The sequence below is a fragment of the Variovorax sp. LjRoot290 genome, from assembly GCF_964253985.1.
Lineage (GTDB): Bacteria > Pseudomonadota > Gammaproteobacteria > Burkholderiales > Burkholderiaceae_C > Variovorax.
The window spans coordinates 385,287-439,922 of the sequence record NZ_CAXURW020000003.1 but is presented as its reverse complement, the minus strand read 5'-3'; the positions used below and the strand labels follow the sequence as shown (position 1 = coordinate 439,922).

57 protein-coding genes and 3 pseudogenes (2 of these 60 running past the window's edge) are annotated in these 54,636 nt (G+C 66.0%); 32 read left to right on the top strand and 28 right to left on the bottom strand.

Annotation, left to right across the window (positions count from 1 at the left end):
* From ACSQ9A_RS39695 to ACSQ9A_RS39655, 9 genes are all read left to right on the top strand, one after another.
* Positions 1-828: the 3' end of a hypothetical protein gene (locus ACSQ9A_RS39695; RefSeq protein ID WP_436308163.1), read on the top strand. Its footprint begins 2,682 nt before the window's first position; 828 of the gene's 3,510 nt are visible here — the last part of the coding sequence; the start codon falls outside the window, past its left edge; the stop codon is at positions 826-828.
* Complete coding sequence (locus ACSQ9A_RS39690; RefSeq protein WP_436308162.1) at positions 821-1,312, top strand: hypothetical protein; 492 nt, start codon at positions 821-823, stop codon at positions 1,310-1,312. The genes ACSQ9A_RS39695 and ACSQ9A_RS39690 overlap by 8 nt, the downstream gene beginning before the upstream one ends.
* Positions 1,313-1,314: 2 nt before the next feature.
* Positions 1,315-1,797, top strand: coding sequence for a hypothetical protein (locus ACSQ9A_RS39685; protein WP_436308161.1), 483 nt, complete (start codon positions 1,315-1,317; stop codon positions 1,795-1,797).
* 325 nt (positions 1,798-2,122) lie between these two features.
* Positions 2,123-2,485, top strand: coding sequence for a helix-turn-helix domain-containing protein (locus tag ACSQ9A_RS39680; RefSeq protein WP_436308160.1), 363 nt, complete (start codon positions 2,123-2,125; stop codon positions 2,483-2,485).
* A gap of 340 nt (positions 2,486-2,825) precedes the next feature.
* Positions 2,826-3,848, top strand: coding sequence for a hypothetical protein (locus tag ACSQ9A_RS39675; protein WP_436308159.1), 1,023 nt, complete (start codon positions 2,826-2,828; stop codon positions 3,846-3,848).
* Positions 3,845-4,888, top strand: a complete 1,044-nt coding sequence (locus ACSQ9A_RS39670; protein WP_436308158.1) for a hypothetical protein — start codon at positions 3,845-3,847, stop codon at positions 4,886-4,888. Before ACSQ9A_RS39675 ends, ACSQ9A_RS39670 begins: the two co-directional genes overlap by 4 nt.
* A complete protein-coding gene (locus ACSQ9A_RS39665; RefSeq protein WP_436308157.1) occupies positions 4,885-5,304 on the top strand; it encodes a hypothetical protein in 420 nt (139 codons plus the stop codon). Before ACSQ9A_RS39670 ends, ACSQ9A_RS39665 begins: the two co-directional genes overlap by 4 nt.
* Before the next feature lie 16 nt (positions 5,305-5,320).
* On the top strand, positions 5,321-5,572 hold the full coding sequence (locus ACSQ9A_RS39660; protein ID WP_436308156.1) for a hypothetical protein: 252 nt from the start codon (positions 5,321-5,323) through the stop codon (positions 5,570-5,572).
* Between the two features lie 106 nt (positions 5,573-5,678).
* The gene (locus ACSQ9A_RS39655) at positions 5,679-6,047 is read left to right on the top strand and encodes a hypothetical protein (RefSeq protein WP_436308155.1); all 369 of its coding nucleotides are present in this window, start codon (positions 5,679-5,681) and stop codon (positions 6,045-6,047) included.
* Positions 6,048-6,092: 45 nt separating this feature from the next.
* Here the strand turns inward: ACSQ9A_RS39655 and ACSQ9A_RS39650 are convergent, their stop codons facing one another.
* Positions 6,093-6,830 carry a murein hydrolase activator EnvC family protein gene (locus tag ACSQ9A_RS39650; RefSeq protein ID WP_436308154.1) on the bottom strand — a complete coding sequence of 246 codons (738 nt, stop codon included), beginning with the start codon at positions 6,828-6,830 and terminating at the stop codon, positions 6,093-6,095.
* 136 nt (positions 6,831-6,966) lie between these two features.
* Here ACSQ9A_RS39650 and ACSQ9A_RS39645 point away from each other — a divergent pair, with 136 nt between their 5' ends.
* From ACSQ9A_RS39645 to ACSQ9A_RS39615, 7 genes are all read left to right on the top strand, one after another.
* Positions 6,967-7,227, top strand: a complete 261-nt coding sequence (locus ACSQ9A_RS39645) for a hypothetical protein (protein ID WP_436308153.1) — start codon at positions 6,967-6,969, stop codon at positions 7,225-7,227.
* A 64-nt stretch (positions 7,228-7,291) separates the two neighbouring features.
* The gene (gene rdgC / locus ACSQ9A_RS39640; RefSeq protein WP_436308152.1) at positions 7,292-8,428 is read left to right on the top strand and encodes a recombination-associated protein RdgC; all 1,137 of its coding nucleotides are present in this window, start codon (positions 7,292-7,294) and stop codon (positions 8,426-8,428) included.
* A 3-nt stretch (positions 8,429-8,431) separates the two neighbouring features.
* Positions 8,432-9,322 (top strand): DUF6884 domain-containing protein, encoded by an 891-nt coding sequence (locus tag ACSQ9A_RS39635; protein ID WP_436308151.1) that lies wholly within the window; start codon positions 8,432-8,434, stop codon positions 9,320-9,322.
* A 273-nt stretch (positions 9,323-9,595) separates the two neighbouring features.
* A complete protein-coding gene (locus tag ACSQ9A_RS39630; protein WP_436308150.1) occupies positions 9,596-10,231 on the top strand; it encodes a hypothetical protein in 636 nt (211 codons plus the stop codon).
* A 110-nt stretch (positions 10,232-10,341) separates the two neighbouring features.
* A complete protein-coding gene (locus ACSQ9A_RS39625; RefSeq protein WP_436308149.1) occupies positions 10,342-12,945 on the top strand; it encodes a DEAD/DEAH box helicase in 2,604 nt (867 codons plus the stop codon).
* A gap of 45 nt (positions 12,946-12,990) precedes the next feature.
* On the top strand, positions 12,991-13,587 hold the full coding sequence (locus ACSQ9A_RS39620) for a hypothetical protein (RefSeq protein WP_436308148.1): 597 nt from the start codon (positions 12,991-12,993) through the stop codon (positions 13,585-13,587).
* A gap of 122 nt (positions 13,588-13,709) precedes the next feature.
* Positions 13,710-15,605, top strand: a complete 1,896-nt coding sequence (locus ACSQ9A_RS39615; RefSeq protein ID WP_436308147.1) for a hypothetical protein — start codon at positions 13,710-13,712, stop codon at positions 15,603-15,605.
* Between the two features lie 39 nt (positions 15,606-15,644).
* On the opposite strand, the gene ACSQ9A_RS39610 is transcribed toward ACSQ9A_RS39615, so the two are convergent.
* Complete coding sequence (locus ACSQ9A_RS39610; protein ID WP_436308146.1) at positions 15,645-16,631, bottom strand: hypothetical protein; 987 nt, start codon at positions 16,629-16,631, stop codon at positions 15,645-15,647.
* A 171-nt stretch (positions 16,632-16,802) separates the two neighbouring features.
* Here ACSQ9A_RS39610 and ACSQ9A_RS39605 point away from each other — a divergent pair, with 171 nt between their 5' ends.
* From ACSQ9A_RS39605 to ACSQ9A_RS39590, 4 genes are all read left to right on the top strand, one after another.
* Complete coding sequence (locus ACSQ9A_RS39605; RefSeq protein WP_436308145.1) at positions 16,803-17,042, top strand: hypothetical protein; 240 nt, start codon at positions 16,803-16,805, stop codon at positions 17,040-17,042.
* Between the two features lie 8 nt (positions 17,043-17,050).
* Positions 17,051-17,887, top strand: coding sequence for an N-6 DNA methylase (locus tag ACSQ9A_RS39600; protein ID WP_436308144.1), 837 nt, complete (start codon positions 17,051-17,053; stop codon positions 17,885-17,887).
* Positions 17,888-17,907: 20 nt separating this feature from the next.
* Positions 17,908-18,162: a hypothetical protein gene (locus ACSQ9A_RS39595; RefSeq protein ID WP_436308143.1), complete on the top strand. Its 255-nt coding sequence runs from the start codon at positions 17,908-17,910 to the stop codon at positions 18,160-18,162.
* Between the two features lie 62 nt (positions 18,163-18,224).
* The gene (locus ACSQ9A_RS39590; protein WP_436308142.1) at positions 18,225-18,599 is read left to right on the top strand and encodes a hypothetical protein; all 375 of its coding nucleotides are present in this window, start codon (positions 18,225-18,227) and stop codon (positions 18,597-18,599) included.
* A gap of 27 nt (positions 18,600-18,626) precedes the next feature.
* Here ACSQ9A_RS39590 and ACSQ9A_RS39585 read toward each other — a convergent pair whose 3' ends face one another.
* Positions 18,627-18,923, bottom strand: coding sequence for a hypothetical protein (locus tag ACSQ9A_RS39585; protein ID WP_436308141.1), 297 nt, complete (start codon positions 18,921-18,923; stop codon positions 18,627-18,629).
* 283 nt (positions 18,924-19,206) lie between these two features.
* Between ACSQ9A_RS39585 and ACSQ9A_RS39580 the strand changes: the two genes are divergently transcribed.
* Positions 19,207-20,091, top strand: a complete 885-nt coding sequence (locus ACSQ9A_RS39580; RefSeq protein ID WP_436308140.1) for a DNA/RNA non-specific endonuclease — start codon at positions 19,207-19,209, stop codon at positions 20,089-20,091.
* Between the two features lie 71 nt (positions 20,092-20,162).
* Positions 20,163-20,630 (top strand): endonuclease VII domain-containing protein, encoded by a 468-nt coding sequence (locus ACSQ9A_RS39575; protein WP_436308139.1) that lies wholly within the window; start codon positions 20,163-20,165, stop codon positions 20,628-20,630.
* A 206-nt stretch (positions 20,631-20,836) separates the two neighbouring features.
* Here ACSQ9A_RS39575 and ACSQ9A_RS39570 read toward each other — a convergent pair whose 3' ends face one another.
* Positions 20,837-21,430 carry a hypothetical protein gene (locus ACSQ9A_RS39570; protein WP_436308138.1) on the bottom strand — a complete coding sequence of 198 codons (594 nt, stop codon included), beginning with the start codon at positions 21,428-21,430 and terminating at the stop codon, positions 20,837-20,839.
* Positions 21,431-21,770: 340 nt separating this feature from the next.
* On the opposite strand from ACSQ9A_RS39570, the gene ACSQ9A_RS39565 reads away from it, so the two are divergent.
* From ACSQ9A_RS39565 to ACSQ9A_RS39555, 3 genes and pseudogenes are all read left to right on the top strand, one after another.
* Complete coding sequence (locus ACSQ9A_RS39565) at positions 21,771-22,283, top strand: hypothetical protein (RefSeq protein ID WP_436308137.1); 513 nt, start codon at positions 21,771-21,773, stop codon at positions 22,281-22,283.
* A complete protein-coding gene (locus ACSQ9A_RS39560; protein ID WP_436308136.1) occupies positions 22,280-22,918 on the top strand; it encodes an isochorismatase family cysteine hydrolase in 639 nt (212 codons plus the stop codon). The genes ACSQ9A_RS39565 and ACSQ9A_RS39560 overlap by 4 nt, the downstream gene beginning before the upstream one ends.
* Positions 22,919-22,921: 3 nt before the next feature.
* Positions 22,922-23,500 (top strand): annotated as a pseudogene (locus ACSQ9A_RS39555) (alpha/beta fold hydrolase); the annotation flags it as partial.
* Positions 23,501-23,574: 74 nt separating this feature from the next.
* Here the strand turns inward: ACSQ9A_RS39555 and ACSQ9A_RS39550 are convergent.
* Both ACSQ9A_RS39550 and ACSQ9A_RS39545 read right to left on the bottom strand, forming a co-directional pair.
* Positions 23,575-23,938: pseudogene (locus ACSQ9A_RS39550) on the bottom strand (DUF4158 domain-containing protein); the annotation flags it as partial.
* Positions 23,939-24,789: 851 nt separating this feature from the next.
* Entirely contained in the window at positions 24,790-25,707 is a 918-nt protein-coding gene (locus tag ACSQ9A_RS39545; RefSeq protein ID WP_436308135.1) for an alpha/beta fold hydrolase, read from the bottom strand.
* A 254-nt stretch (positions 25,708-25,961) separates the two neighbouring features.
* On the opposite strand from ACSQ9A_RS39545, the gene ACSQ9A_RS39540 reads away from it, so the two are divergent.
* The gene (locus ACSQ9A_RS39540; protein ID WP_436308134.1) at positions 25,962-26,240 is read left to right on the top strand and encodes a hypothetical protein; all 279 of its coding nucleotides are present in this window, start codon (positions 25,962-25,964) and stop codon (positions 26,238-26,240) included.
* 103 nt (positions 26,241-26,343) lie between these two features.
* Here the strand turns inward: ACSQ9A_RS39540 and ACSQ9A_RS39535 are convergent, their stop codons facing one another.
* From ACSQ9A_RS39535 to ACSQ9A_RS39525, 3 genes are read right to left on the bottom strand one after another with little or no spacing between them, the layout of a single operon-like run.
* Positions 26,344-27,738 (bottom strand): FAD-containing oxidoreductase, encoded by a 1,395-nt coding sequence (locus ACSQ9A_RS39535; RefSeq protein WP_436308133.1) that lies wholly within the window; start codon positions 27,736-27,738, stop codon positions 26,344-26,346.
* A 35-nt stretch (positions 27,739-27,773) separates the two neighbouring features.
* The gene (locus tag ACSQ9A_RS39530) at positions 27,774-28,259 is read right to left on the bottom strand and encodes a DUF302 domain-containing protein (RefSeq protein WP_436308132.1); all 486 of its coding nucleotides are present in this window, start codon (positions 28,257-28,259) and stop codon (positions 27,774-27,776) included.
* 14 nt (positions 28,260-28,273) lie between these two features.
* On the bottom strand, positions 28,274-28,783 hold the full coding sequence (locus ACSQ9A_RS39525) for a cupin domain-containing protein (RefSeq protein ID WP_436308131.1): 510 nt from the start codon (positions 28,781-28,783) through the stop codon (positions 28,274-28,276).
* A 184-nt stretch (positions 28,784-28,967) separates the two neighbouring features.
* Between ACSQ9A_RS39525 and ACSQ9A_RS39520 the strand changes: the two genes are divergently transcribed.
* The gene (locus ACSQ9A_RS39520) at positions 28,968-34,058 is read left to right on the top strand and encodes an AAA family ATPase (RefSeq protein ID WP_436308130.1); all 5,091 of its coding nucleotides are present in this window, start codon (positions 28,968-28,970) and stop codon (positions 34,056-34,058) included.
* Here the strand turns inward: ACSQ9A_RS39520 and ACSQ9A_RS39515 are convergent.
* The 12 genes from ACSQ9A_RS39515 to ACSQ9A_RS39460 all read right to left on the bottom strand — a co-directional run bounded on the left by ACSQ9A_RS39515 (position 34,001) and on the right by ACSQ9A_RS39460 (position 44,272).
* Entirely contained in the window at positions 34,001-35,107 is a 1,107-nt protein-coding gene (locus ACSQ9A_RS39515) for a PAS domain-containing protein (RefSeq protein WP_436308129.1), read from the bottom strand. The genes ACSQ9A_RS39520 and ACSQ9A_RS39515 overlap by 58 nt on opposite strands.
* On the bottom strand, positions 35,104-36,093 hold the full coding sequence (locus tag ACSQ9A_RS39510; RefSeq protein WP_436308128.1) for a sensor histidine kinase: 990 nt from the start codon (positions 36,091-36,093) through the stop codon (positions 35,104-35,106). The genes ACSQ9A_RS39515 and ACSQ9A_RS39510 overlap by 4 nt, the downstream gene beginning before the upstream one ends.
* Positions 36,094-36,108: 15 nt before the next feature.
* Positions 36,109-36,822, bottom strand: coding sequence for a response regulator transcription factor (locus tag ACSQ9A_RS39505; protein ID WP_436308127.1), 714 nt, complete (start codon positions 36,820-36,822; stop codon positions 36,109-36,111).
* Positions 36,819-37,595 (bottom strand): HvfC/BufC N-terminal domain-containing protein, encoded by a 777-nt coding sequence (locus ACSQ9A_RS39500; protein WP_436308126.1) that lies wholly within the window; start codon positions 37,593-37,595, stop codon positions 36,819-36,821. Before ACSQ9A_RS39500 ends, ACSQ9A_RS39505 begins: the two co-directional genes overlap by 4 nt.
* Entirely contained in the window at positions 37,579-38,436 is an 858-nt protein-coding gene (gene bufB, locus ACSQ9A_RS39495; protein ID WP_436308125.1) for an MNIO family bufferin maturase, read from the bottom strand. The genes ACSQ9A_RS39500 and bufB overlap by 17 nt, the downstream gene beginning before the upstream one ends.
* 88 nt (positions 38,437-38,524) lie before the next feature.
* Positions 38,525-39,487: a YeeE/YedE thiosulfate transporter family protein gene (locus ACSQ9A_RS39490; protein ID WP_436308124.1), complete on the bottom strand. Its 963-nt coding sequence runs from the start codon at positions 39,485-39,487 to the stop codon at positions 38,525-38,527.
* Positions 39,487-40,134, bottom strand: coding sequence for a carbonic anhydrase (locus ACSQ9A_RS39485; protein ID WP_436308123.1), 648 nt, complete (start codon positions 40,132-40,134; stop codon positions 39,487-39,489). The genes ACSQ9A_RS39490 and ACSQ9A_RS39485 overlap by 1 nt, the downstream gene beginning before the upstream one ends.
* 23 nt (positions 40,135-40,157) lie before the next feature.
* Positions 40,158-41,294, bottom strand: coding sequence for a patatin-like phospholipase family protein (locus tag ACSQ9A_RS39480; RefSeq protein ID WP_436308122.1), 1,137 nt, complete (start codon positions 41,292-41,294; stop codon positions 40,158-40,160).
* A 16-nt stretch (positions 41,295-41,310) separates the two neighbouring features.
* Entirely contained in the window at positions 41,311-42,093 is a 783-nt protein-coding gene (locus ACSQ9A_RS39475) for a 3-hydroxybutyrate dehydrogenase (RefSeq protein WP_436308121.1), read from the bottom strand.
* Between the two features lie 9 nt (positions 42,094-42,102).
* Positions 42,103-43,446, bottom strand: coding sequence for an NAD(P)/FAD-dependent oxidoreductase (locus ACSQ9A_RS39470; protein WP_436308120.1), 1,344 nt, complete (start codon positions 43,444-43,446; stop codon positions 42,103-42,105).
* Between the two features lie 15 nt (positions 43,447-43,461).
* Positions 43,462-43,938: a DoxX family protein gene (locus ACSQ9A_RS39465; protein ID WP_436308119.1), complete on the bottom strand. Its 477-nt coding sequence runs from the start codon at positions 43,936-43,938 to the stop codon at positions 43,462-43,464.
* Between the two features lie 28 nt (positions 43,939-43,966).
* The gene (locus tag ACSQ9A_RS39460) at positions 43,967-44,272 is read right to left on the bottom strand and encodes a BufA1 family periplasmic bufferin-type metallophore (RefSeq protein ID WP_436308118.1); all 306 of its coding nucleotides are present in this window, start codon (positions 44,270-44,272) and stop codon (positions 43,967-43,969) included.
* Positions 44,273-44,581: 309 nt separating this feature from the next.
* Here ACSQ9A_RS39460 and ACSQ9A_RS39455 point away from each other — a divergent pair, with 309 nt between their 5' ends.
* Positions 44,582-44,974, top strand: a complete 393-nt coding sequence (locus ACSQ9A_RS39455) for a hypothetical protein (protein WP_436308117.1) — start codon at positions 44,582-44,584, stop codon at positions 44,972-44,974.
* 154 nt (positions 44,975-45,128) lie between these two features.
* Here ACSQ9A_RS39455 and ACSQ9A_RS39450 read toward each other — a convergent pair whose 3' ends face one another.
* From ACSQ9A_RS39450 to ACSQ9A_RS39425, 6 genes and pseudogenes are all read right to left on the bottom strand, one after another.
* A complete protein-coding gene (locus tag ACSQ9A_RS39450; RefSeq protein ID WP_436308116.1) occupies positions 45,129-45,599 on the bottom strand; it encodes a DM13 domain-containing protein in 471 nt (156 codons plus the stop codon).
* A 12-nt stretch (positions 45,600-45,611) separates the two neighbouring features.
* Positions 45,612-46,346, bottom strand: coding sequence for a peptide-methionine (S)-S-oxide reductase MsrA (msrA, locus tag ACSQ9A_RS39445; RefSeq protein WP_436308115.1), 735 nt, complete (start codon positions 46,344-46,346; stop codon positions 45,612-45,614).
* 20 nt (positions 46,347-46,366) lie between these two features.
* Positions 46,367-46,816: pseudogene (locus ACSQ9A_RS39440) on the bottom strand (thioredoxin family protein); the annotation flags it as partial.
* Between the two features lie 260 nt (positions 46,817-47,076).
* Positions 47,077-47,328: a pentapeptide MXKDX repeat protein gene (locus ACSQ9A_RS39435; protein WP_436308114.1), complete on the bottom strand. Its 252-nt coding sequence runs from the start codon at positions 47,326-47,328 to the stop codon at positions 47,077-47,079.
* A gap of 87 nt (positions 47,329-47,415) precedes the next feature.
* On the bottom strand, positions 47,416-48,207 hold the full coding sequence (locus ACSQ9A_RS39430; RefSeq protein WP_436308113.1) for a molybdopterin-binding protein: 792 nt from the start codon (positions 48,205-48,207) through the stop codon (positions 47,416-47,418).
* Entirely contained in the window at positions 48,204-48,830 is a 627-nt protein-coding gene (locus tag ACSQ9A_RS39425; RefSeq protein WP_436308251.1) for a cytochrome b/b6 domain-containing protein, read from the bottom strand. The genes ACSQ9A_RS39430 and ACSQ9A_RS39425 overlap by 4 nt, the downstream gene beginning before the upstream one ends.
* Positions 48,831-48,927: 97 nt before the next feature.
* Between ACSQ9A_RS39425 and ACSQ9A_RS39420 the strand changes: the two genes are divergently transcribed.
* Complete coding sequence (locus ACSQ9A_RS39420; RefSeq protein ID WP_436308112.1) at positions 48,928-49,653, top strand: response regulator transcription factor; 726 nt, start codon at positions 48,928-48,930, stop codon at positions 49,651-49,653.
* Positions 49,650-51,113 carry a HAMP domain-containing sensor histidine kinase gene (locus ACSQ9A_RS39415; RefSeq protein ID WP_436308111.1) on the top strand — a complete coding sequence of 488 codons (1,464 nt, stop codon included), beginning with the start codon at positions 49,650-49,652 and terminating at the stop codon, positions 51,111-51,113. Before ACSQ9A_RS39420 ends, ACSQ9A_RS39415 begins: the two co-directional genes overlap by 4 nt.
* A 107-nt stretch (positions 51,114-51,220) precedes the next feature.
* On the opposite strand, the gene ACSQ9A_RS39410 is transcribed toward ACSQ9A_RS39415, so the two are convergent.
* Entirely contained in the window at positions 51,221-52,606 is a 1,386-nt protein-coding gene (locus ACSQ9A_RS39410) for a chloride channel protein (protein WP_436308110.1), read from the bottom strand.
* A gap of 339 nt (positions 52,607-52,945) precedes the next feature.
* Here ACSQ9A_RS39410 and ACSQ9A_RS39405 point away from each other — a divergent pair, with 339 nt between their 5' ends.
* Positions 52,946-53,287, top strand: coding sequence for a DUF6788 family protein (locus ACSQ9A_RS39405; protein WP_436308109.1), 342 nt, complete (start codon positions 52,946-52,948; stop codon positions 53,285-53,287).
* A 4-nt stretch (positions 53,288-53,291) separates the two neighbouring features.
* A protein-coding gene (locus ACSQ9A_RS39400) for an ISNCY family transposase (protein WP_436308250.1) crosses the window boundary here: on the top strand, positions 53,292-54,636 show its 5' portion. 68 nt of this gene lie beyond the right edge of the window; 1,345 of the gene's 1,413 nt are visible here — the first part of the coding sequence; it begins with the start codon at positions 53,292-53,294; the stop codon falls past the right edge of the window.

The following is a 54,636-nucleotide window of genomic DNA, read 5'->3' as shown; positions in this document are numbered from 1 at the left end:
TTCGGGTTCAACCGCCCCACGTCGCTGGGGCCGGCACGCAGCAGCCCAGTTCCCGCATCGGTCGATCCGGCAGCATCGGGAGAAGTAGGGTTCGCCCCCGTGCGCAGAGCCGTCTCCGCACCCACCCAGCCCCTTGGCTTTGGCGGGCCGCCCCGGTTGTCGCCTGACCAAGCGCGCGCGAACGGCCAACACCAGGACTTCGCCAAGCTCTTCGAGGAACCGCGCTACGAAGCCGACGGCATTCCGGTCACTTACCCGAAGGCCGATGTCTGGCCGCACGAGGACCTCCCTGCCGGCAGCCGCTACACCCGCGAGGAGTGGGCCAAGGCGCGTGAGCCCGACGCAGAACTCGCGACCGGCCACGTGGTCGTCGAACTGCAGGTTGGCAATCCCATCACCTCCGCGCTGATCAAGGTGCCCCGCAAGGCGCCCGCCGTGGGAGGTCCTGCACTGGTCGCCCGCACCCGTGTAGTCGACGGCAAGGTCGTCAAGGCAGAACCTTGGAAAGGCATCGACGACGCGATGGCCGACGCGATCGCCGACACAATTGTTGTTTCCCGGAAGTCGCCCCTTGCGGCCGAGGTGCGCGGTGCGGTCGAGGGCGGGCTCGAGATCGTTCGCGGCGGGGTGAGCGCCTATTTCCGCTTCATCCGCCCGAAGAGCCACTTCACGGATCCGGACAAGTTCATTTACATCAACTCAAAGCTTCAGATGACCGGTTCCTTGGGCGACGTGGGTGCGCGCGCGGCGGCTCCTGTCGAAGAGACACCACCGGCGGACGCAGTTGAGCAGGTAGAACTCGAAACAGCGGAGGCCCCCCGTGGTTGACGACAAGGCTCGCCGGGCGATCGACTACGGCACTCGCCAATGGACGCCCGAGGACGATCTTGCCTCGGCGCGTATGGGGCTACAGCGTCGGCTCGATAGCCAACGTGCGCGTCGACATGCGCACCAGGGCGCGGGCGAACGCACTCCGGCGGCCCGGCCGGTGCCCGACAACAGGCAGCCGATCGCTCAGGTCACGCTCAGCTACGCCGAGCTCCTCAGAGCGCTGTCCCTTGCTGCGGCCGACCAGCGCGGCGTCACTCTGACGCGCACCGCGCACAACGTCTATCTCAAGCTGGCGAATCCGAGCGACGAGGGTTCGGCGGCAGATGGCATCGCAGCACTCATCGAGCTTGAGCTGGCTGTTCGCGATCGCCTCGAGGCGTCTGTCGCTCGCAGGTACCTCGGACTCAACGGTCTCGACCACGAGCTCGGCAGCGAGGCCGAGAGTGAACCGGCTGATCATTCGACTGAGCGGATGGGTTGATGATGAGCGCCCTCCTGGATCAAGAGAACGAGTTGCCCGGCGGCAACTGGGCGCGCGTCGCCACGATAGAAGGGTTTCTGGAGCGCGTCCAATACATGCCGGATGTCGAGGCGGAGCAAGAGCTTCTCGCCAGAAAGAATCTGCAAGCTGCCGAGACTGCTCGGTTGCAGATGGAGCTCCGACGGCTCGACTCCGCTCGGGGAGTCAAGTGCAAGGAATCACGCGACATTGGATATCGCCTCCAAGCGATGACATCCGACAACGCGCGACTGGCCTCGACGCTGAAGGAGCTGCGTATCCGGATGGAGCGGTCCAACTGGTCGAACGCAGTACGTGCCGTTTTCGGAAGTGAAGGTTGGGCGCAATGTCGGGAATGGATGGCCGCCGAGCAGGCTGCGTCTTCTGCGCAGTTCATCTTGCCTGGGCCAACGCTGCCCACGCGCGACGAATCAGAGGAAGAAGAGGTAGAAAGGCCGCGCGGCTGATCGCCTGCTTCCAGCGATCAGCGCACTGAGCCTCGAAGGTCCGCCGACGCCGCTCTCTAGATCCTTGTCGCCGGACTTTCCGCTGGCTGCTCTCCTTCTCCGGCCAGCGTGCCGGCCGACAGACCTCCCGCGCCGCCCAACCGAGTGCCCATTAGCGAAGTGCGCCTACTGCCAGGCTGGTACATACGACGCGATGCTCCCTGCTACCGCGTGACCAACAGGAAGGTGCGCGAGATGCTGAACTTCGAACGGTGAGACCTTACCGAACCCCACGCTCCCTGGTACCTTGTTTTGGACATCACCATCAGGTCCCACGAGGAACATCATGAGCAAGCGCCTTCTTGGCTCCGAGATGATAGCCATCAGGTCGACAGCTTTCTACGGAGAGCGCATCCGTGCACTGCGAACCGCGAAGCGATGGACCCAAGTGGATCTAGCGCGTCGAGCCAACGTGTCGCAGTCCACCGTCGTTGCGGTGGAACGCGGCGATTCCACGAACCGACGCATGATCACCCATCTGGCAGGTGTTCTTGGCGCGGACTTCGCGTGCATGCCTGGGCGCGTACCTAGGCCCACGACGATGTTGAACTTCACGCCAGACCGCCGGGAACTGCTCTTGGAGCACCCGGCTGCGTTCGCGCACGCGTACGCCGCAATCATGAAGGCCATGGGTCCCGTTTCAAGGTGAGCACGCAAGCGCCTCACCTCATGAACGGGGCCGATACAGTATCCAACGAGCCTCGAAGAGGCTGCCGCGCGCGCCGTACCCAGCGAATGCATGGTGCTGGTCACCATGCGCTCGGAGGAGGGTCGCGTTCGGCTCCACCGACTTCATGTGAGCTGGGCGAAAAGGCGTGCTGCGCCTCAGGCGGACGGTGCCATCTTCTACGGTCCGACACAGGGAACGGGGTAGCCAAAGACTCCAGCGTGGAACTGATCCACCACCTATCGCAAACCCATGGTCGACTGATATCTTGAACTGGAGAGCTATTTCCAGACACAAACTCCACCACCGCCCAAACAGCACTATGACGGCTTCGACCCCGGCAACAATATCGATCCGCTTGGCGGACGCTCTAACGCGAACCGACGCGAAGAACAGGGCAGTCGCTGCCGCGTGGATCCGCGAGGACGCACGGTCGGCACGTGACAGCGACTCGGATGCAGGCCTCCGCCCCAATCTCGCGCTGGCCGAACTGCTCGATGAGATCGCCAACAACCTGGATGGCTACCCTTGCCTGTCCGAAGGCGAGGTTCTGCGTCTTGTCGAGCGGACGGCACTGGATGCATCCGTCGCTGAGCTCGAGGCACTGAATGCGCGAGCGACCGCAGAGCCGCTGTATCCATCAGAAGGGGAATCGCTCGCACTGGTGCTGCATGAACTGAAGCGCCTTCGTTCGCCCTTTCCAGTAGTAGCGAAGGTCGTCAACAAACTGGGTGCTCGCACACTCCAATGGACGCATGCCGCCGAAGGCTTGCCCGATGGCACATGCCTCTATGCCGGCCCCGCCAGCTCTACCGTTCTGGCAGAGGAGCTGGCGCCCGCCGAGTCCGGAGTTTTGTCGCACAACCCGCAGGCTCCTGATCCCGCGGTGGTTACTCAGGAGGACCTGGAGGCACTCCTCTACGTCGAGGACATGGTTCGAAGCAGCGGCTTCGGCGACAAGGCCGACCGCCTGACGCACCTTCATGACGTGCTGCTGCGCGTGGCACAAGGACGCGAGGCTTCGCATTACAAGGAATCGCTCGACCGCGCCGTGCAGCGGCTGGTGCTGATGCGCGAGCTCATCCCCGCAGAAGCCCTTCGCACATTCGAGGTCGAGTGGCGTACGCGAAAGCGTGAGCCTCTGGCCGACGCCGATGCGCTCAACTTGCCGGAGACCGTGCGCAGCGAGTTGCGAGGCATGGCCAGCCATTGCGGCGCCGTGGCGTACTCACCAGCTCCGATGCGCGCTGTGCGCGGTGTGAGCCTGACGTTCGAGCAGTTGGAGGCTTTTGCACTGCTCGTATCCGGCGCAGTGTGGCCAGTACCGACGGAGGTGCATCGATGAGCGGAGATCTGGACGCTTGGCTCAAGGCGGGGAAGCACCTGCCGCCCCCCATGCGCGACTTCCACGATCAGAAGGACGTGTTTGGCGCGATGCACACGCTCCAGGGCACGGGCGACCCGGGTGGTGCGCAGAATCGGGTCGAGCAGCTCTTCGAGGTTACGCCGGTGGCGGGGCACGCTTACGTGGTGGACCGTTTCCTCACCTTCCTCGCTCGACGCGGCTGGACCTTGCAGCGCAGCAGGGCTGACCTCCCCTTCGGAGATCTGGACGCCGATGTGAAAAGAGTGGCCGCAGCGCGCAGAGCGCAGTTCCAGGCGCTCGTCCTCGGAATTCCCCGGCCTGTTGGCGGAAACCCTGAAAGCGAAGGAGGACGTCTGACCCCCACCGCCGGTGGCGAAGAGCCCCTGGACGAACCTGTCAGCGAGAACCCCTGGCGGGACCTGGTCTGGAAGTTGGCGGTCGAGCTCAACTGCCTCCCGAGCTCGGCCGCGAGCGGCAACGACCATCTGGTCGCCGCGGCACGCAGGCTCTCTGCCCAGGCGCGGTCGCCCGGAGCGCCACTGACTGATGAGCAGATCCTTGAGTGCGAGAACTTCGCCTCGAGGTCTGCCCGGACCACCCGCGACCTGACGCTGCGAACCGTTCGCCTGGCCTCAGCTATTGAAGCGAATCCCATGACGGTGGCGGCGGCGGCGCGCGCGCTGGGGAAGCCGTACTTTGATCGCAAGCCAGGCTACGCGGGCGAGCCAGTGCCGACGACCTGGATGGAACGCTTTCGCGAGGCTTTGGCGGTCATGTGCGGCGGCAAGATGCCACCGCTGGATATGTGCGAGCAGTGGGTGCGCAACGAACAGATCGACGGCGCCGATCCTCTGCAAGCCTGGGTGGTGGATCACGCCCAGGTAGCCTGGCACACAGGCATCGGCACCATTGAGGCGGCGCAGGTCTGGGCCGACACCCCGGAGGAGGGCGTCGACCACGAGGACCGTGAGGACGCCTATCCGCGGGACCCTCCCTCAGAGGGGGAGCAGCCGGTATGAAGGCGCAGGACATCGTGGCCACGGCGACCCACTTCTACGTGGCCAACCTCAGTCACGGCATCAAGGAGCACCGATACATCGCCTTCTGGCGCCCTAACGATGCGAGTTATGCCTACCCCTTGTCGTGGGCCGGTCGCTACGACCGCGCAACGGTCCTCGCACACCTAGACTACTACAACAGCGGCGATAACATCGCGGTGCCCTGCGAGATCGTCGAGCAGCTCGCCATCGCGCCGGCGCCCGGAATGATCGATGGAGACGCAGGCCCTGTCGTCCCGAGCAACGCCGAGTGCTGGGACGTGCTCATCGCCTACAAGATCGCCGAGACGAAGTACGAGCCGAAGCCGAAGTTTCGGCGCGCTCCGCGGGCGGCCCGTAGTTTCCGCTCTCACGATAATTCCACCACTACTTCCTAGACCAGCTGGATTCCTGATGCGAACCAAAATGATGGCGGCGATGACCGCAATGCTTGCCCTTTGCGCCCAGGGCACGGCCGCCCATACGCAACAGTGGTATGCCGAACATATCGCCGAAGCGAAGGCGATGGAGGCAAGCTGCCTGAAGCGGTTGAAAGCGAACGAGCAGCTCACCTCGGAGGAGATGGCCGAATGCCGGCGGGCGGGCAGTGCGATTGCGAGATCCGGCAAGTATGAGGTCAAGACGCCGGCCAGGACATGGTGGTGAAGGTTCGACCAGTGCGCGGATGGTGCTTCACCTCGAGAACGAGCTCTGGTCGGCCGGCGCCATCGGCTACTCTTGACTCGGCATTTGCCTACTCCAAGGAGTCAGCTTGACCTCCGATAGCCCAAAGGCCGAAACCTACAAGTCATTGATCACCCTTTCGGTGGAGGGTTTCAAGTTCGCGGCGTTGACCAATGGCGGCGCGGCGGTCGCGCTCTTGTCTTATCTCGGGAACATAGCGTCAAAGGGCGCCGCGGCGCCCGATATGCGCATGCCTATGGGTTTCTTTCTCGCGGGACTTGTCTGTTGCGGAATCGCGATGTTCTACGCGTATCTAACCCAGCTTACTCTCTTCAACGAGATGCATGTCGGGACCTCGAAGCACGCTTTCTACTTGCGAGCTTCGATGGTCCTTCTTGCAACCAGCTTAGGATGTTTCGCAGTCGGATCTTGGACTGCAGTTCAGCGGTTCAGCTAGCCCCGGGGCCCGCCTACCCTTTCCGCAGGTCGTCGGGCGCAAAGTTCAATGCCGCGCGTCGCCGTCGAGTAATACTGGCGAGCTACCGGCCTCGATGTATCGAATCGGGTCCACTGCCGCGCCGCCGCGTCGCACCTCGAAGTGCAGCTTCACGCGGTCTGCGTCGGTGCTCCCCATCCGGGCGATCACCTGGCCACGCTGTACGTTCTGGCCTTCCTTGACCAGCAGTTGGCTGTTGTGCGCGTAGGCCGTCATGTAGGCCCCGTCGTGCTTGATCATGACCAGCTGACCGTATCCGCGCGGGCCCTGCGCCGCGAACGCGACCTGCCCAGCACGCGCCGCGTACACAGGATCGCCCTTTGCTCCGGCGAAGTCCACGCCCTTGCTGGCCCGTCCGTCGAATCGTGTCAGTACTGCGCCGGCGGCGGGCCTGAGAAAGCGGCGCTCGGACGAGCCCACGGGGGCATCGCCACTCAGACTGTTCTGAGGCTTCTGCGCCGCGGTGTCGGCGCGCTCTGCGCCTCGTGGCTTGGTGCGAGTCGCCTTCTTCGCCGACCTGATCGCCGATCGTGTTTTTGACACGCTTGACGACTGTGCCACGCGCGCGGTCGCGTCGGGTGACGGTGACTTGGCGCCGACAACGGAGGAAAGCGCAGGACCTGTCGGGCCGGGTTGGGTCGCACAGCCAACCATGATGAACAGCGCGCCAACCGCAATGCCACTGGCGAGTGACGCCGGGACGGTTGGCCGCCTCGCCGCGGGAAGTGGATTTTCATTGCTCATGGGCATCACTGTATGTCGAAAGAGGTACTCAAACGCAGGCTCAAGCGCTGGGAGGACACGAATAAATCCCGGAACAACATTGCGCTATTTCGTTTCGTACGAGTACTCTAGTGCGGAGCAAATAAGGCAACGCATCATGAACCAGCCCAAAGAGATCACCAAGGCTCCCATCCACCCGATCGCGATCGGCCAGATTTGGGCACAGGCCGATCCGCGGATCGAGGTCGTAGAGATGAGCGCGCCGCGCAAGCATCTATTCGCCCGCAACAAGGTTGCAGTCGTCCAGGACATCGGCATCAAGAACATCGCCACCGGGCGCGTCTCGCACGCACGGAGTGATCGCTTCAACGGCAAGAAGGACGGCTACGTCTTCGTGCGTGAGGCGCCGAAGTTGTGAGCGAACGACCCCGCGCCGCCACTGCAAGCCGGCATTCAACCAACTCCCGACGCCCTGACTTCCCATGACCATCTCCAACGCGATCATTTACCGAGTCACCATCGATCCCGCCCTCCACACCGCCGCGTTGATCGACGAGGCCCTGCAGAAACTTCCCTTCGTCGAGTGCAGCCCGACCCAGGAACAGTCGTCCGGCTGGACGCCGCCGCGCGGCGAGGTCCATGGTCCGATGCTTGAGTCTGTGGGCGGCCAGTGGATCGCCAAACTCGTGACCGAGACAAGGTCGGTACCGGCGGCCGCCGTGAAGCGCGCAGTCGACCAGCGCGTCAAGCAGATCGAGGAGACAACCGGCCGCAAGCCTGGACGCAAGGAGAAGAAGGAGCTGAAGGAGGACGTGGTGCACGAGCTGCTGCCGCTCGCCTTCCCAAAGCAGGGCGCTATCACCGTCTGGATCGACCCGACAAAGGGGCTGATGTTGCTCGACACCGCAAGCATGAGCCGCTCTGACAGCGTGGTCACCGCACTGGTGAAGGCTGTGGAAGGGCTGGCGTTCACGGTCCTCAACACGGCGACGACTCCTTCCAGCGCCATGGCCACCTGGCTCACCGCCCAGGAGCCGCCGCAGGGCTTCACCGTCGATCGCGAGGTCGAGCTGCGCTCGACCGATGAATCCAAGGCCGTGGTGCGGTACGCCAAGCACCCGCTGGACATCGACGAGGTGCGCCAGCACGTCCAGGACGGGAAGATGCCCACACGTCTCGCCTTGACCTGGAATGACCGCGTATCGATACAACTTACCGAAGGCTTCGCCATCCGCAAGATCAAGTTCTTGGAGGGCGTGAACGAGAAAACCGGTCCCAAGGAAGACGATTTCGACGCAGACGTGGCCATCGCCACCGGCGAGCTTTCGGGCCTGATCGCCGACCTGGTCGACGCGCTCGGCGGCGAGATGGCCCTTGGCCAGCCCAAAGCGGCGGCGGACGCGTCGGAGCAGGGCGCTGGCGCGGCCGGCAACGACGACCTCTACGAGAAAGCTGTGCTGGTCGTCCGGGCGCAGAACCGCGCCAGCGTCTCCCTAATCCAGCGCAACCTCAAGCTCGGCTACAAGCAGGCGGCCCGGCTGCTGGAGGAACTCGAGTCTCGCCAGGTTGTTTCCCCGATGGCCGGCGACGGCTCCCGCAAGGTTCTCAAGGAGGCCTAACCCATGGCGAGGCCCCTCATCCTCATGCCCTGCTCGGGCACGAAGCTCGACCATCCCGCTCCGGCCCTCGATTTCTACCAGGGCGTGATGTGGCAGTCGTTGCGCGCCAACGCGGACCCGAACAGGATGCCGCACATTGTCGTCCTCTCGGCCCTCTATGGATTCGTGGAGGGTTCAGCCGTCATCGAGCCCTACGACAGAAAGTTGACGGAGGCCCGCGCGCGGGAGCTGTACTGCGACCTGGATCAGTTCGTGAAGGGGGTTCCCTGGCCGAAGGACGCGACAAGGATCCTGATCGCAGGAGGTGGCCACTATCGCCACATGATGCGGGCGATGGTCGGAGCGCTGATCCACAACGGCAAGCTGGCTCGACATCTCCAGATCTCCGAGGTGTCGGGTGGGATCGGGACGCAGCGCTCCCAGCTCGGCCAGTTCGCGCGCGACCCGTCTTCGTTGCCGAGTCCCTACGCCGGCTATCACCAGAACGGCACCCCCTGTCTGAGGGAAGCATGGGGCCTTCGAGTTGGCGACCGTGTCCGCACGACCGGAAGGTATGTGGGTAAGGCAGGGCCCAAATTCGCGCGCATCGAAGAACTCTTCGTCGGGCCGGGGGGGCCGACGGTCAGCGTCGAGTTCGAGGACGACCGGCCGCCACTTGCGAACGGAAAGCAGCGGCCGGCGCAGGCCTACCGCGCCGCGTGGATCGGTGTCGAAAATCTCGAGCGAGCTGGATGCGTGCAATCGGCGGTGGCCGAGTCCGAGCACTATCTCGATCCCGATGAGATCTGGCAGCCCAACCCCGGGCTCAGACAAATGACGGGCGGTGGTGACGCGCCGCTGGATCTTCTGATGGAGGAGGAGGGCGAGAGCGAATCGTTGGCGCCGAGGAGCTGACCAGTCCGGCAAGGACGCCCAGAAGCCGTTTGAAAACACGATCGCGCCCCTCGCGTGCGGCGTAAGTGCTACGTTCAACACAACCTCGACGAGCACTTGGTGCGCGGGCGCTTGCCGCAATGCAGCGTCGCGCGCAGAATCCGCCCTCAGCAATGGCAATTGCGGCCGCAAGGCCAATCGAAAAAAGGGCGCGAGCGCTGAGATGCAGAAAGGCACCAGCGACTCGCCCACCCGCCGCGAGACGAGGCGCTTGCAGCACCAGGAGGACAGGCGATGGATCTGACAGCCATTCGCGTCGAGCTGGCCTCGGCTCTGGTCGTCGCGATCGTGTCCGGGGTCAGCTTCATCGCTAAGCAAATCTACGATTGGATCAAAGCGCTGGCTGCAGAGCGACGGGCGAGAGAAGCCCGGCTCTTGACCCTTCTTTCCCTGTTGCTGGTCGGCAGATCTGTTTTCAAGGTCCAGGCGGACGTTCGCAATCGGCTGCACCAGTCCATCGAGTTGCGTGACCCGAATCTCGCCGGCAGCCAGGAAGGCTATGAGGCAGTGTTCACACGCGCCTTCAACTCGCTCTCTGACGACGAACGCGACCTGCACGCCGTCATTCGCGGCTACACGGTTCAGGGCTTGAAGCCGATCAACGAGGCGGTGCTTGCATGGCTGCGCGAGGACACCGATTTCAAGATTACCAGTGCCAAGGATCCAATGCTGCAGAAGCTCGGCGAGCAATTGCGCGCCCTGGAGGCTCATCTACACCTTTGGCTCGCCAAGTTTGCGGTCTGGTCCAGCGAACCCCAACACGCCCTGGTCTATCTGGACGACGAAGTGAAGCACGGCGTGCCGTTCCCTTCGGGCATCGAAGTCACCGTGCTGGCGGTTGCTCGCTCGATCGGCCGGCGCCACGCGTAGACCAGCACCCGGCTCGGTCGAAAACCGGCCGCACAACCTTGCGCACTCGGCGTCTGTGCCGATATTCTTGTGCGAAAGAATCAAGATTCGCCGTGTGCCGCGGCGCGCACATGGCCTCCACCCCGACCTTCCTGACACGTCTCAAGCTTGCCGATCCCGACCTGGCGCTCCTTTGCGTGCCGGCCGCGTACATCGACTGTAGGAACTCGATCACCGATCTCGACGAGGCTGATCACACAGGCAAGACGTCTCATCTGCTGAGTCTCGTGGTCACGGACCGCCTCAAGGCGGTCAACAAGGACAAGTCGTCGGTGAGCTGGGGCGGCAGGGTCATCACCTCGATGGCGGAGCTGCAGGAGAAGCAGTACCCGTTTTGGAAGACCATCGGTCGTGTTCAGATTGAGGTTGCCGACGAGACCGGGCGCATCGCCTACCTAAACTCCTTCGCACCCTGGGGCTGGCGCTCGACCGAAGTGGGGTCGAAGGTCCACTTCCTGGGCACCGTGAAGCGATTCGGCGACAACCTCTACGTCGAGCCCGGCGCGGAGCAGCCGCACAGCGGCGCGATCGGCGGCATCTGGGCGCGATACCTGGGCATGCCAGGTCGAGTGACGGGCGAGGCGGTCACCGGCGCCGTGCACGCGGTCGTCAGCAAGGAGGCGGCATACCTGAAGTGCGAGCGGCACATCGTCTCCGCGATGCAACTAGACGAAGCGGGCGTGCTCGCCTGCGTGCAGTACGACCAGGCCGATCTGCCGGACGGCGTCCCGACTTTCGCGAACCTGCGGGAGCTGCTCCTTGCCTTGCATCGACCTGCGTCAGTCGAAGCAGGTGAGCGTGCCCTGCAGCTCGCGCAGCGCATCGACGCGGCTTCGATTCGGACGGCGGCCCGCACCCAGAGCAAGCGCCAGCCTCATCGAGACGCGCCCCTCATCGTTCCTGACCAGCAGGTGCTCGACCTGGCTGCCAAGCAGTCCGAGACCCTGACCGACGATCAGCGCGCGGCAATCCTGGGAATCGCCAGCGCGCTGCGTTCTCCGGTTCCCATGAACGGACTGATCCCTGGCGATGTGGGCACAGGAAAGACGCTCACGTTCCTTCTGCCGGCGGTCGTGGCCCACCAAAACGGCGCGAGCGTGGCGATCATGGCGCCCACCATCATCCTGGCCAACCAGATCGCCAAACAGATCACTCGCCGTTTCGCCGGCGAGATCCGCGGCGTCGAGCGCGTGGAGGCCGGCAAGAAGATCCGGAACAAGGATCACATCCTGGTCGGCACGAGTGGCCTGACGAGCGCATGCGCCAAGGCGGGCATCGTGCCCAACGTCCTGGTGATGGACGAGCAGCACAAGCTCTCGGTGCAGACGCGCGGCGCGCTGGTTGGTCCGGCCACCCATGTCATCGAGGCGACGGCGACACCGATTCCGCGATCCCTCGCGACGGTTTTCTTCGACGGTATGCAGGTGTTCACGCTGCGCCAGGCGCCGGTGGAGCGCTCGATCACGAGCCACATCGTCGATGTTGGCAGTCGCGGCGTCGTGACCCGGTCGATTCGCGACACGATCGCGGCGGGCCGGCGCGTGCTGGTGATCTATCCGCGGGTCGACAGCGTCGAGGTCACGAAGAAGGCCAAGGCCTCGAAGGAGGGCGCGCAGCTCGACTTGGGAGCGGTCACGGAAGACACGACTCGCACGGCGCAGGGCGTCGTCGCCGCGGCGGAGACGTTCGAGCAAGCGTTCCCTGGAAAGGTCGTGGCACTCCATGGTCTGCTTTCCGACGACGAGAAGGAGAGCGCGATCCAGCAGATCCACAGCCTCGAGAAGCCACTCGCGGTGGCATCCGTGGTGGTGGAGACCGGCATCGACATTCCGGACATCGGCCTGGTCGTCATCCGGGATGCCGATCGGCTGGGTCTGTCGCAGCTTCATCAGCTGCGTGGGCGCCTGGTGCGCAACGGCGGCGCTGCCGACTTCTTCATGATGGTCGAGTCGATCGAGGCGCTGGAAGACCCGGCCCTCGAGCGGCTGATGGCCTGCAAGCTCACCACGAATGGTTTCCGCCTGGCCGAGATCGACATGAAGCAGCGGGGCTTCGGTTCGTACGTGGATGACAGCCAGACCGGCTCCTCACAAGGCGTGTTCCGGCTCACCAAGATTGCGCCAGTGGACTTCCTTGGCATCGCGACCGCGACGGCTGCCGCCGTCGAGCCAGGGGCCGCCGACGTGGAGGATGCCAACGAGGCAGACGTGTTGATGCGACGCGTGCGCAAGGAAGTTGAGAAGCTGCGCCAGGCCGTGGCGGCCGGCGAGCGCACGGTCACGGCGGCCACTCCATTGGCACCTTCCAAACTGCCCGCGCCTCCCGGATCGTTCAAGCCGCGATCGCCGGCCGCGGCACCAGCGTCAGCACCTGTGGCAGGTCCTGCTCGCCATCCACAAGCTGGGGCACCGAGCCAGCAGTTGGGCTTCCGCGTGTTGCCGGCACGGCCTGTTGTCCGTCCGCCGGCCAACGTGCCGCCAGTTGTCGCTCGGTTCCCTGCGGCGGTGGCTCGCACACCAGCCACCCCGCCACCGCTTCCGCCCGGTGCGATCGAGCGCATGCAGGCAGGCTTTGACTTTTCCTCGGCTGAGCCTCGGCCAGCGCCTGCAGCCAAGCTCGATCCTGCGGCTGTGCCGGGCTTCCCTCCTCGAAGATCGTTCCCACCACGCGGATAGAACACCCCGGCCCGCTGAGGCGGGTTCAATCCAACACTGCCTTTCATGCACAACCTCTTCTACAGCTCCTGCCCCATGGTGCGCCGCTCCAGTGAGACCTTCGTGGAGTGGTCCACCATCGGCGGCGAGCGCCGTCGCTTCGAGTTCGAACGCGAGATCCTTTGGCTGCAGGAGTCGGAAGCCGTCCTTCGATTCGTTCATGGCGGCGAAGAGTTGATGCATGAGTCGACCCACAACGACTACTACGGCTACCTCACCGCGGCCGAGGGACTCGACGACGATGCCCGGCACGCAGCCGCGGCGTACAGCGTGACCGCAGAGAGCTCGCTCGAGATCGAGATCCTTTCCCGCGTGTACCAGCGTCCCGTGGTCGAGACCGAGGAGGCCCGGAAGCACAACCTCACGAAGCCCCAGAGCCACAAGTGCCAATGGGCGGACGTTCCTGATGAGTGGCGCCGAGAGGAGAAGGTAGACGGCGAAACGCTGTTCCCGCGGCTCGCGCGCGTCGAGCTCGGCGAGGAGGTGGTCTGGTCGAGCAAACTCTCGCAGGAAAAAAACGCCGCCCGGCTCGCAGCGTTCAAAGCACGGTGGCCCGCAACGCAGGCGGCCCAAGACTCTGCGGTGCTCGAGGTGACGGTCTGATTGCGCAAGGACTGCCGATCTCTCGCGCGCAACCACAAAAGCGCAGGATCGCGACACTTAATTCATCCGGCGCGATCTGAGCCCCGCTGGATATCTTGAATCGGCACAACGACCGATTCGAGATGAACGAAACAGCCAAGCAGCCAGCGCCGACCACTTCGCCGATTGAGGAACGCTTCGCCGCGATCGGGGAGTTTCATCCGCTGGCCGCCGAGGCCATGCGAGTGATTGACGGCCTGATGGATTCGGGGTCACCTGCGGTGATGGGGTGGAGCTCAGGAAAGGACTCCTCCGTGCTGGTGAGCCTGGTGCTGACCGTCGCAGTCGCGCGAAGGAAAGCTGGCCTGCCAGTCCCGCCCATGCTGGTCGTTCACACCGACACCGGTGTCGAATCTCCGGCCGTGAGGCTGCTGGCCGACGGTGAGCTCGCGAAGATGGCTGACTTTGCACGCGCCAACGACTTGCCGCTGCAGATCCGCGTCGGCAAGCCGAGCCTCTACACGTCGTGGCCTGTTCGAGTGATCGGCGGGCGCGCGCTGCCTTCCTTCCCGACCGGAGCGGCAGACTGCTCGAAGGATTGGAAGGTCGACACTGGCAATCGGCTGATGGACGAGGTGTTTGCGGACCTACGCAAGGATCGAACGGCCGCCCAACCAGTGGTGATGACCGGCGTGCGCCTGGACGAATCTGCGACCCGCGAAGCGAATATCCGCGCGCGCGGCGAGAGCGCTTCCGAGATCTGGACGAACGCGAAGGGACGCCTCGGCCTGAGCCCGATCATTCACTGGTCTGCCGACGATGTGTTCGAGTACCTTGGCTACGCGTCCGCCGGCATGATCGAAACGTACTCGGATTTCTCGGAGACGCTGCAGTTCTATCGGGACGCCGGCGGCTCGAGCTGCGCGGTCGTGGGCGACATGCGCATGACGGAGGCGGCCGCAAAGCAGAAAAGTGGATGCGGTGCCCGGTCGGGCTGCTGGACGTGCGTAAGAGTCGGAAAGGACCAGAGCGCGGAAGCGATGATCGAAGCCGACCCCGATCGTTACGGCTTTATGCGACCCCTCAACCTTCTCAGGAACTTCATTTCGAACACGCAGTACGACTGGGATTCCCGGAACTACCTCGGCAGGACCATTGACGCAGATGGCAACGTGGCGGTCGGCGCCGACGTTTACAGCCCGACGATGCTCGACCGCCTGCTACGTTATACGCTCACCGCGCAGGTAAGGGAACAGGCAGCCGCGCGCCAGCTCGGGATTCCGCCGCGCTTCACGATCATGGGGTTTCGCGAGCTCGTCGCTATCGATGCCCAGTGGAGCATGTACGGCATTCACAAGCCGTTCCACGCGCTCAAGATCTTCTTCGAGGTCATGGACGGCAAGCTCAGCGATCCGCCGATCACTGGCCCGATGCCGCGCACCCCGGTCCCCAAGTATGGAAAGGTCCATGTGGGCCGCGCCTGGGAGGACGACCGGCGCACGGGCGATCCTAAGCGCGATCGCATGCTGTCCGGCGGCATTCGCTCGCACGCGCATGAGATGTTCCACGAGTCCTGCGGTTTCGAGACGAAGCAGCTTTCCAGCGGCGAGTTCACGACTGCCTGGGACACCGAGGATTCGTTCGACGTCGACGAGGAGGGCGCTGCCGACTTTGTCGTGCTGATGGGCGAAGAGTACATCGATCGGTACCACAACGACGAGACGGATCGCACGCAGGCCATGAGCACCTATCTGAGCATGGGCATCGTGGCGCCGGCGCACGCTAGCATTGGTCGCTGGCACGCGATCGCCCAACGTACGCAGTGGATGCAGCGCCAGGGCCTGGTCGGCGAGGTGCAGCGCGAGCGGCTGCTGGAGATCCTCGAGGATCAGCGGAGCCATGGAATGGGGCAATCTGTTCCCGCATCGGCTCAGGTTGCACTCTTCGACGAGGGTGAGCTGGTGCAGCTGGACGACGGGACGGAATACGCCTACGAGGAAGAGGATGAGGGGGATCGCGCGCCTGCGCCGATGGGCTGAGGGCCGCGCTGGGCGATCTGCCGTACCTGGGGCAACAGGTCAGAACCTGCGACCTGTGAAGCAATCGAGCAGCCAACGTGGTGGGTAGTCGGTAAGCAGTGCGACCAGATGCGCGCCGCGATCTGCCGCCGGGCTAGACGGCATGTAGCGCTGGAGATCAGCAGGGCTCAGACTCGCATAGAAGCGCACTCGTAGCCGGATCTTCCTTTCTGCTCGAAGCGTGGCTCGCCCCCCTTCGGATAAAGACGCGCAGTGGGTGATCGTCCGAGCGTCAACCAGCGTCGCGGGAAAATCGGTCGCAATCGCCTGCATGCTCTTCACTGCTCGTCTGGCGAGTACTCGCAATAGCTGTCGACGCTTTTCAACTTGCTTCTGGATTCGGATCGTGACCGAGTAAGTTACGACTGCGGCGACCACAACGGACACAAGCTGTACCAGCGCCAATGGATCAGGTACTTCGAGGTACCAATCTGATTTCGGTGGCACGCGGCTCATGTAGAGCTTGCGGCACATCTCGATCACGGAGACCAGGAGGAGGGTGAGCCAAACGCCGATGGTCGTGGAGTAGATCAAGGCGACAGCTTTTCTGTGGTCGACCTTCCATCGCACGCCGAAGGCGCGAAGGGTGAGCCACGCACGCGGGCGGTGAGCGAAGGCGCCATCTGGAAGGCCAATGATCCGCTCGATAGCGGCCGCTCGCCCGACGAGCTCGTCGTAGAGCTGATCGTTTCGGCTGTTGTAGGTAGCCAAGCCAACCGTCGCGAGCAGTCCGAAAGACGCAAGCACGATGTTGACCGGCCCTGATTGAGAGCTTCCGAAAGCTGCTGTAGCACCCGCAGAAAGCGGCAATAGCATCAGAAGCCTGAAGCGAATGTCAGTCAATGCGCGAAAGTTTGCGGAGGCCTCTCCATATTCCTTGAGTAGTGCTTCGCGACGCAGGTCCGGGCTCGTGGTGGCACTGGTTGGGGTCGCCGCGTCTTTCGGGCGTCGCAGGAGTCTCGCGAGCGGAGCCAGAAACTGCTTCATCGGGATAGTTTGGGCATTTTCTGGCTCATTGCAAGTCGTGAGATACCTCCTTGAGGGGAGCCGTCGCGCGCCTACGGACTGCCATCCTGTGCATTTTTCATGGTATCGACCTTACGAACTGAGCGTCGATGCTGTACCTTGCTCGGAGAAGACGAATCAGACCAAGCTGAAATGACCGCTGCCACCAAGTACAGAACGCGCAAACTCTTCCAGGTCCGCATACACCGCCCCGACCACACCTTTGGCGTGCAAGTCGGCCACAAGTGCCGCCTGCTGCCTCGGACTCCCGCGGCTCGCGTGGCCCGCCGTTTGCGTGAGGCTGGTCTCACCGTAACGATCGATCCCATCGTCATCAAGCTCACCCGCGAGCAAGCCTCCTACCTAGCCAATCGCTACCCGCTTTCGATGTGAGCGCGGCGATGGCAGAGCAATCTACGCAGCAGCGTCTGCACCAATGGTTCACGCCAGCTTGGGCAGCGGAAGGCATCGTCGAGGAAGCCTTCGGGTGGCTCCAGCCCGGCCACCGCGTTGTCGAGCCTTCCTGCGGCGACGGTGCGTTCCTCTGTGCACTGCCGGGCTCGCTGGATGTCGTCGGTATCGAGATCGATCCCATCCAGGCCGAGCGCGCGCGCCGCGCGTCCGGGCGCCAGGTGATCATTGGTGACTTCCTTGAGGTGCCCGCCCAGGACCTTGGCCGTGTGCAGGCGATCATCGGCAACCCGCCTTTCCAATCCGATACGGTCGCCGCGTTCCTGCGCAAATCGCACGAGATCCTCGAGGACGGCGGCCAGGCCGGCTTTATCCTGCCCGCCTACATCATGCAAACGAGCAGGCGCGTGGAGCATCTCCACACGTTGTTCAGCATCAAGCAGTCCTTGATTCCGCGCAACTTGTTCCCGGGCCTGTCCTTGCCGTTGTGCTTCGCTACCTTCACCAAGGAGCGCGAGCGCCGGCTGTTTGGCTTCATGCTGTACCGCGAGGCGCAGGAAATCGCCGCGATCGACAAGCGCTGGAAGCAGGCGGTGGCCACGGGTCGCGACAGCCGGGGCGTCTGGTTCCCTGTGGTGCGCGAGATTCTTCGCGCGCTCGGCGGATCGGCGGAGCTCGACCAGATCTACGATTCGATCCAGTCGATGCGGCCGACCTCGAATCCTCACTGGCGCGCCAAAGTGCGCCAGGTGCTCCAGCGTCACGCAGGCGCGTTCGAGCGCACCGCTCCAGGGCAGTATCAACTTCGGGAAGCTGTCGCCGCCTGAGCCGCGACGGAACGAACACCATGAGCAGAAAACAACCATCTCAGAAGAAGCTTCAGATCGAGGTCGACTCGTTCAACGCCAAGGTGCCCCTCGGCGGAGCCGTCGACTACTTCAGCTACGAGGGTGCGCCGCTCGAGCGATTCAAGACCCGCACCGAAGCGCAGATCCTGAGCGGCCATACGGCTGTGGTCTGGCTTGAGGGCAAGGCGGGTTGCGTCTGCGTGAGTCATTGCCTCCCGGTCGTTGGCGAAGCCGCTAATGGGGCGGCTCAATGAGGCTGTTCGCGGGTTCCTTCGCCCCCTCGCGGCACCAACCGAAACACCCGACAATCCCGGTGATGGAACAGCAGCCTTCGAACGATCCAACAGCCGGCGGTGGCGACTGGCGCGCGGCTGCCCAGGCGGCCATCGCCTTTCTGCAGGACAAAGGCGTGCCGGCGAACGTGGCCTCCGCGTTGCGCTCGTTGGCGGGCGCCCTGGCCGCGCCGGGGGAGATCCCAGACGAGGCCTGGCCAGCGCTCACGGAAAAGGCCCAGGTGCACGGCACTGTGTTCGAGCCAGGCACGTCGACGAAGGCCGTGGTCGAGGAAGCCGTGCGCTACTACCTATTCGAGCAGCAGCCGCCCCGCGTCGCGAGCCGGGCCAAAGTGCTGGATAGGTTCGGCGCGCAGGTTGGAGCGTTGGTGAACAGCAAGGCGGAAGCCAACGATTGAAGACCCGTCGGCCGCCGCATTGCGTGCTCAGTGACCTACGCCGATCTTCATCAGGCCATCGCCGACCGAGAAGCCGGCTGGCAGGTCCTTTGAGACAGCCCTGACAGCCTCGTTCAAGGCGCCTCCAAGCTGTTTGCGAGCGCCTTGATCGCGAACATTGTTGATCGCCTGGTTGACCACCACCAGCGTCCTAATGTCCTCGATCGCACGGCGCCAGGGATCCGGATCGGGATCTGGAGGAGGCCATTTGAGGATCTCCACGTAGATCGGAATGCAAATGGTCTTCTTCCCGTCGGGGTACGTGAACTTCAGCCCGTCACACATCGTAGTTCTCCTTCTGTGCCCGTGCATCTTCGAAAGTTCGGCTGGGGCTGCACGTCGAATCCAGTCGGACGATTGGCGAGTGTGCGCGGCGGCAAGCCGTGCATCTGTGCTCCCGTTGTCGAATTTCCTTCAATCGGTGAACTCAGTCATCCCTCTCTCTAGGGATGCGGCACCTGATACGTCCGCGTGCGGCCGAAAGGAGTTGAAGTTCGTGCCCCAAGCCCCAACAACCTAGCGGAGGTCGCGTTCGCCCCTGTATCGTTGTGCGAACTGGATCTCCGCGATGACCTATCTCAACAAACGTAATTCTTTCGGTTTCGCAGCAAGGCTTGCGGGCGCTGTGCTCGTGGCCTTGGCGTCTCACGCGGCCTGCGCCTGGAACCTCGGCGCCGTGGCCGAGCATGCCGTCACCGGCGCTGTCGCAAAGCACGCCAAAAGCGCGTTCACCGACAACGCAGCCGCCCCGGTTGCGCTGCCCGGCGGCCGCAACTTTAGTTCGTGCGCCAGCCTCTTCCCGCGGCAGGTCCCGCTGAATGTCGCCTCGGTCAATGCGGAGTGGAGGCCGGTCGCCCTCTGCTCGACCCATTTCGCCGTGCTGTATTCCGGCCTCAGCAAGACGCCGCTGGTTGTCGTCGAACGGCTGAGCCGCTCACAGATCGATGACGCAAAGGACGAACAGCGCACCGAGCAGTTCTTTCCTGATCCGCGGCTTCCCGCCGGCGCTCGGGCCGAGCTGTCCGACTACGTGGGCTCCGGCCTAGACCGGGGGCACATGGCGCCAGCGGGCGATCAACCGGATCGGCAGTCCATGGCGCAGTCGTTCGCCTTGTCGAACATGATCCCCCAGGACCCAAACAACAATCGGAAGATCTGGTCGAAGGTGGAGAAGGACGTGCGGAAGTTCGCGCGCCGCGCGCAGGGCGCCGTCTATGTCTTCTCGGGACCGATGTTCAACGGAGCTCGCCGCACGATCGGCGCGAACCGGGTGTGGGTGCCTTCGGCAATGTTCAAGCTGGTCTATGACGAGGCCTCGGGCCGCTCGTGGGCGTACATCCTGCCGAACACGGCCGACGCGCGAATCGAGGCTCCGATGGACTACGAGTCGTTCTTGAAGGCCACGGGCTGGAACCTCCTGAGCGCGGTGCAGGCACGTGGGGCGAACTTCTGATGGCACACACCTGTCATTGGCCCGGCTGCCAAAAGCATGCGGCGCCAAAGATCTGGGGTTGCTGAAGCGCGATGGGATACCCGCACATTGTCAAGAAGTGCGCCGACTGCTGTCAGGTGAAGCCCGTAGTCGAGTTCTATGCCTCCAGAGGTCGGCCCGGCGGCGGCAGAGACGGCTTCTGCAAGGAGTGCCGTCGTGTCCGCGATCGATTGCGGCAAGCCAATCGCAACAAGCAGGTCGCCGCCAACCTCGCGAAGGACCCACTCCACTACAGGCGCAAGAAGCTGGTAAGGATGTACGGCATCACGGTGGAGGATTTCGATGCCATGCTGGCCCGACAGGGCGGTGTCTGCGCCATCTGCCGACAGCCCGAGAGCAGGGTGCTCTACGGCCAACTGGCCGCACTGGTCGTAGATCACAACCACCAGACGGGAAAGGTGCGCGACCTCCTCTGTCACCGCTGCAATACTGCGCTCGGCGCCGTTGAAGACGCCGAGTTCCTCGCCAAGGCGCTTGCTTATCTGGAGTTTCATGCATGACAAACAACGCTGCCTACGTCCTATCGCAGGGGCGAGCGCGGCCCCATGAGCGGGGGTTGACGTCATGACCTCCGAAATCGAACCCGGGCGCTGCTGCTTTGGTGTGTCTCCATGAACGCGCGGGCGAGGGAACGGCGGGGTGGGGGCCCTGTTTCTAGTTCAATGCCAGGCTCGGGGTGCCAACCTCGGGCAGGCAGTTCCAGTTGCTACCGCTGGATCATGGCTTTGGCGAGCTTGCATCTGATGTAGCCGGCTAGATCGACTTGCATGACATAGGCGTCAATGCTCAGGCCTGCAAGCCGATCCTCGTCGACAAAGACACGTTGCTTGTTGTGCTCGAACACCACAACCTCGCGCGCGTAGATCGCCAGTTCCGGCAGCGAGGCGACCGCACGCGAGAGCTTCTCAGCCTCGGCATTCTGGGGATAGTCCTCCCACCGATCTGGCGCAAGGATGGCGTTGATCGCAGTTTGGGCCTTCTTGAGGTCCATGCGCAGCTCGTACACCGCATACAGGGGTCGCGCCCGTAACGCGCTGCGCATCTGAACGGCGCGTGGACGGGTGTCCTTCTCCGACATGAGGCGAGCCGCGGCGGCGCGCTCGGCCTTTAGGTAGCGCTCTTCTTCCGGCGGGATGTTGGGCAGCACCTTGTCAGCCTCATCAAGCTGTGAGGCAACTTCCACAATCGACGGATCGTCGTGGTGCTGGCACAGCGTTTTGGCAGCCTGAAGTTGCTCCGGCGTCGCAGCAATAGCCGAGCAAGCGAGCAACGCGCAGCAAGTGAACACGGCAGTTTTCATGGTCTCCTCGTCTCGTTTGCCCCCCGACTGTGCCACTGTTGTCGGACGAGGCGGTTCTGTCTATCCAGTGGGCGGATCGTTCGGATCGGAGAGGCGGAGGCCCCGGCCGGCGGCGGCGGTGCCTGTTATTGTCACTCTCCCTTCGCATGGGCGAGCCTGGCCGATACAGTTCAGAGACGTTCCGCAATTGCCTGGCAGGGGCCACGGTGCCTCCGATCTGAGGCGGGCAGGGCAGAATGCCGCCACAGCCGGTAACGGCCAAGACCGGAAGTTCGTCACGACCCTCCAGTTTGAAGCAACTGCTGTTCGCGGGTTCTCGTTCACCGCAAAGGAGCACTCCATGTTCGGTTTGACACCACTCGGCACCGTCCACACCGCCATCAGCCTGGTCGCGCTTGCGGCCGGCGTCATAGCGCTCTTCCGCTATCGCGAGATTCCTCCAAGTGCAGCGCTCGGCCAGACCTACATCTGGGCCACCGTACTCACCTGCCTCACCGGCTTCGGCATCTTCCAGCACGGCGGCTTTGGCGCGCCGCACGCGCTCGGCATCATCACGCTGATCGTGCTCGCCATCGCCGCGGTGGCCGGTCGCACGCAGGTCTTCGGTCGGGCGTCGCGCTACGTCGAGACCCTGGCCTACTCGACCACGCTGTTCTTCCATATGATCCCGGGCCTCACCGAGACCTTCACGCGCCTGCCCACCGGCGCGCCGCTCTTCAGCAGCCCGGAAGACCCGGCCCTGCAGAAGGCGGTGGGCGTATGCTTCTTGCTGCTGGTCATCGGCTGCGTACTGCAGGTCCGGCGGCTTCGCGCGGGCCATCCAGTCTGGAATGCCAGAAGGAGCCACCAATGAGCGTACCCACCATCGTCGCCGGCGAGACCGGCTTGTTGCTGGTCGACCCCTACAACGACTTCCTCGGCGAGAACGGCAAGCTGCAAAGCCGCGCCAAGGCGGTGATGGATGAGGTCGGCACCATCGCCCATATGCGCGAGGCCGTGGCCGCCTGCCGCGCGGCCGGCATCACGGTGTTCTACGTGCCGCACAACCGGGCCAAGCCATCGGACTTCAGCCTCTGGGCGCACCCCACACCCTACCAGCTCGGCGGCCATCGCATCCAGCTCTTTGCCGAAGGCACCTGGGGCGCGGAATGGCATCCGGACTTCCAGCCCCGCCCCGAGGACGTGATGATCAAGGAGCACCGCGGCTCCAGCGGCTTTGCCAACACCGACCTCGACATCCAGTTGCGCCAGCACGGCGTGCGCCGGGTCGTGCTCATCGGCATGCTGGCCAACACCTGCCTGGAGACCACGGGCAAGTTCGCCGTCGAACTGGGCTACCACGTCACGCTGGTGCGCGACGCCACCGCCGCCTTCACGACGGAGGCGATGAAGGTCGCGCACGAGATCAACGGACCCACCTACGCCCACGCGATCGTCACTACGAGTGAACTGGTGGCGATGCTGTCCACTTCCGGGAGCACACCATGACCACTGCCGTCCGACCAGTTCGTTGAGGTCGAAGGCCGCCGCCTGGCCTACCGCTCGATCGGCAAGGGGAAACCCATCGTCCTTTGCACGCGCTTCCGCGGCAACATGGATGTGTGGGACCCGGCGTTTCTCGATGCGCTGGCTGCGCAGGGCTTCCGCGTCATTACGTTCGACTACAGCGGCCTTGGCCTCTCGACGGGCGAGCGCGACTACAGCCCCGTGGCCTTGGCCAAGGATGCGCGCGACCTCATCGAGGCGCTGGACCTCGAAGGCGTGGCGATCTGCGGATGGTCCCTCGGCGGCCTCGCGGCGCAAGTGGTGCTGGCCCTGTACAGCGACCGCCTGAGCCATTGCGTGCTGCTGGGCACCTCGCCGCCCGGCACCCTCGTCAAGGTGGCCGAGCAGTTGTTCTACGACACCGCCGTGATCCCCGAGAACAGCTTTGACGACGAGGTGATCCTGTTCTTCGAGCCACGCTCGCCCGCGAGCCGCGCGGCGGCCAAAGCCTCACACGACCGCATCGCGCAACGCAAGGAGGGCCGAAGCCCACCGGTCCCCTGGAAATGGGCTGCCGACACCATTGGCAATGCGCCCAAGCCGGTTGGCCAGCAGGCTCAACACGTCGGCCACCGCCTCCATCTCGTCCACGCGCTTGGCTCGGTCATCCACCGGAATCCGAGAGCTTCGCAGGTACCTGCTGGTGGTCGAAAAGGGTGCGGCCACGGCCATACATGGGGCGCAGCGAAGCGATCTCCGGGCCGTCGATGCCCAGTTCGTTGCCCAGGTGCCGCCACAGTGCCGGTGGCACGACCCGCACTGCGTCCAGCAGGCGGCCACTCATGCGCAGGAATCCGATATGCAGCGCCAAGCCCAGCTTGAGCGAGTGAGCGAGTCGCCTCGCCGTGTCTGGATCAGCTCATGCTCGGCGCGGCTGAAGGTGAAGAACGCCTGCAACTCGAAGGCGCTGAGATCGTGCGGCAACTCGCGCATGCCCAGGAATGTTGTCTGCCAGCCTTGCATCGCGCGCCTCCATCGGTGGGGGACGCACGATACGCCTGACGAAAGTGAACAGCAATCGCAGCCAAATCAAGGACTTACGGACCCACACCCGCGCCGATGTTGGCGCTGCGCACCGTCACTCTGTGCACCCAAAACGAGTCGACCCCGCCTTCGGCGTCGGCTGAACTCCTTCGTGAGCCCTCGATAGACCGCTTGGGGCCACGGCGGCTGTACAGCTTTCTACAAAGCGGGCGCTCAAGGTCGTCCGCATGAGGGGTCCTTGGTACTACTGCCCTAAGCTGGTCAGTGCGACTCCCGGCGGGCAGCCGGAATCCACTGACGTGGATGGCCTCCAACCGACGGGGCTACAGGGCTGGATCGATGCGGGACGCGATCGGCAACTGGACGCTCCCCGTTCGAGCATTAATTAGCTCCTGCTCGCCCCTGATCCTGCGCGGGCGGGGCGTCGTTTGGGAATTTGCATCGCCTGCCTAGGCTCAAGGAGGCCTGGTGTGGCCCGAACCGCCTGGATCGCTTTTTGTGGATTTATTGGCCCGGAACACGCCGATTTGTTCTAGGTAATTACATTCCCAAACAAGGCATTAAATCCCCAAACAGCGTCAATAGATCCCCAAACAGGCACTCGAGGCTGGAAGCACTGTCGACAGGCTTCCGGGCATGGAAGGAGGGCGGCGGGAAGAGCAGTGGGGAGCTGCGTCGTGGCGTCGTAGACGGAGCACATCAACCCGCCCCCGAGCGGAGACGAACAGCCGTTTAGGGCCGAGGCTGCATTGATCGGGGCCCGCAGCCCGGCAGGCATTTTTTCGCCCAGCCAACCGCTCGAGCAGAAACCGTGATGGACGAGCGTCGACTCAGTTCACGCCGTTCAGAAACTCCCGCACCAGCTTGACGGTTGCCTCCGGATTCTCTTCCATGATCCAGTGGCCCGATGCGGGCACGATGCCCTCGGTCACTTTGTCTGCACCCGCGCGCATGACAGCTGCCATGGTCAGTCCGAACGACTTCTCGCCGCCCAGGGCCAACACCGGAACGGTGAGCTTGCCCTTAGCCAGGAACGCCTTGTTGTCGATTGCGTCCTGATCGAAGGCAGCAAACTGCGCGAAGCCCGAGCGCATGGCACCGGGCCGTGCATAGAGCTTCGCGTAGTGGCGGCGCGAGGCTTCATCGAACTTCTTCGGGTCGGCGGAGAACTCGTTCCAGAACCGGTCCAGATAGATCCGCTCGCGGCCTGCGACGAGGCGCTCCATGTCCGGGCCGCCGAAGCGGAAGTGCCACAGCAATGGGTTCTTCAAGATCTCTTCCCAGGGGCCGATACCGGGGACTGGCGCATCGATCAGTACGAATCGCCCGACCCGATCGCGGTACTGCGCAGCGAAGGCATAGCCGACCATGTTGCCGATGTCGTGGGTGACGAGATCGGTCTTGTCGATCTTGAGCGCGTCAAGCACCTGCGCGATGTCGACACCCTGGTTCTTCTTGTCGAAGCCTCCGGCAGGATGCGCCGAGAGGCCCATTCCGCGCAGGTCTGGTACGACGACTGTGTGGTCCTTCATCAAATCGGCGGCCATCGGAGCCCACATGTCGCCGGTCTCGCCGTACCCGTGAATCAGCGTGACCGCCGGCCCCTTGCCGCCCACGCGGACGTGCAGCTTGGTGCCGTTTACGGCGAGTTCCTGCGTCTTGAAGCCGGGTGGATAGGGCGGAACCTGCGCGTGCGCCGCGCCGGCAACAAGGGCAATCGCGAGCCATCGGAACAGGAACTTGGGCATGGGCTTGTCCTCGCGTCGTGATCAGGTTCGCTTGCTGCGCCGTGGAGGCAGTCCTCTCTCAAGTGGCGAGGCGGCGCAATCGGTTGGCGAGCCAGTGTATGGGCATCAGCGTCGCGGCCGCAACTGATGTTGCTGTACATCGCCTCTAGCCCGGGCAGCACCGTCCTGTCGATGGCGCCAAGCGAAGCCGCAACCGTGCCGGCAGGATCTTCTGCGTGATCGCACGAAGCCTGGCGCGCAGCAAGGACATTGCCTTGGGTGGCTTCTACAGGCGCATGGCCGCACGTCGCGGCGGCTTGGTCGCGAACATCGCGCTGGCACGCAAGCTCGCCGCTCTGTTCTGGCGCGTCATGGTCAAGGGCATGCACTACGTCGAACAAGGCCTGCAGCAATATGAAGCCAAGGTTCTCCAGACCAAACAGCGATCCCTGCGCGCCGACTCGCCCGCGAACTCGGTCAGCAGCTCGTGCCAATGTCCACCCAAGCGCGAACCACGAACCCATCTGCAAACAACGCCAACTCATGAACTGTGACGTCGTCATTCAGGATCATGGAAAGGACTACCCGAGTCACCCCCGTTTAGTTGGAACGGGATTTCCAACCTCTGGGCACCACTTCCACAAGCCGCTTGACCTTTTAGTGCGCGCCGGCCAGTGGTGCCAAGTTGCCTAGCAGCGTGGGAATCAGCTCGCTAACTGTCGGATGGATGTGCACGCAGCGCCGGATGACGTGATAGGGCGCATCGGCCGCCATCACGTCCAGCAGGGAGTGCACGATCTCGTCGCCCTCGATGCACAGCAAGGCGGCGCCGAGGATGCGCTCGGTCTGCGCATCGACCAGCACCTTCATGAAGCCCTGCGTCTCGCCGCGCTCTTTGGCGCGGCCCACACGGCTCATCGGCATCACCCCGACCAGAGCTGGGCGGCCCGACGCACGCACCTGCGCCTCTGTCATGCCGATACGGCCGAGCGGCGGATCAGTGAAGAGCGCGTAGGCCGGGATGCGCTTGCTGATGCGGCGTTCCTCGCCGTCGAGCAGGTTGGCCGCGACGATCTCGTGGTCGTTGTACGAGGTGTGGGTGAAGGCGCCTTGCCCGTTGACGTCACCCAGCGCCCACACGCCGGGGACGTTGGTTCGCAGCTGGTCGTCGACGGTGATGAAGCCGCGCGCATCAGTAGCGATGCCGGCGCGGCCCAGATCGAGCCCGTCGCTGTTCGGCCGGCGCCCGACCGCGGCCAGCAGGTGGCTGCCCTGGATCTTGTGCGCCATGCCACCGGCATTCAATGCGATGCGAACGTCCTTGCCATCAGCCCCTTTCGACACGCGCGCGTCGCGCACGCCGAGCACGAAGCGCACCCCTTCGCGCTCGAGGATCGCCCGTACCTCCTGCGAGACCTCCGCATCCTCGCGCGCGATGAGGCGATCGGCATATTCGAGCACCGTCACCTGCGCGCCGAAGCGGCGATAGACCTGGGCGAATTCGAGTCCGATGTAGCTGCCGCCGACCACGACCAGGTGGCCCGGCAGCTCGTCGAGCGCCATCATCGAGGTGTTGGTCAGGACGGGCACTTGATCGACTCCCGGCCAGTCAGGCAGCACCGGCCGGCCGCCGACGTTGATGAAAATCTTCGGCGCTTCCAGCGTCTCGCCGCTGACCTCCACCGCATGCGGCGCAACGAAGCGCGCATGGCCGCGCAGCACACGCAGGCCCTGCATGCCGCCCAGCCACTGCGTGAGGCCCTTGATCGCGTCGTCGACGACCGCGTCCATACGCGCCTTCACCGCCTTCATGTCGACGCTGACCGCGCCGCCCAGGGTCACGCCATAGTCGCTCGCGCGGCGCGCCAGGTGGGCGACGCGCGCGCTGGCGACCAGCGTCTTGGTCGGCATGCAGCCGTCGTTGACGCAGGTACCGCCGAGGTGCTCGCGCTCGACCAATGCGACCTGCATGCCGGCGGCTACCAGGCGGGCCGCAAGAAAGGGCCCCGCCTGGCCGCTGCCGATGATCAGCGCGTCATAGTGCGTGCTCATGGGGCTGCCCCTTTCCTGAGTCGTTGCGTGCCGTCCTAGTCCGCGCGCACGGTCGAGGTGATCGACGCCACCACGCCCGAGGCCGTCGCGAACTGCTGCTGCCGGTCGGCAATGCCGTGCCGGCGCGCGATCCAGGCGAAGTCGGTGTAGGCCGCCCAGACGGCACCCGTCTCGTCCTGCAGGACCAGCAGGCGCACCGGCCAGTCCAGTCCCGAGAACGGATTCGAGGTGAGAAACTGCACGCCCAACGGCGGATTGCCGAACACCAGCAGCGTAGAGGGCCGCACGCGGATGCCGGCGTCGGCCGCGAGCTTCGACTGGTCGACCGCCATGAAGAACACGATGCCCTTGTCGGCGATGTCCTTCTTGATGCGCTCGACCGTCTCTTCCACCGAGTAGGCGCTCCTGACCTTTATCAGGCCGTCGGCACCCGGCGCCCCACTTTGCGCCGGCGACTGCGTCGCAACCAGCGCAAGGCCCAGGCAGGCAGCCGACAGGAGTTTGGAAACGCGAATAAACATGTGTGCTCCTCATGTCACATCTCGTGCGGGTCCATCTTCATTTCGGTGGGGAACAGGTCGACCGAAATCAGGACGGCGGGCTTGCTGCCCGTGTTCTTCCACCAGTGCGAGGTGCCGTTCTTCTCCGGCGCCACGTCGCCCGCCTTGTGCGTGATGGGCACCGCGCAGCTGCTCGCGTACTCGACCACCTCGCCCGAGACGATGTAGATCATGGCGGGACGTTCGTTGTGGCTGTGCCAAGGCACGATGCCGCCGGGCTTCATCTCGAGCTGGCGCAAGCGGAACAGGCGCCCCTGCAGTGCCAGCGGCTCCTTGGACAGATCGGTGCTGTAGCGCACGACGTCGGTCACGTCCTTCGGCATGGTGGGGCCCGGCTTCTGGCCCTGGCCGTCGGCCACGACCTTGTCGGCGGGGCATTCGCCCGCATGGACGGCCGGTGCGAGCGCGGCGAAGGCGCCGGCGATGAGCGCGGCGGCCGCCGCATGGCGCCGGATCGAGCGGCGTTGGGGATTGGCATTGTGCATGGCGTGAAACTCCTGAAAGTGGGGTTGAGGTGGGACGGATCGCCCAGCGGCGCTCCGGAATCCACTTTGGTCCCCGCGTTTCACGGCCCGGTCAACGAATCTTCACGCTTTGATCACGCATTGCCATCGACCGCGAAACGGGCGCAAAGTGCGGCCTGCATGCAGTCAATCTGGAGAGGAGGCTATGACCCCCGACGTCGAATCCTTCGACCTGCCCGCGGCCGGCGGCGAGCCACTGTCCGCGCCGGCGGCGGCGGGCCGCATGCCCTTGCCCCTGGTGCTGGCGTTCGGCATCGAGCTCGCGTCGAAGCTGGCGGAGTTGCATCGCGATGGCATGGTCCACAACGGCGTGCGCCCCGACGCGGTGCGGTGCGACGCCGCCACCGGGCGCGCCTGGCTGGTCGACTTCGGCGACGTGAGCGGTGGCATGTCGCTGCGCGCTGCGCCGTCGACGGGCTCGATGTCTGCCGCGCACCTGGTCTACGCCTCGCCCGAACAGACCGGCCGCATGGAGCGCGTGCCGGACCATCGCAGTGACTTGTACGCATTGGGCGTCGTTCTCTACGAGCTCCTCACCGGCGCGCCACCGTTCCGCTCCGGGGATGCGCTCGAGCTGATCCACGCGCACATCGCGCGCACGCCGGTCGCCCCGATCGACATCGACGCCGGCCTGCCACTGCCGGTGTCGCAGATCGTGATGAGGCTCCTGGCCAAAACGCCCGAGGAGCGCTACCAGAGCGCCGCCGGACTTGTCGACGATCTCGCCACCTGCCGGCGCGAATGGGCCGCGCACCGGCACATCGACGCGTTTCCGCTGGGCCGGCGCGACATCCGCGCGCGCTTGTCGATCCTGCCCCGGCTCTACGGCCGCGAGCGGGAGGTCGACGTGCTGCGGGCCGCCTTCGAGCGCACACGCAACGCCGGCGCCGGAGCGCCATCGATGCTGCTTGTTTCAGGCTATCCAGGCATCGGCAAGACCGCGCTCATCCACGAGCTCTACAGGCCCATCGTCCGCCAGCAGGCCTACTTCGTTTCCGGCAAGTTCGACCAGGTGGCGCGCAGCGTTCCCTTCAGCGCGCTGATCCAGGCCTTTCGGGGCCTGGTGCGGCAGATGCTCACCGAGAGCGAGGCCCGGCTGGGCGACTGGCGCAGCACCCTGGCTCGCGCGCTGGGCGTCAACGGCGGCGTGCTCGCCGAGGTGGTCCCGGAGATCGAGTTCATCATCGGCAAGCAGTCGCCACCGGTCGCGCTCGGGGCGGCAGAAGCGCTCAACCGCTTCCAGCGCGTGTTCCAGAGCTTCGTCGCCGCCGTCGCGCAGCCGGCCCATCCGCTGGTGATCTTTCTCGATGACCTGCAATGGGCCGACGCGGCCACGCTGAGCCTGCTCGAACCGCTGCTCACCAGCCTCGAAATCCGCGGCCTACTGCTCGTCGGCGCTTGCCGAGACAACGAGCTCGACGGTGCGCACCGCCTGACGCGCGCGCTCGACAAGCTCGAAGCGACTGGTGTCGAAGTGCAGCGCTTGGCGCTGGGGTCGCTCCGGCTCCCCGACCTGGGCGCGCTGATCCGCGACACGCTGCACGGCGAACTCGCCGATGCTCAGCCCCTCGCGCAACTCATGCACGAGAAGACCGGAGGCAATCCCTTCTTCGTGATCCAGTTCCTAAAGACGCTGGAGCGCGATGGCCATGTCCGTTTCGATGAAGCGCTCGGCCGCTGGACCTACCGGATCGAGGCGATCGCGCTGGCGCCGCTGGGCGACGACGTGGTCGACCTGATGACGCGCAACATCCAGCGCCTGTCGAGCAGGTCGCAGTACGCACTGACGTTGGCCGCCTGCATCGGCAACAGCTTCGATCAGCGCACCCTGGCGATCATCTGCGAACAGTCGCCGGTGGCCGTGGCCGAGGATCTTGCACAGGCGGCGGCCGAGGGCCTGATCGTTCCCGCGGCGCGCAGCGACCACGACGCGGAACCGGCCCACGCCTTCCTGCACGACCGCGTGCAGCAGGCGGCCTACGCGATGATTCCCGACGAGCGCAAGCCGATGCTGCACCTGCGCATCGGCCGTCTCCTGCGGTCGCGTGCGACGCCGCAGCAGATGGAGCAAGGGCTGTTCGACATCGTGCATCACCTCAACCGCGGCCGCAGCCTGATCGGCACCGTGCGCGAGCGGCTCGAGGTCGCTCAACTCGACCTGAACGCCGGGCGCAGGGCCAAATCGTCGACCGCGCACGATGCGGCACTGGACTTCTTCCTTGCCGGGCTCGGGCTGCTCGACGACAACCATTGGCAATCGGACTACGCGCTGTGCTTCGCACTGCACCTGGAAGCCGCAGAGAGCCAGTACCTGTGCGGCCACTTCGACGCGGCGCACCAGCTGTACGAGCTGCTTCTGCGACACGCCGCGACCAACATCGACCGTGCGCGGGTCCATCGCCTGCGCAGCGTGCAGTACGAGCACACCTCGCGCTATGCCGATGCGCTGGGGAACACGCGCGCCGGCCTCGCGTTGTTCGACGTCTCGCTGCCCGAGGCGGCCGCCGACAAGGAGCGCGCACTCGGCCGCGAGATGGACCTCATCGCGTCGCTGCTGGGCGATCGGGACATCGCCTCGCTGATCGACCTGCCGGTGATGGACGATCCGAAGATCCTCATCGTCATGAGCATGCTGACAGACATCTGGGCCTCGGCCTTCATCCTCGGCGATCCGACGCTGGCGCGGCTGATCTCGGCGACGATGGTGCGGCTGTCGCTGCTGCACGGCAACATCGAAGAGTCCGCCTACGGCTACGTGACCCACGCCATCACGGTCGGCCCGGTGCGCGGCGACTACCAGGGCGCCTACGCGTTCGGCACGCTGGCGCTCGCCGTGAACCACCGCTTCCAGGACTCTCGGCGGCGCGCCAAGATCTACCAGCAGTTCCATGCGCACGTAAACTTCTGGCGCCAGCCGTGGGCGACCTGCATCCCCTATGCGCGCGAGGCCTGCCGCAGCGGGCTCGAAAGCGGCGACTTCCTCTACGCGGCCTACGGCGCCGGCACCGAGCTCTGGTCGGCGATCCTGTCCACGGAGGACCTGGCCCAGTTCGTGCGCGAGTACACGCCGAGCGTGGCACTGATCCAGAAGCTCAAGAATCAAGGCTTTGCCGATTCGGTGAAGATCATTCTCAACTGGGCCCGCGCGCTGCAGGGCCTGACCCGGGGGGCGCTGTCGCTGTCGGACGATGCGATCGACGAGGAAGAGTACCTGCGCAACTACCGCGGCAATCCCTTCTTCGTTACCTTCCACGCCGTGGCGAAGCTGCACGTCAGCTGCCTGCTCGGCACGCCGGCGCAGGCCCTCGAGGCCGCTCGCGTGGCGGGTGCCACAGTGCACCACGTGGCCGGCACGGTCTGGCCGGTGACCTACGAATTCTGGAATGCGCTGGCGCTGACCGCGAGCCATGCCGATGCGGGCGAGGAAGAACGCCGGGCCTCGTTGACGAAGATCGCCGAAGCCCAGGCATCGTTCGAACTGCTGGCCGCGAATTGCGCCGAGAACTTCCGCTGCCCCGCGCTGCTGCTCGCCGCCGAGCTCGATCGCATCGAGGGCCGCGACCGCGAAGCGATCGAGCACTATGAGCGGGCGATCGAATATGCGGGCGGCCGGCCCGGGTTGCTGCAGCAGCTTGCGTTGGCCAGCGAGCTCCATGCGCGCTTCCGCCTCGCGCGCGGCGACACGAAGCTCGCGGCCCTGTTCATGGCCGATGCGCGCGCTTGCTATGCGCGCTGGGGCGCGGCTGCCAAAGTAGAGCAGCTCGAGCGCAGGTACCCCGAGCTGCTGCACATCGAAACAGCGGCGCCGCGCGATCCGCCGGTACCGATCGAGCCCGCCGCGACCGCGGTACCGGACCGTCCCGACGCCGGCGGCCTGGACCTGGACAGCGTGATGAAGGCGGCCCACGCGATCGCCGGCGAGGTCGAACTGGACCGGTTGCTCGCGCGCCTCATGCGCCTCGCGATCGAGAACGCCGGCGCCGAGCGCGGCTGCCTGGTCCTCGAGCGGGACGGCGAATCGCTGGTCTACGCCGCCGACGCGCTGCAGGCGCCCGGGCAGGCAATGGCTCCCGGCACGCCGCTGGCCGCGTCGCGCAGCCTACCGGCGAGCATCGTCAACTTTGTGCGGCGCACCGCCGAGAGCGTCGTGCTGGCCGACGCCGCAGCGGACGACCGCTACGGCGGCGACCCCTACGTCGTGCGCCACAAGCTGCGGTCGGTGTTGTGCGTGGCGGTGCAGAAGCAGGGACAGCTGGTCGGCGTGCTGTACCTCGAGAACAGCGTGCTCGCCGGCGCCTTCACATCCGAGCGCATCCGGGTCGTGCGCATGCTGGCGACCCAGGCCGCCATCGCGCTGGAGAACGCACGGCTGTTCGAAGGCCTCCGACGCGAGGTCCGCGAACATCGCGAGGCGCGCCAGCGACTGAGCGACGCGCTGGCGCAGGTCGAGCGGCTCAAGGAAGACCTGGAGGCGGAGAACGTCTACCTGCGCAGCGAGCTGATCGCCAACGTTTCGCACGATCTGCGCACGCCGCTCGTCTCGCTGCGCGGCTACCTGGAGCTCCTGGCGCTCAAAGGCGGCGAGCTGCCGGCCGCGACGCAGCAAAGCTACGTCGAGATCGCGCTGCGTCAGAGCGAGTACCTCGCGACCTTGATCGACGAGCTGTTCGAGCTCGCCAAGCTCGACTTCAAGGGCCTGCAACTCACCCGCGAGACCTTCCAGCTGCCGGAGCTTGCCGTCGACGTGCTGCAGAAGTTCCAGCTCGCGGCCGATCGCAAGGAGGTGACGTTGCGGATCGAGGCCCCGGACGCGCTGCCACCGGTCGATGCCGACCTGGGCCTGGTCGAACGCGTGCTCGACAACCTGATCGGCAACGCCCTGCAGCACACGCCCGGCGGCGGTTCGGTGAGCGTGGTCCTGCGGGCCGAGGGCGAGCGCGTGATCGCATGCGTCGCCGACACCGGCAGCGGCATCCCGGAGGCCGAGCTGCCCTTCATCTTCGACCGCTTCTATCGTGTCGACGAAAGCCGCAACCGCGCCTCGGGCGGCGCCGGGCTGGGGCTGGCGATCGCCAGGCGCATCGTCGAGCTGCACGGCTGCCAGATCGCGGTGAAGAGTCGCGCGGGCGAGGGCTGCCGCTTTTCGTTCGGCCTGCCGGTGGCACGGCCCGCGGCGCGTCAGGAGGCCGGTACGCCGGGTGGCGACGCTTCTGCGCGAAGCCGGGCCAGCGCCTGAATCCGTTCGAGTTCGGCGGCCGCGCGCGCGAGGAAGATGCGGTAGACCGAATCGACCAGCATCTCGTCGCCGAGCGGCGTGCGATGGCGGAAAGCCAGGTGGCCGAGCGTGCGGCCATCGCTCGCGATGATCGGCATGCCGAGATAGGCCTCCCAGCCGGCTTCGCGGGGAAACAACTGCGCGAGGCCGCTGCGATGAAAACAGGCGCTTGCGCCCTGCACGACGGCTTCGCAAGGCGTGCCGGCCAGCGCGAACTCGAAGTTGTCGCGCAGGCTGCCTTCCGCCCAGTAGGCCAGCGTGCGCACCCGGGTCGCCGGCTGGTCGGCGCATTCGGCGACGAAGGCGCAATCGAGCCCCAGCGCGCGCGCGAAGTGCCGGACCATCGCCGGGAAGAAGGCTTCGCCCACGGCGCCCGCGGTACCGTCGGCCACCGCCTGGAGCACGTGAAGCACGTGCCGCATCGGCGTCACGTCGGTGTCCTGGCCCACCACGCGGTAAGGGGCCCCGCCGGCGCGCCGCAGCGCGATGCCGCGCGACAGCACCCAGCGCACGCTGCCATCCTTGTGCAGGAGGCGCATCTCGTGCTCGAAGCGCGCATCGTCGGGTGCCGTGGCGGGCACGAGCCGTTGCGCCAGCGCCTGCTCGAGCGCGGGCTGGTCGTCGGGGTGCACGCGCGATCGCCAGCCCGGCAGGTCGTCGGCGAGCTCGTGTGCCTCGAAGCCCAGCATGCTCTTCCAGCGCGGCGAGAGCTGGACCCGGCCGGAGGCGATGTCCCAGTCCCACATGCCGTCCTGGCTGCCGCGCAGCGCCGCGACGTAGCGCTCTTCGCTCGCGCGCAGCTCGGCCTCGGCAGCGGCACGCGACATCTCCGCCCGACCGGTGGCCGCACGTTGCTCGGCGAGGCGCCGTTCGACCTGCACCAGCCGCTCGCCCGATGCAGCGCGCTGCCTGCCGGCTCGCCGGGCGGTCGACCAGGCCAGCCATCCGACGAAGACCAGCGCCGCTGCCATGACGAACAGGAGCGTGAGCGCCATCGTGTGCGTGATCATGAAGACATCCTCTCGGTGCAGCGGTCCACCGGCGCAGCCGGCCTCGGCGCGGCCAGCGGCAGGTCGAAGGCGAAGCAGCTGCCGGCGCCCGCGATGCTGGCGACCGACAACTCGCCGCCGTGCAGGCGCACGATGCGCTGCGCGATCGCAAGTCCGAGGCCGCCCTGCGCACCGGGCACGGAACGGTCGGCGCGGTCGTAGCGGTCGAAGATGCCCGCCAGCTCGGCAGGCGGGATGCCGCAGCCGCTATCGCGCACGGCCATCCGGGCGCGCTGCGCGTCGCCGCCGAACTCGATCGTCACGCTGCCGCCGGGCGGCGTATGCCGCAGGGCGTTGTCGACCAGGTTTTCGAGCACCCGTTCGACCATGCCGATGTCGGCCTGCGCACGGATCGCGGCGCTGCCCTCGCCGCCGGCGGCGCGCAGGTCCACCTTGCGCGCCCGCGCGTCGAGCGCGAACTTCTGCGCCACGTCCTGCGCCAGCTCGGCCAGCGAGAACGCCTCCGGCTGCGGCAACGCTTCCGCGGCCTCCAGCCGGGTGAGCTCGAACAGGTCGCCCACCAGGCGTCCCAGGCGCTCGCCGTGGCGCACCGCCGTCTCCAGGTAGTTGCGTTCCTCCGCCGGCGGCAGGCTGCCGTGGCGCAGCAGCAGCAGCTCGAGATAGCCCTGCATCGAGGCCAGCGGCGTGCGCAGGTCGTGCGACACGTTGGCGAGCAGCTCGCGGCGCCGGTCCACGCCGCGCTCGATCTCGGCAAACTGTTTGCCGATGCGGGCGGACATCTGCTCCACGTGCGCGGCGAGCCGGTCGATCTCGTCGCCGCCGGCGTCGGCACCCGCCACGTGCAGGGGTTCGGTACAGCCGCCCCGGGCGAAGGCATCGACGGCGTCGGCCAGACGCTTCAGGCGTCGCGAGGCGCGCCATGAAACGTAAAGGGCGGCGATGGCGCCGGAGGCGAGGGCGACCATCGCCATGTCGAAGGGGTTCACGGCACGGTCCGATCCTCAGGGGCGCGGGTCGCCGAACTTGTAGCCCACGCCCCACACGGTCTGGATGTAGTCGGGGTTTCCGGGATCGCGCTCGATCTTGTTGCGCAGGCGGTTGATGTGCGAGTTGACAGTGTGCTCGTAGCCGCTGTGGCTGTAGCCCCAGACCTGGTCGAGCAGCTGCGTCCGGGTATGGACGCGCCCGGGGCTGCGCGCGAAGTAGACCAGCAGCTCGAACTCCTTGGCGGTCAGCTCGACCGGCTTGCCGTCCAGCAGCGCCTCGTGGCGTTGCAGGTCGATGCGCAGGCCTCCGGCCTCGATCAGCTGTTCCTGGCTGGCGGCCGTCTGTGCCGCGGCCTGCTGGTGATCGGCGCGCCGGAATACCGCCTTCACGCGGGCGGCGAGTTCGAGCATGCTGAAGGGCTTGGTCAGGTAGTCGTCGGCGCCCAGCTCCAGGCCCAGCACGCGGTCGAGCTCCGAGGACTTGGCGGTGAGCATCAGGATCGGCGTGTAGCGCGCATGAGTGCGAAGGCGCCGGCAGATCTGCAGGCCGTCCATGCGCGGCAGCATGAGGTCGAGGATCACGAGGTCGTAGTTGCCGGCCTCGCATTCGGCGAGCCCGGTCACGCCGTCGGCGATCAGCCGGCCTTCGCAGTCGAGCTCGCCGAGCTGCAGCATCACGAGGCGGCCGATGTCAGGGTCGTCTTCGACCACCAGGACGCGGCGGGTCATGCCGACACCTCCGTGAAAAGCCCGCGTCCCAGATGGCGCGCGAGCACCGCCATGAGGTCGAAGGCCGGGTCGGCATCGAGCGCGCGCCGGGTCGCGTCGGCCAGGCTGGCCTCGTCGGCCAATGCGCAGAGCCAGCGGCTTTCGGCAAGGCTCAGGAGCCTGAACTCGATCTCCAGCGCGTGCTGCACGACCAACAGGTTCACGCCGCCTTCGTCGAGCGAGATCGTCGATCCGTCATCGAGCGCCTCCGGCTGGTTCGCCTGCCAGATCCGCAGCACCGGATAGCGCGACGCGACGAAGCGCGCGCTGGGCTGCAGGCGAAGGCGCAGCCCGGCCTGCTCGGCCGCCGGCACCTGCGCCAGCCGTTCCAGCGCGAGGGCTGGCAGTTCGGCCTCGTGGTAGGCGCGGTGCAAGGCCCATTCGAGCGCTGCCACGTCCGGCAGGTAGGGCAGGTCCGCGGCCGGCGGATAGGCGCGCAGGAAGCCGGGAAACTCGCCGCCGAAGTCCTGCAGGTTGCTCGAGCGCGAGGGATGCGCGCTGATGCAGGCCTTGGTCGCGTGGCGGAAGAAACCGGTGCCGACGAGGCGCGCGACCACCGGGTAGACGGCGCCCAGCGCGGCGATCAGGCTCTCGAACATGTTGTTGCGGTAGACCTGCAGGCGCTGCCGTGCTGACAGCGGCTCCGTCGGCCGCACCAGCGCAGTCGCGGCCGCACCGCCGCGCAGCAGCAGCGCGTCCATCACGCGGGCCTGGATGTCAGGCAGCGCAAGCATGGCGCAACTCCATCATCGCTTCGGCCTTCGCGGCCTCGGCTACCAGCGCCGCCAGGGCAGGCATGTCGGCGTCCCACTCAACCAGCGTCGGCACCGGGCCGAAGCGCTCCAGCGCAGCCGCATAGAGCGCCCACACCGCATCGGCAACTGGCGCACTGTGCGTGTCGATCAGGATCTCGGCGCCGCCGCCGACGAGGTTGCGCGTGAAACCGGCCAGGTGGATTTCCTCCACCGCCTGGCGGGGAATGGCCTGCAGGTAGTGCCTCGCGTCGAAGCCGTGGTTGTGGGCGCTGACGAAGATGTTGTTGACGTCCAGCAGGATGCCGCAGCCGCTGCGCCGCGCGACCTCGGCGAGGAACTCCCACTCGGGAATCGCCGACGCGACGAACTCGAGGTAGCTCGACACGTTCTCGAGCAGGATGCGGCGCCGCAGGCGCTCCTGCACCTGCTGCACGCGTACGACGACGTGCGAGAGCGCCTCCTCGGTAAAGGGCAGCGGCAGCAGGTCGTTGGCATGGATGCCGCCCACGGAGCTCCAGCACAGGTGGTCGGACACCAGCGCGGGGTCCAGCATGTCGATGAGTTCGCGCAGGCGCGCGAGGTGCGGCTCGCTCAAGGGGTCGACGGAGCCGATCGACAGGCCCACGCCATGCAGGCTTAGTGGATGGCTCTGGCGCGCGAGCTTCAGGAAATGCAGCGGCTTGCCGCCCCGGCCGAAATAATTCTCGCTGTGCGCCTCGATGAAACCCACGGACGGACGCGATTCGATGAACTCGACATAGTGCTCGGGCCGCAGGCCGATGCCGGCGCACCCTGTCAGCGATCTCAAGGACTGGTTCATCATCACCTCCTCGGTCACGAGAATTCTAGGCAGCCGCCCGCGCGCTGCGGGACGCGTGATGAAAATGTGAACATTGGCCACCGCCGCTTCAGCGCGGCCGCGTCCACACCTTGCGCGCCAGCAGCGCCGCGACGATCGAGGCGCACATCGCGAGGAAGGCCACCCAGGCATAGGGCCACAACAACGGCATCCCGACCAGGATCAGGCCGTCGTTGCCGCCGGGGATCAGCAGGCTGCCCCAGCCCATGAGCACGCCGCCCGCCAGGCAGCGCAGCAGCTGCGCGGCCGTGACGCGCGTGCTGCGAAAGCGGCCGGCCGTCCAGCCGCCCCAGACCGCGCCGAGCAGCAGCGCCAGCAGCAGCAGGCAGCGCGCGCTGAGGCTGGCGGCCATGCCGCGCGCCAGTTCGGCCAGCACGTCGGTGTAGGCCCAGGCGCCTACCAGCAACAGCATGAGCACGAAGGCGATGCCGATCACCGTGGTGGCGGCATGCGGCGACCAGATGCGCGCAGCCAGCGCGTCGCGCACCCGCAGCCCGCCCCTGAGCGGCCGCACCAGGCGCCAGGCCACGAAAAGCAGGAACAGCAGTGCCACCCACGCGGGCGCCTGCAGCACCGGCGAGCCGTCGACGAGCTCGCGGTGCGTGCCCGCCGCGAAGAGGGGCCCGACGCTCAGGCAGCCCAGGTAGAAGCCGAGCGGCGTGGCCAGGTAGGCCCACTCGCCCGAGCCGAAACGCGCAATGGCGCCGAACACGCAGGCCTGGTTGACGAAGGCGCCGAAGCCCAGCAGCGCGCCGCCCAGCACTGTCCAGCGGTTCAGCGGGTAGCCCGGCGGCATGGCCGGCAGGAGATGCAGGGCCTGTGCGACGAGCAGGCCGCCGGCCACCCACAGCGAGGCCTCGCCAAGGCTCAGCAGGCGGCGCGAAGTGCGCTTGTTGACGATCTCCTCCATGGCGGCGACGGTGCAGGTGGCGCCGCGCTGGATCGCGAAGCCCATCACTGCAGCGCAGAAGGCAGCGACCGCGAACGCGAGGCTGGCGAGCGCGATGTCCATCAGCGCACCCCGACGGCGTTGTGGAACTTGCAGACCTCGTGCATCGCCTCGTCGTTGTCGATCGCGCCGGTCTGCGGAAGGATGTGACCGCTGTTCAGGTCGAACACCCATCCGTGGATACTCGGTCTGCGGGTGTTCTCCCAGGCTTGCTGGACGATGCTGGTCTTGCCCAGGTTGTAGACCTGCTCGATCACGTTGAGCTCGACCAGGCGCCGGAAGCGTGCCTCTTCGTCCAGCGGCGCCAGCTGTCGCGCGAAGTACTGCTGCGTGTCCTTCAGCGTGCGCAGCCAGTTGTCGATGAGCCCGTGCGAGGCATGGCCCATCGCGGCCTTCACGCCGCCGCAGCCGTAGTGGCCGCAGACGATGATGTGCCCGATCTGCAGCACATCGACGGCATATTGCAGCACCGACAGCAGGTTCATGTCAGTCTGCACCACCAGGTTGGCGATGTTGCGATGCACGAACATGTCGCCGGGCTGGGTCCCGGTGATGCGGTCGGGCGGCACGCGGCTGTCAGAGCATCCGATCCAGAGGAAGCCCGGATGCTGCCCTTCGGCCAGCTTGTCGAAGTAGGCGGGGTCGATGCGCAATTGCTCCTCAACGAAGCGCCCGTTGTTGCGCAGCAGCTGCCCGATGCGATCGATCATGCGGTCCCCCTTTTCTTCCAGGCTCAGCGGTGCTCGATCACGCCCTCGATGGGATCGGCCGCAGCCTGTTCCCAGGGCGTGCGTCCGATCATGCGCAGCGTGTCGGCGTAGCCCGCCTGCCGGCGCGTGCGGATGCCCGTCGGCGTGAAGTCGATGTCCTTGGTGTGGTCCTCGCCCTCCACGCGCGGCGCGACCAGGTGCACCACGTGCATCGTCGTCCCGCAGCCCCAGGAGGCCAGCTCGCGCACCTTCGGGTTGGCCTGCTTCGCGGCCGGGATTTGCTTGTGCAGCTCGCGGATCACGTGGCGCAGCCGGTGAATCTGCTTCTGGCGCGCGATATGGCTGTCGGCGCGGCTGGCGAACTGGATATCCTTGTGGCGCGCCATCACCTCCCAGATCGACCCGGGCTCCGGCGCGGTCTGGTGCCATACGTTGACGGCGAAGATCACCGCGTCCCGGCGCGGCTTGTCGTCGAGCACGGCCTCGATCGGCGTGTTGGAGTAGATGCCGCCGTCCCAGTAAGGTTGGCCGTCGATGCGCACCGCGGGAAAGGCCGGGGGCAGGGCGCCCGAGGCCATCACGTGGTCGACGCCGAGCGGCTCGCGACTGGTGTCGAAGTAGCGCATCTCGCCGCTGCAGGCGTTCACGGCACCGACGGTCATGCGCGTGTGGCACTGGCACAGGTACTCGAAATCCACCAGCGACTGCAGCGTCCCGCGCAGCGGCGCCGTGCTGTAGTAGGAGGCCGCCTCGACCCCGAGTGGCGCGGCCGAGCCGCGCAGCGCATGCAGGTTGGGCGTGAAGAAGTCCGGAATGCCGCGCATCACGGTCGCCATGTTCGACACCATGTTGCCCAGGCCCATCCAATCGGGGACGCGAGTGGTGGGCGTCGACGCCTGCATCAGGTCCCAGAAGGCGTTCAGGCGATCGAGGCGGTGCTCCGGGCTGTTGCCGGCGATCAGCGACGCGTTGATGGCGCCGATGGAGGTGCCGATGACCCAGTCGGGCTCGATGCCGGCTTCGTGCATCGCCTGGTAGACGCCGACCTGGTAGGCGCCGAGCGCGCCGCCGCCCTGCAGCACCAGAACGACCTGGCCGGGAAGTTCGCCGTTGCGGCCGCGGTTGCCGGCCGCGGCGCGCGGCTTGCGTGAGTTCGTCATGGTCTTCTTCCTCTGTTCAGTGCAGCGTCCAGCCGCCGTCCATGGCCAGCGCGGTGCCAGTCATCGAGGCGGCCGCGTCGGACGCCAGGAACACGGCCAGCGCCGCCAGCTCCTCGACCTGGATGAACTCCTTGCGCGCCTGGTGAGACAACATCACATTGCGCACCACCTCCTCGGGCGAGATGCCGTGGGCCTTGGCCTGGTCGGCGATCTGCTTCTCGACCAGCGGCGTCTTCACGTAGCCGGGGCAGATGGTGTTGGAGGTGACGCCGAACTCGGCGAGCTCGACCGCCACCGTCTTGGACAGGCCGATGAGCCCATGCTTGGCCGCGACATAGGCCGACTTGAAGGGCGACGCGGTCAGCCCGTGCGCCGAGGCGACGTTGATGATGCGGCCGAAGCGGCGCGCCTTCATGCCTGGCGCGACGGCCTTGATGACGTGGAAGGCCGAGGAGAGGTTGATCGCCATCACCGCATCCCACTTGTCGTCGGCGAACTCCTCGATCGGCGCGACATGCTGGATGCCGGCGTTGTTGACCACGATGTCGACCTTGCCGAACTCGGCCTGGGCGAACTCGACCATCGCACGCACCTGCTCGGGCCGGCTCATGTCGGCGCCCGAATAGCGCACCTTGATGCCGAACTGGCGCTGCAGCTCGGCGCGCGTGAACTCGATTTCCTGCGCGTCGCCGAAGCCGTTGAGCAGGATGTCGGCGCCGTTCTGGGCCAGCGCGCGGGCGATGCCCAGTCCGATGCCACTGGTGGAGCCGGTGACGATGGCGGATTTCTGCTTGAGCATGGAAGGCTCCTAGGGTTGGGGTTGGGGTTGGGGTTGGGACGGCTGAACGGTTTCGGCGACGGGCCGTGCCACGTCCACGTCGGCCTCGCTGGTTCGCGTAAAACGCAGGTGCGTGATGTCGGCCGCGAAGAACATGCTCCACGTCCATTCGAGCCAGATGCGGACCCTGCGGCCCGCCGTAGGCATCAGGAGCAGGTAGTAGGCGCGCCATAGCAGCCAGGCCGGCAGTCCGCGCAGGCGCAGGCCGAACACGCTGGCCACGCCTTTCAGGTGGCCAGTGGTCGCCATCATTCCCTTCGATGCGTGGCTGAAGGGTTGCGTCGCACGGCCCTCGATGGCGGCGACGATGTTGCGCGCCAGCGCGCGCGCCTGCGCCACGGCGAACTGCGCGGTCGGCGGCGCGAACTGCTGCGTCACGCCATTGCGCACCAGTGCGCAGTCGCCAAGGGCCCACAGCCCCGCTGCCCCCGGGATCGACATGTCGGGCGCGGTCTCGATCCGCCCGCGCTGCTTGGGGACTGGCAGGCCCCCGACCAGCGGATTGGGCCGGGTGCCGATGGTGCAGATCACGGTCGCGCCGGCGATGGTCTCTCCGCTCGCCAGCCTCACGCCATCGGCACTCACTTCGGCGGCGCGCGCGTTGAGCCGGACGTCGATGTGCCGCGCGCGCATCGAGCGCGCAGCGGCCAGTCCCAGCGATTCGGGCAGCTCGAGCAGCAACCGATCGGCGTTCTCGATCACCGTCACCTTGAGTTCCTCCGCCTTGACCCGCGGGTAGTAGCGGCCGGTGCCGCGCAGGAAGTCGGCCAGCGCGCCGGCCACCTCGACGCCCGAAAAGCCGCCGCCGATGACGATGAAGTGGCCGAGCCGCCGCCGCACCGCCGGGTCGGCTTCGAGCTCGATGCGCGCGATGCGCTGCAGCACGCGGTTGCGGATGAACATCGCGTCGCCGACCAGCTTGAGCGGCAGCGCATGCTCGGCCAGCCCGGGCACCAGGTCCAGATTGGCGCGCGTGCCGAAGGCGAGCACCAGGTGCTCGTAGGCGATGTCCTGGAACCCGGCGAGCGTGCCGGCACGCACGCAGCGGCGATCGGGGTCGATGCCGGTGACGCGTCCCATGACGAACTGGCTGCGCGTGCCTGCGCGCAGCATCTGACGGATCGGCGCCACCACGTGCTCGGGGAAGACCGAGGCGCCCACTACCTCGGCCAGCATCGGATTGAAGGTGGTGTAGCTCTCCTCGCTGACCAGCACGACGCGCCATCCCTGCGGCAGCCGCGGCTCCAGCGAGCGCGCCAGTGTCGTGCCGGCGAAGCCGCCGCCGACGATGACGATGTTCTTCTCAGTGGACATGGCGCGCTCCCGGGGTCATGACGCGCGCAAGCGCCGTGCGACCAGATAGTCGAGCGACAGCTTGCCCGGCCCGTGCAGCAGGGTGACCAGCAGCAGCATGCCCCAGGTCTGGTGATCGCGCAGCCCCACATCGCCGAGGTCAGGATAGGAGACGACGGCAATGATGTTGAACACGAAGAGAACGAAGGCCGAGAAGCGCGTGCCCAGTCCGATCACCAGCAGCACCGGGAAGAGCAGCTCGACGCCGGTGCCCAGGAAAGCTGCGACCTCCGGCGGCAACAAGGGCACCGCGTACTCGTTCTCGAACAGCGAGATCGTCGATGACCAGGTGGCGATCTTCGTCAGTCCCGACTTGAAGAACACGCTGGCAACGAAGAGCCGCACGGCGAGATCGACCGCCGGCGAGAGCGCCTGGAGGCCGCGGCTGGCGGCGCGGAGCCGCGCGATCGCGCGTGAGCGCAGGTCGGCACGGGCGGCGTGCCTGGAAGGCATGGGGCCTGCGTAGTGCACGGCGGACTCCTCAGCCCTTCTTCGCGGCGGCGGCGCCGCCGTGCACGTTCTCGGGCTTGTTGGTCACGGTGCCGCCGGCGATCCGCGCGCAGGTGCCCTTGGCGACGTAGATCCAGGCTTCCGGGTCGCGGTCCGCCGTCGAGGTGCCGGCGCACGAGCTCTTGCTCGTGCCGCAGTCGTTGCTGCCGGCCTTGACGATGCCGGCGCATTTCTCGGTTGCGACCTTCTGCGCGAAGGCCCCGGTGCTGGCCGCGCCGAGGCCCAGCGCGAGCAGGCTGGCGATGGCGCCGTGGACCAGTTGATGGTTTGCGTTCATTTGAAACTCCTGTGGACGGTTGAGGTGGAAGACTTGGCGGATCGGCTCGACGCTGAATCGCATCGGGTACCGCTCCGGAAGCAAGTCTGGCCACCGCGTCTCACGCGGCCATCAATGAAAGCTCACGATTCGGTCACATGCTGCCCGCGGCCGCGACTCGCTGCGCCGGCAGGGCTGCCGGCGCAGCCCTGTCGCGACAGGAGAGTGCCCCTCGCTTGCGGCGCGCCTCGTGCATTCCGTGCTATGGCACAGTTCGGCCAGCAGCGGAAGTTCGTCACGGCCCTCCAGTTTTCCTGAGGAGGCGTGTTTTTGGCACTTCCAGCCTTCTGTGCAGTGGACGGCAAGCATCCGTTCAACTTCGTCCCCCAGCTCCAAGCTATGACGCCTGAAGAAAGCAAAGCCAATCAAGGGATTCTCGAGGGTGTTGAGGCGCTCGGTGGCGGCTACGGCCAGAAGCGGTCCTTTGCAGCGACCGTTCAACAGGGCGAACGCCTCCATACTGCGCCTCGTTCCACCATGACTGAAGTCAGCCGGCTATCATCAGCCAGGCGCCGTGAGCTACTTGAAATCGAGGTTATGACTCAATCGGCTGAACAGTGGCATTGGGATCGGCTGAATGCCCCGCCAGCCGACAGCGAATTTGCACGCCCAGCCAAAGGCTCCGCCGCGTCGGAGCCGTCACTGTTCTGGCCGACTCCTTGAGTGGACTTCCGTGGGTACGCGCCAGACCTCAGGCGTCGAGTCGCCTGTGTGCAGGGCAGGGCCCGCGTTGCGCTGTTCCAGAAGTGAACAAGGTTTCTGGGCCAGTGGCGCCGCGCATCCGCTTGCACTTAGCGCGCGACCTCTAACAACGCCATCATCGGTACTGAGCCGCGGTGATGAACTGGCCGAACGATTCGCACCAGACGATGACCGTGTTGTAGGCCGTCGGATCGGCCGATGCCGGCATCGGCACGATGAAGTTCTCGAAGGTCTTCACGTCGCCTACGCGCAGCATCTTCGGCTTCAGCCGCAGGAAATCGGCCTCGGTCTGAACGAACTCCGGCGCGAGGTAGAGCTTGTAGTCGGGCCCGGGCGCAACCCTGCCTTGCAGTGACACCGCGCTGCGACTCACCGCCACCGTGCCTTCACCCCAGTGCAGGGCGTCGCTGTCTGTAAGGTCGCGCCTGAACCGGCCGGTGAACTGTGCTTGGGCGGCCAGTGCAGTGACCTCGGCCTGCACGGGTGCCGGCGGCGCTGTAATGATGGGCAAGGCATAGATGCCCGCGCCGAAGCTCAGGGCCGCCACGACCGCGTGCGAAACGATCAGGAGGAGAATCTTCTTCATGCGTTGATCGCGCTACTGCAGGGTGCCGGTGGCGCCCACCAGCACAGGTTCAGCGCGATAGCGTTCGGGGAACACGCGCTTCAGGTTGCCGACCTTGGGCAGGTCGTTGATTACGATGTAGGGTTGCCGCGGGTTGCGCGTCATGTAGTCTTGGTGATACGCCTCCGCCGGGTAGAAAGTCTTCGCCGGCTCGACGGTGGTGGCGATCGACTTGCCGAACACCTTGGCTTTGTCGAGCTGCGCAATGTAGGTCTTGGCCACTCGCGCCTGCTCGGCATTCTCCGGAAAAATCGCCGAGCGGTACTGCGTCCCGCTGTCCGGCCCCTGGCGGTTCAGCTCGGTCGGGTTGTGCGCCACCGAAAAGTAGATCTGCAGCAGTTGTCCAAAGCTGATCTGTCGCGGATCGTAGGTGATACGAACGGCCTCGGCGTGGCCAGTCCGGCCGGAACCGATTGCCCCGTACTTGGCCGTGGCTGCGTCGCCGCCGGCATAGCCCGACACGGCGCTGGTCACGCCCTTCACGTGCTGGAAGACACCCTGCACGCCCCAGAAGCAGCCGCCGGCGATCACGGCCGTCTCCGATGCCGCGCCTGGCGCGACGGCCAGATCCTCCACAGCTGCTGGAATGACCACGGCTGCCTCCGCTGCGAGCGAGGGCATGGCATGCCACACCGCCATGCCGCTGAGGAGCGCGAGCGCGGCAAGTGCGAGACGCCGCGGCGAACTGGGGTTCGATGGACTCTTCATATCGGCTTTGCTTCCTTGCGTGCTTCTTCCAGGAGTTGCTGGATAACCTGCTCCGATTTTTCATATTCGCCTTCGCCGAAGCGATGAAAGCGGATGCGACCCTTGGCGTCGACGAAGTAGTGCGCCGGCCAGTAGCTGTTGCCGAAGGCGCGCCAGATGGTGAAGTTGTTGTCGATCGCCACCGGAAACGCGACCTCGAGCCTGTCCACCGCGCGCTTCACATTGTTGATGTTTTTCTCGAAGGCGAACTCGGGTGAATGCACGCCGACCACGACCAGGCCCTGGTCTTTGTACTTGCGGTGCCAGTCGCGCACGTGAGGCAGCGCATTCAGGCAGTTGATGCACGAGTAGGTCCAGAAGTCGACCAACACCACCTTGCCGCGAAGCGCTTCGGCGGTGAGCGGCGGCGAGTTGAGCCATTCGACGGCACCGGTGAGCGGCGGCATCGCCCCCTCAATCGGAAGCGTTGGGAGCCGAGCGCTGGACGCATTGTCCTGGACGGTCATGAATCCTCTTCGCACGGGCGCCGCCGGGCGCAGCGCCGCAGCCGGCGCGTGTTCCATGGAGGGCGGGCGAAGTCTCTGGGACAGGCTCATCCCGATCGACGCGCCGCCACTGCCCGACGACCGCTGCGCGAGCAGGCCGGTGTCGGTGCCGAGCGCGACCGCCGTGACGCCGGCCAGAAGGATGAACAGGATCACGATGGATCTCCGTCGGAGCGCTGTGGCGGCTACTTCTTCATCTCGTCCTTCTTCATCTCGTCCTTCTTCATGCTGTCCTTGGCCATCCCGTCCTTCTTCATGCCGTCCTTCTTCATGCCATCTTTCGCCATGCTGTCTTTCTTCATGCCGTCCTTGGCCATTGAATCCTTGGCCACGCCGTCCTTGGCCATGCCATCCTTCTTCATCTCGTCCGCGGCAAAGGCCGAGACGGAGCCGGCGGCCATGCAGGCGGCCAACAGTGTTGCGGTGAGCTTGTTCATTTCAGTGTCCTCTAGGGTCAGGTTTTAAATGGCACGGTTCAAGAGAACACGGCCGCGCGTTTCAACAACGCCGGGTCCGCCATGGACTCAGCTGCCGCCGAACCAGTTGTAGCCCTGGTCTTCCCAATAGCCGCCAGGGTAGGTGTTGGTGACGAAGATCGCCTTGATGTGCTTCGGATTCTTGTAGCCAAGCTTGGTAGGCATGCGCAGCTTCATCGGGAAGCCGTACTTGGGCGGAAGCGGCTGGCCGTCGTAGCTCAGCGTGAGGAGGGTCTGCGCATGCAGCGCCGTGGGCATGTCGATGCTGGTGAAGTAGTCGTCGGCACACTTGAAGCCGACGTACTTCGCGCTCGTGTCGGCGCCGACCCTGCGCAGGAACTCGGCAAAGGGCACGCCGCCCCACTTGCCGATCGCGCTCCAGCCTTCCACGCAGATGTGCCGCGTGACCTGGTCCTGCTGCGGCAAGGCGCGCAGGTCGGCCAGGGCCCAGTTGCGCTTGTCGGCGACTAGGCCGGTGACTTCGAGCCTGTAGCTCGCCTCGTCGACCTCGCGAACCTCGTCCTCGCCGTAGTATGCGTTGAACGGAAACGGCCGCGTGATCATCGAGTCGGGATAGGTTGGCGCGAGCTGGTTCGGGTCGAAGATCCAGGCTTGCGCGGCGTCGTTGAAGCGCGAGATGCGCATGAGGGCCGCTTCGACCGTGCTGTTGTCGCTGATGCTGCACCCGCTGAGCAGCGAGAGTCCACCCAGCGTCAGCGAGCGCTGCAGGAAGGCGCGGCGCTCGGGCGCTTCGATGCGGCGGCCGATCAGCTTTCTCGCTTCGGCAAGCGCTGCCTCGCCGTCGACACCGACCAGGGCCGGACGCTTGAAGACCTTCATTGCTTCTCTCCCCCGTGGGCGCTCAGCATCGTCAGCAAGGTGCGCGGAACCAGCGCGACCATCACCAGGTGCACGGCTACGAAGGCGACCAGCGCAGCCATCGCGAAGAAGTGGATCCGGCGGGCGAATTCGTAGCCGCCCAGCAGCTCGCGCAAGAACGCGAACTGGACAGATTTCCAGAGCACCAGGCCCGACAGGACCAGCAGCGCGATGTCGAGCATCACGAACAGGTAGGCGAAGCGCTGGACACTGTTGTACCGGTGGGGATCGGCGTGCGAGAGCTTGCCCTTCAGCGCGGCGAGTGCATCGCGCCAGATGCCGGCCGGCGAGAGGGGGAAGAATTTGCGGAACAACCGCCCGCTCGCAACGTTCAGCGCCAGGTAGACGAGGCCGTTCGCCGCCAGCAGCCACATCGCGGCAAAGTGCCACTGCAGCGCGCCGGCGAGCCAGCCGCCGAGAGTGATCGATGATGGGAACGAAAAGGGAAACAACGGCGAGGCGTTGTAGATCTGCCAACCGCTGGTGACCAGGATCAGCACCGCGAATGCGTTGAGCCAATGCGTGATTCGCATCCAGATCGGGTGGATCGAAGCGTTGGGGCGGTGCATGGCGTCGCGGTTCATGGGCGCATTGTTGGGCGCACCAGGTGGCCGATTCATCACGAAGAGTTCAATTAATCGTGATAACCGCACCGGCGATATCGCGGGACAATCCGCGGGGATGGAATCCGCCAAACGCATCCTGATCGTCGAAGACGATGCCCACATCGCAGAGCTGCTGCGCATGCACCTGCTCGACGAGGGCTATGCGGTGGAACACGCCGCTGACGGGCATGCGGGCCTGCGCGAGCTCGAGCGCGGGAGCTGGGACGCACTGATCCTTGACCTCATGCTGCCGGGCGTCGACGGTCTCGAGATCTGCCGCAGGGCGCGCGCGATGACACGCTACACGCCGATCATCATCACCAGCGCGCGCTCCAGCGAGGTCCACCGCATCCTGGGTCTGGAGCTCGGTGCGGATGACTATCTCGCCAAGCCCTTTTCGGTGCTGGAGCTGGTGGCACGGGTGCGGGCGCTGCTGCGGCGCACCGACGCGCTGGCGCGCAATGCCCGCATGGAATCGGGCCGGCTCGATCTCGGCAACCTGCGCATCGACCCGGTCGCACGCGAGGCCGAGGTCGACGGCAAGCCGGTCGAGCTGACGCCGCGCGAGTTCGACCTGCTGCACTTCTTCGCACGCCACCCGGGCAAGGTGTTCTCGCGCCTGGATCTGCTCAACCAGGTGTGGGGCTACCAGCACGACGGCTATGAGCACACCGTCAACACGCACATCAACCGGCTGCGCATGAAGATCGAGGCCGACCCTGCGCAGCCGCGTCGCATCCTCACCGTGTGGGGACGCGGCTACAAGTTGTCCGCTTCCGAGGCGGAAGAGAGAGACGCATGAGTGTTCGGGCCAACCTGTCGCAGCGGCTGTCGGTGGTGTTCGCGGTGCTGCTGCTCGCCTGCTGTGGCGCCTCGGCATGGCTGCAGATGGAAGCCAACGTGCGTCACGAACAGGAAGTGACGCAGCGCCTCTCCAGCGGCCTCGCCGCGCACATCGCCAGCAACTCGACCTTGATGGGGCGCGGCGGACTCAACGAGGCCGCGGTGCGCGACCTCTTCGACAAGCTGATGGCGGTCAATCCGAGCGTGGAGGTCTACCTGCTTGCACCGGACGGCCGTATCGAGGCGCAGGCAGCTCCGCCGGGACACCTGAAGCGCAACCAGGTGGACATCGCGCCGATCCGGCGCCTGCTGGCCGGCGAGCCGCTGCCCATCCTGGGCGACGACCCGCGCAGCGACGCTGTTCGGAAGGTGTTCAGCGCTGCACCATTGCGCGTCGACGGCCGTGACGCCGGCTATGTCTACGTGGTGCTGTTCGGCGAGGAGCGCGACGCGCTGGCCGCCAACGTCGCCGCCAGCAGCGTGCTGCGCACCACGCTGTGGTCGATGGGCTTGGTGGCGCTGCTTGGCCTGCTCGCGGGGTTGGCCGCCTTCCACTTGATCACCCGCCCCCTGCGCGAGCTGACGGCCGCGGTGCGCAGGTTCGAAACGGATGGCGTCGACGCGTTGAAGAGTTCCGTGCCAGCGCCCGGACTGGCGCGCCAAGGCAGCGACGAGATCGCGATGCTCGGCCAGGCTTTTGCGCAGATGACGCAGCGCATCGCCGAGCAGTGGCGCGAGCTGACCCTGCAGGACCAGCAGCGGCGCGAGCTGTTCGCCAACATCTCGCACGACCTGCGTACGCCGCTCACCTCGCTGCACGGCTACCTGGAGACCCTGCTGGTCAAAGCTGATTCGCTGAACACCGCCGACAGCCGCCGCTACCTCGAGATCGCTCTGGCACAGAGCCGCAAGGTCGCGCGGCTGGCTCAAGAGCTGTTCGAACTGGCACGCCTCGAGTACGGCGTCGTCAAGCCCGAGAAGGAGAGCTTCGCGCTGGCCGACCTCGTGCAGGACGTGTTCCAGAAGTTCGAGCTGGCGGCGGAGGCGCGGCGCCAGCGTCTGGTGCCGGACATCGCGCCGGGACTGCCGGTGGTGACCGCCGATCTGGGAATGATCGAGCGCGTGCTGACCAACCTGCTGGACAACGCGATCCGGCACACGCCGGAAGGAGGCGAAATCGTGGTCCAGTTGCGGCAGCAGAAGGAGGGTGTGCAGGTCGAGATCAGCGACACCGGTCCGGGCATTCCCAGCGAGCTGCGAACAGTGCTCTTCACGCGTCCCGCATTCTCTTCGGGCGGAGGCCGCGGCGGCGGCCTCGGGCTCGTGATCGTGCAACGCATCCTGCAACTGCATGGCAGCGACATCCGGCTGCTTCCGCGGCCCGACAAGGGCGCGGTGTTTTCCTTCCGTCTAACCTAGGAGAAGGCGGCGGCGAAGCGCACGAAAGCCTGCGGCCCAATTTCATTGGTGCAACTGGCAATCACGCCGCTCAGGATCTGTAGGGCCGCGCGCCAAGCAAGGCAGCACTACGCGAGCGGGCGCTCCGGAGCGGACGTCTCTTCGCTGGCCTCTGGCTGCGACGCCGTCACAACCGGCGCCGGCGAGCCTATCGCGCCACCCACCATGTGCTCGGCCAGCGATTCATAGAGGGGCCGGCTGATCATCCGCGAGACCAGGCTGGCCAGCATGGCTGAAGCCATCAGACTCAAAACCATCGAATGGCCATCGACCATCTCCATCACGATGATGAAAGCGGTGAGCGGCGCCTGCGTCACGGCGGCGAGAAATCCGGCCATGCCCATGGCGATCAATGCAGGTCCGAGCCCGGGGCCGGCAAGCTGGGAGATCCCGTTGCCGATCCCGGCTCCGATCGACAACGCGGGCGCGAAGATGCCGCCCGGCACGCCACACCAGGCGGTGAGCCAGGTTGCGATGAACTTGAGCAGCGTATAGAGCGGCGAGAGTTCGTCGTGCCCGGCCAGCATCCGTTTCACGGCTTCGGACCCGGCGCCGAAAGTGACACCACCGGTCACCAGGCCGATCACCGCCACCGTGAGGCCGCCAACCGCAGCGAAGCGCACCGGCCAGCGCGCGCGGACGCGATTCAGCCGCTCGGGCGCGCCGGTGAGCGAAGCGATCAGCAGCCGCGCGAACAAGCCGCCTGCCACTCCCGCCGCCATCGCCACCAGCAGGCCCGGCCCCAGTGCGTCCCAGCTGATGTGGGGAACCCTGATGACGCCGAAGTAGCTGAGGTTGCCGAAGGCCGACACCGCAACCAGGCCGGCCAGCACAATCGCCGTGATGATGAGGCCGCTCGCGCGCGCCTCGAGCCGGCCCGACAACTCCTCGATCGCGAACACGATGCCCGCGAGCGGTGCATTGAAAGCGGCGGCGATGCCGGCCGCACCGCCTGCGACCAGCAGGGCGCGCGCGTCGATCGACGTACCGGGCGAGAGCCAGCGCCTTGCATGTTGCATCACGCCGGCCGCGACCTGCACTGAAGGGCCTTCACGGCCGATCGACAGGCCCGCGGAGAGCCCTGCCACCGCGAGCCCGATCTTCGCGACCGTCAGTCGCAGCGACACCAGCAGGTTGCGTCGTTCAGGCGGCAGCGCCGGATGCAGCGCGGCCTTGACCTGGGGGATGCCCGAGCCGGCAGCGCCCGGGAACCAGCGTCTCGTTGTCCAGACGATCGCCGCCGTGGCGAGCGGCGTCCAGAGCAGGATTGCCCAGGGTTGGGAGCGGTGCAGGCTGTGGAATAGCCCGAAGACCCAGTCGCTCGCGATCGTGAACGCCACCACGAACAGGCCCGCGGCCACCGCGTAGCCAAGAACGATAGCGCGGTCGAGCCAGACGCGGCCGCTGGAGAGCTCGGCGCGTAGGTTCTGCAGGAAATCGGGTTCGCGGTTCATCGACGTTCTTCTACACGATCGCCTGGAGTCGGACTGCACCGCGGCCGGGCCTCGTTGGTCCATGCACGACAATTCCGTTGGCGTTTCATAGGGGCTCGTGACTGTGACTCGGGAACAGGATTAGCTACTTTGCGGCGCAAAAATCCGGACGCCGTTGACGGCGAGGACGCGTGGCGCTGAGACCGCGATTTCTGCATGGGTGAGCAGCTCGCTGGGAATTTTGGCGCATGGCCCTCTTGAGGGTGGGCACTGTTGCTGGCTTGGCACGCGTAGGTCTGCGAACTATTGACAGGTCGCAGTCGCTTGGTTACCTTAACCTATATGAGGGGTAAGGTTCGCTTGATCGAAGAGCTTGAGCAGGCCGCACAGTCCATGGTGCAGGGCTCCCTGTCCGAAGTCACCCGGCAGTGCGGCGATCCGTCGTGCGCCTGCGCAACGGATCCGGCTCGTCGTCACGGGCCGCACCTGTACCTGAAGTTCACGGCCGACGGCAAGGCGAGTTCGGTCTACGTGCCCCCGAGGCAAGCGCAGTCGCTCAAGGACGCGCACGGCGCGTGGGTGCGATTCCAGGAGGTCGCCACCGAACTGGCGACGGACAACCGCGAGCAGTTCTTGCGTGCGTTGGCACGCGAGAAGGACAAGAGCCGGGCGCGCCGGGCCAAGGTACCCAAGAAGGCCTGACGTGATCGAACGGCATCGTCGCCCGCTCAGCACCGCCGATGACTGGATCGCTGAGCAGGCCGACGGGCTGTGGGAAGACTGGATGCGCCACGTCGACCAGGTGCTTGCCGACGCGCAGCTCGTGCAGCTGGTCTACGAGGTGCTGGCGCGCCGCTGGACGCACAGCCTCACGCGCGGGCGCAAGGGCACGCCCGCGGAGGTGGTGCTGCGACTGCTGCTGCTCAAGCACATGCGCAACTGGAGTTACGCCGTCCTCGAGCGCGAGGTGCGGGCCAATCTCGTGTACCGCCACTTCACCCGGGTTGGTGCGGGCAAGGTCCCTGACGCGAAGACCTTGGGCAAGCTGGGCTTGGCCCTGGGGCCGGACGTGGTCGAGCAGATCCATCGGCGCGTGGTGACCATCGCCCAGGAGCACAAGATTGTCCAGGGCCGGCGCATGCGCGTGGACACCACCGTCGTGGAGACCAATATCCACTACCCGACCGACGCCTCGCTGCTGGGCGACGGCGTACGCGTGCTCACGCGCACCATGAAGAAGATCGAACAGCTGACCGCGGCGGGCGCGAAGCTGCGCGATCGCATGAGGAGCACTCAGCGCTGTCTGGTGCACATCGGCCGCGCCAGCCGCAGCTTCCGCACCGATCAGGGCAAGGAGCGGCTACGCCAGTGCTACGGACGGCTGCTGACCATCACCAGCCGGGCGGTCGGCCAGGCCAAGCGCTTCGTGCGCGAGGTGCAAAACGGCATCAAGGCCGGCACGTGCGTTATCACGCAGGCGGCCATCGAAGCGCACAGCGACGATCTCCAGACAATGATCCCGCGGGTGCAGCAGGTCATGCGCCAAACGAGGGAACGCCTGTTCCAGGGCAACACGCATTCGCCCGGCAAGCTCGTCAGCCTGTTCGAGCCCCACACGGAGATCATCCGCAAGGGCAAGGCCTCCAAGCCCACCGAGTTCGGCAAGATGGTGAAGATCCAGGAGGCCGAACAGCAGATCGTCACGCATTACGAGGTTTACGACGAACGGCCCAGCGACACCGACTTGCTGGTCCCGGCGATCGACGTGCACCAGCAGCAGTTCGGCCGGCCGCCGCGATTGGTCACCGCCGACGCCGGCTTCTTCTCGCTGCGCAATGAGGTTGTCGCGCGCGAGCGCGGCGTCAAGCGCGTGGCGATCCCCAACCTCGGCACCAAGAGCGCCGAGCGCCGCAAGCTGCACAAGAAGCGCTGGTTCCGCAGCGCGCAGAAGTGGCGCACCGGCTGCGAGGGTCGCATCAGCCTGCTCAAGCGCCGCCACGGCTTGAACCGATGTCGCTACAAGGGGGCCGCCGGCATCAAGCGATGGGTCG

Bases quoted from the DNA above. Each gene is read 5' to 3' on its own strand.
- ACSQ9A_RS39630 (WP_436308150.1), top strand. From the start codon at position 9,596: ATGGATCTGACAGCCATTCGCGTCGAGCTGGCCTCGGCTCTGGTCGTC.
- ACSQ9A_RS39580 (WP_436308140.1), top strand. From the start codon at position 19,207: ATGACCTATCTCAACAAACGTAATTCTTTCGGTTTCGCAGCAAGGCTT.
- ACSQ9A_RS39530 (WP_436308132.1), bottom strand. From the start codon at position 28,259: ATGTTTATTCGCGTTTCCAAACTCCTGTCGGCTGCCTGCCTGGGCCTT.
- ACSQ9A_RS39665 (WP_436308157.1), top strand. From the start codon at position 4,885: ATGAAGGCGCAGGACATCGTGGCCACGGCGACCCACTTCTACGTGGCC.
- ACSQ9A_RS39420 (WP_436308112.1), top strand. From the start codon at position 48,928: ATGGAATCCGCCAAACGCATCCTGATCGTCGAAGACGATGCCCACATC.
- ACSQ9A_RS39600 (WP_436308144.1), top strand. From the start codon at position 17,051: ATGGCAGAGCAATCTACGCAGCAGCGTCTGCACCAATGGTTCACGCCA.
- ACSQ9A_RS39430 (WP_436308113.1), bottom strand. From the start codon at position 48,207: ATGAAGGTCTTCAAGCGTCCGGCCCTGGTCGGTGTCGACGGCGAGGCA.
- ACSQ9A_RS39425 (WP_436308251.1), bottom strand. From the start codon at position 48,830: ATGAACCGCGACGCCATGCACCGCCCCAACGCTTCGATCCACCCGATC.
- ACSQ9A_RS39685 (WP_436308161.1), top strand. From the start codon at position 1,315: ATGAGCGCCCTCCTGGATCAAGAGAACGAGTTGCCCGGCGGCAACTGG.
- bufB (WP_436308125.1), bottom strand. From the start codon at position 38,436: ATGAACCAGTCCTTGAGATCGCTGACAGGGTGCGCCGGCATCGGCCTG.
- ACSQ9A_RS39620 (WP_436308148.1), top strand. From the start codon at position 12,991: ATGCACAACCTCTTCTACAGCTCCTGCCCCATGGTGCGCCGCTCCAGT.
- ACSQ9A_RS39520 (WP_436308130.1), top strand. From the start codon at position 28,968: ATGACCCCCGACGTCGAATCCTTCGACCTGCCCGCGGCCGGCGGCGAG.
- ACSQ9A_RS39475 (WP_436308121.1), bottom strand. From the start codon at position 42,093: ATGCTCAAGCAGAAATCCGCCATCGTCACCGGCTCCACCAGTGGCATC.
- ACSQ9A_RS39465 (WP_436308119.1), bottom strand. From the start codon at position 43,938: ATGCCTTCCAGGCACGCCGCCCGTGCCGACCTGCGCTCACGCGCGATC.
- ACSQ9A_RS39585 (WP_436308141.1), bottom strand. From the start codon at position 18,923: ATGTGTGACGGGCTGAAGTTCACGTACCCCGACGGGAAGAAGACCATT.
- ACSQ9A_RS39490 (WP_436308124.1), bottom strand. From the start codon at position 39,487: ATGGACATCGCGCTCGCCAGCCTCGCGTTCGCGGTCGCTGCCTTCTGC.
- ACSQ9A_RS39635 (WP_436308151.1), top strand. From the start codon at position 8,432: ATGGCGAGGCCCCTCATCCTCATGCCCTGCTCGGGCACGAAGCTCGAC.
- ACSQ9A_RS39675 (WP_436308159.1), top strand. From the start codon at position 2,826: ATGACGGCTTCGACCCCGGCAACAATATCGATCCGCTTGGCGGACGCT.
- ACSQ9A_RS39645 (WP_436308153.1), top strand. From the start codon at position 6,967: ATGAACCAGCCCAAAGAGATCACCAAGGCTCCCATCCACCCGATCGCG.
- ACSQ9A_RS39670 (WP_436308158.1), top strand. From the start codon at position 3,845: ATGAGCGGAGATCTGGACGCTTGGCTCAAGGCGGGGAAGCACCTGCCG.
- ACSQ9A_RS39610 (WP_436308146.1), bottom strand. From the start codon at position 16,631: ATGAAGCAGTTTCTGGCTCCGCTCGCGAGACTCCTGCGACGCCCGAAA.
- ACSQ9A_RS39545 (WP_436308135.1), bottom strand. From the start codon at position 25,707: ATGCCCAAGTTCCTGTTCCGATGGCTCGCGATTGCCCTTGTTGCCGGC.
- ACSQ9A_RS39480 (WP_436308122.1), bottom strand. From the start codon at position 41,294: ATGACGAACTCACGCAAGCCGCGCGCCGCGGCCGGCAACCGCGGCCGC.
- ACSQ9A_RS39615 (WP_436308147.1), top strand. From the start codon at position 13,710: ATGAACGAAACAGCCAAGCAGCCAGCGCCGACCACTTCGCCGATTGAG.
- ACSQ9A_RS39505 (WP_436308127.1), bottom strand. From the start codon at position 36,822: ATGACCCGCCGCGTCCTGGTGGTCGAAGACGACCCTGACATCGGCCGC.
- ACSQ9A_RS39535 (WP_436308133.1), bottom strand. From the start codon at position 27,738: ATGAGCACGCACTATGACGCGCTGATCATCGGCAGCGGCCAGGCGGGG.
- ACSQ9A_RS39680 (WP_436308160.1), top strand. From the start codon at position 2,123: ATGAGCAAGCGCCTTCTTGGCTCCGAGATGATAGCCATCAGGTCGACA.
- ACSQ9A_RS39625 (WP_436308149.1), top strand. From the start codon at position 10,342: ATGGCCTCCACCCCGACCTTCCTGACACGTCTCAAGCTTGCCGATCCC.
- ACSQ9A_RS39595 (WP_436308143.1), top strand. From the start codon at position 17,908: ATGAGCAGAAAACAACCATCTCAGAAGAAGCTTCAGATCGAGGTCGAC.
- ACSQ9A_RS39590 (WP_436308142.1), top strand. From the start codon at position 18,225: ATGGAACAGCAGCCTTCGAACGATCCAACAGCCGGCGGTGGCGACTGG.
- ACSQ9A_RS39575 (WP_436308139.1), top strand. From the start codon at position 20,163: ATGGGATACCCGCACATTGTCAAGAAGTGCGCCGACTGCTGTCAGGTG.
- ACSQ9A_RS39525 (WP_436308131.1), bottom strand. From the start codon at position 28,783: ATGCACAATGCCAATCCCCAACGCCGCTCGATCCGGCGCCATGCGGCG.
- ACSQ9A_RS39515 (WP_436308129.1), bottom strand. From the start codon at position 35,107: ATGATCACGCACACGATGGCGCTCACGCTCCTGTTCGTCATGGCAGCG.
- ACSQ9A_RS39460 (WP_436308118.1), bottom strand. From the start codon at position 44,272: ATGAACGCAAACCATCAACTGGTCCACGGCGCCATCGCCAGCCTGCTC.
- ACSQ9A_RS39560 (WP_436308136.1), top strand. From the start codon at position 22,280: ATGAGCGTACCCACCATCGTCGCCGGCGAGACCGGCTTGTTGCTGGTC.
- ACSQ9A_RS39570 (WP_436308138.1), bottom strand. From the start codon at position 21,430: ATGAAAACTGCCGTGTTCACTTGCTGCGCGTTGCTCGCTTGCTCGGCT.
- rdgC (WP_436308152.1), top strand. From the start codon at position 7,292: ATGACCATCTCCAACGCGATCATTTACCGAGTCACCATCGATCCCGCC.
- ACSQ9A_RS39485 (WP_436308123.1), bottom strand. From the start codon at position 40,134: ATGATCGATCGCATCGGGCAGCTGCTGCGCAACAACGGGCGCTTCGTT.
- ACSQ9A_RS39470 (WP_436308120.1), bottom strand. From the start codon at position 43,446: ATGTCCACTGAGAAGAACATCGTCATCGTCGGCGGCGGCTTCGCCGGC.
- ACSQ9A_RS39450 (WP_436308116.1), bottom strand. From the start codon at position 45,599: ATGAAGAAGATTCTCCTCCTGATCGTTTCGCACGCGGTCGTGGCGGCC.
- ACSQ9A_RS39435 (WP_436308114.1), bottom strand. From the start codon at position 47,328: ATGAACAAGCTCACCGCAACACTGTTGGCCGCCTGCATGGCCGCCGGC.
- msrA (WP_436308115.1), bottom strand. From the start codon at position 46,346: ATGAAGAGTCCATCGAACCCCAGTTCGCCGCGGCGTCTCGCACTTGCC.
- ACSQ9A_RS39565 (WP_436308137.1), top strand. From the start codon at position 21,771: ATGTTCGGTTTGACACCACTCGGCACCGTCCACACCGCCATCAGCCTG.
- ACSQ9A_RS39410 (WP_436308110.1), bottom strand. From the start codon at position 52,606: ATGAACCGCGAACCCGATTTCCTGCAGAACCTACGCGCCGAGCTCTCC.
- ACSQ9A_RS39650 (WP_436308154.1), bottom strand. From the start codon at position 6,830: ATGAGCAATGAAAATCCACTTCCCGCGGCGAGGCGGCCAACCGTCCCG.
- ACSQ9A_RS39605 (WP_436308145.1), top strand. From the start codon at position 16,803: ATGACCGCTGCCACCAAGTACAGAACGCGCAAACTCTTCCAGGTCCGC.
- ACSQ9A_RS39660 (WP_436308156.1), top strand. From the start codon at position 5,321: ATGCGAACCAAAATGATGGCGGCGATGACCGCAATGCTTGCCCTTTGC.
- ACSQ9A_RS39415 (WP_436308111.1), top strand. From the start codon at position 49,650: ATGAGTGTTCGGGCCAACCTGTCGCAGCGGCTGTCGGTGGTGTTCGCG.
- ACSQ9A_RS39500 (WP_436308126.1), bottom strand. From the start codon at position 37,595: ATGCTTGCGCTGCCTGACATCCAGGCCCGCGTGATGGACGCGCTGCTG.